Source organism: Salipiger aestuarii, from assembly GCF_003259905.1.
Lineage (GTDB): Bacteria > Pseudomonadota > Alphaproteobacteria > Rhodobacterales > Rhodobacteraceae > Salipiger > Salipiger aestuarii.
This window is the reverse complement of the sequence record NZ_QLMG01000019.1, coordinates 1-54,981: the sequence shown is the minus strand read 5'-3', so window position 1 is coordinate 54,981 and position 54,981 is coordinate 1. Positions and strand designations below refer to the sequence as shown.

Below are 54,981 nucleotides of genomic sequence, written 5' to 3'. Positions count from 1 at the left end.
CGCAAGTGTCGGTTCCAGCGCGATCCGCGCAAGGGTCAGCTGCTCGATCGCGGGGGCATGCAGTACCGGCACGATGATTCTGCGGTTGCCTTGAAAATCCAGCGCCCCGGCGGCGGTCAGGCGGCGCAGCGCCTCCCGCACCGGGGTCATGCCGACCTGCATCTGTTCGGTCAGTCCCTGGATGGTCACCGGCTGGCCCGGTTCCAGTTCGCCGAACAGGATCTTGTCTCGTAACCGGCGATACACCAGCTCATGCGCCGGAAGCCCTGTTCCCTCTGCCTGCAAATTCACCGCCTGCCTTTCTTTTGACCGCCTGCCCCAATGTGCCATCTTGCGCGACATAACGCACCGTGAAAACATCGCGCATGTTGCCTTGTGTGACAAGATTTGATCAAATCCAAAGGGCGCGGGGCATCAAGACCCCAAAGTCTGACACGGACCTCACGTCCAACGGGAGCACATCATGACCAACCCCCTTCTGAGCTTCACCGCGACCCTCGCCCTTGTCGCTGGCATGGCCCATGCGGACGAGGTCCGCGTCTACAACTGGTCCGATTACATCGACGAAGACCTGCTGACCAAATTCGAAGAGGAAACCGGGATCGACCTGATCTACGACGTGTTCGACAGCAACGAAGTGCTCGAAACCAAGATGCTCGCGGGCGGGTCCGGCTATGACGTGGTGGTGCCCACCGGCACCTTCCTGCAACGACAGATCATGGCGGGCGCGTTCCAGAAGCTAGACAAATCCAAGCTGCCCAACATCGACAACATGTGGGACGTGATTTCCGACCGGACGTCGAAATACGACCCCGGCAACGAATACGCCATCAACTACATGTGGGGCACCACCGGCCTGGGCGTGAACCTTCCCAAGGTCAAGGAGATCCTTGGCGATGACGCCCCCGTTACGTCGTGGGATCTGGTGTTCAAGCCCGAGAACATGGAAAAGCTGGCCGACTGCGGCGTGATGTTCCTGGACGCGCCGGCGGAAATGATCCCGGCCGCGCTGAATTATATCGGCGAAGACCCCGACAGCCACGATCCCGACGTGATCGCCAAGGCCGAAGCGGTCTACATGCCGATCCGTGACCACATCCAGAAATTCAACAGTTCCGAATACGTCAACGCGCTGGCCAACGGCGACATCTGCGTCGCCGTTGGCTGGTCGGGCGACGTCCTGCAAGCTCGCGACCGCGCGGCCGAGGCCGGCAATGGCGTCGAAATCGCCTATTACGCCCCCGACGAGGGCGCGCAGATGTGGTTTGATGAAATGGCGATCCCGGTCGATGCGCCCAACCCCGAAGCGGCGCACAAATTCCTGAACTTTATCATGGACCCGCAGAACATGGCGGCGGCGTCGAACTACGTCTTTTATGCCAACGGCAACCTCGCGAGCCAGAAATTCCTGGTCGAGGATGTGATCGGCGATCCGGCGATCTATCCGTCCGCCGACGCGATGGAAAACACCTACACCACCACGCCTTACGACCCCAAGGTGCAGCGGACCGTCACCCGCCTGTGGACCAGGATCAAATCCGGCACCTGAGCCGCGCCTGATCCCGGCCCGCGCCCCCACCGCGCGGGCCCCCTTGACTGACAGGAAGCACCCCGCGCATGGCCCAGACCGTTTTCGCCCCCTGGACGGATCCCGTTCAGAAGCCACTGATCGAATTTCGCAACGTATCCAAACGCTTTGGCGATTTTACCGCGATCGACAACCTGTCGTTGACGATCTACGAAAAGGAATTCTTTGCGCTGCTCGGCCCCTCGGGCTGCGGCAAGACAACGATGATGCGAATGCTCGCCGGGTTCGAGACGATCTCGGGCGGGCACATCCTGTTGGACGGACAGGAAATCAGCGCGGTGCCGCCCAACAAGCGCCCGGTGAACATGATGTTCCAAAGCTACGCGCTGTTTCCGCACCTGTCGATCTGGGACAACATCGCCTTTGGTCTGAAACGCGAAGGCCGCGACGCGGCGTTCATCGACGAACGTGTCGACGAGATGCTGCGCCTGACCCGGATGAGCCGCTTTGCAAGGCGCAAGCCGCACCAGATTTCCGGCGGCCAGCGCCAGCGCGTCGCGCTGGCCCGCAGCCTTGCCAAGGCGCCCAAGCTGCTGTTGCTGGACGAACCGCTGGGTGCGCTCGACCGCAAGCTGCGCGAGGAAACGCAGTTCGAACTGATGGACATCCAGGAAAAGACCGGCACCACCTTCGTGATCGTCACCCACGACCAGGAAGAAGCAATGACCGTCGCCTCGCGCATCGCGGTGATGGACGAAGGCCGCATCGTGCAGGTCGACACCCCGGACCAGATCTACGAGGCGCCCAATTCCGTCTATGTCGCGGATTTCATCGGCGACGTGAACCTGTTTTCCGGCACCGCCACCGCCCGCCCGGTCGACATGGCCGCCGCCCCCGAACCCACTGTCGCGCTGGATGCCGAGGCCACCGCCCCGCGCCATGACGCCGCGCTGCGCGATACGGTCGAGGCGAACACCGCGACGGCACAGCGACTGCCCGCGCCCGACCGCAAAGGCGACTGGCTGTACGACAAGCTTTTCCGCCGCTTCATGGGCAGTCGCGAAACGGCCCCCCGACGCCTTCCGCCGCCCTCGCCCGCGGAAGTCGCCGCCGCGCGGGCGCGCGAGGCCCCCGCGCGGCCCGCCGATTCTGCGCCCGCGATCAAACCCGGCGGCATCCTTGTCGACTGGGCCGACGGGCAGCCGCCGATCATCGCCGCCAATGGCGACACGGCGGTCGCGGGCGAAAAGGTGACCTTTTCGATCCGCCCTGAAAAGGTGACCATCGACGCGGAGCAACCCGACCGCCCCAATGCCTACAAGGGCAAGGTCATCGACATCGCCTATCTCGGCAACATCTCGACCTTTCATGTCGAACTGGCGAACGGCACCATGGTCAAGGCGCAAATGGTCAACGCCCGCCGCCTCGCCAATCGCCATATCACCTGGGAAGACGAGGTCTGGATCGGCTTTTCCGAAACCGCCGGCGTCGTGCTGAAGGACTGAGTCATGCGCAAGGCAGTCCTCATCGCCATCCCCTACCTCTGGCTGGTCGCCCTGTTCCTGGTGCCCTTTCTGATCGTTCTGAAGATCTCGCTTTCGGACATCGCGCTGGCGCGGCCGCCCTACATGCCACAACTGGATCTGACGCAGGGCTGGGCAGGGCTGACCGCGTTCTTCTCAGAGCTCGATCTCGACAATTTCGCCTTTCTCGCCACCGACGACCTGTATTGGAAAAGCTACCTCAGCTCGCTTCGGATCGCGGCGCTGTCGACGCTCATCACCCTCGCGGTGGGTTACCCGATTGCCTACGGCATGGCCCGCGCCGATCACGCCTGGCGCCCGACGCTGCTGATGCTGGTGATCCTGCCGTTCTGGACCAGCTTCCTGATCCGGGTCTATTCGTGGATGGGAATCCTGTCGAACGAAGGCACGCTGAACACCGTACTGCAATGGCTCGGCGTCATAAACGAACCGCTTCAGATCATGAACACCCCCACGGCGGTCTATATCGGCATCGTCTACACCTATCTGCCGTTCATGGTATTGCCGATCTATTCCGCGCTGGAAAAGCTCGATGACTCGCTGCTGGAAGCCGCCGAAGACCTTGGCTGTTCACGCTTCACCGCATTCTGGCTGGTCACCTGGCCGCTGTCGCGCAGCGGCATCGTCGCGGGCTGCTTCCTTGTCTTCATTCCGGCGCTGGGTGAATTCGTCATCCCGTCGCTGTTGGGCGGGTCCAGCACGCTGATGATCGGCAAGGTGTTGTGGGAAGAGTTCTTCAACAACCGCGACTGGCCCGTGGCCTCGGCGGTGGCGGTCATCCTGTTGCTGATCCTGATCATCCCCATCGTGCTGTTCCAGCGCAACGAACAAAAGGCACGGGAGGCCGAAGGATGAAACGATTCAGCTGGTTCAATGCGACATCGCTTAGCCTCGGATTTGCGTTTCTCTACCTGCCGATGATCCTGCTGGTTGTCTACAGTTTCAACGAAAGCCGCCTGGTGACCGTCTGGGCAGGCTTTTCGACGAAATGGTATGGCGAGCTGTTCCGCGATCAGGAATTTCTCGACGCGGCCTGGGTCACGCTCAAGGTCGGGGTGTTCTCATCCACACTGGCGACGGTGCTGGGCACGATGGCGGCCTATGTGCTGGTGCGCGCCGGACGTTTTCACGGGCGTACGCTGTTTTCCGGCATGATCTATGCCCCGCTGGTGATGCCCGAAGTCATCACCGGCCTGTCGCTGCTGCTGCTGTTCATCGGCATCGGGCTGGACCGGGGCGTGCTGACCATCGTGCTGGCGCATACCACATTCAGCATGTGCTATGTGTCGGTCGTGGTGTCGTCGCGGCTGACCAGCTTTGACCGGTCGCTTGAAGAGGCCGCGCTTGACCTGGGCTGTTCGGCATTCGCAGCGTTCCGGCTCGTGACGCTGCCGATCATCGCCCCGGCGGTGATTTCGGGCTGGCTGCTGGCCTTTACCCTGTCGCTGGACGATCTGGTGATCGCCAGCTTCACCACCGGCCCGTCGGCCACCACCCTGCCGATCAAGATCTTTTCGGCAGTGCGTCTTGGCGTCAGCCCGCAGATCAACGCTCTGTCCACCCTGCTGATCGGCATCGTGACCATCGGGGTCATTACAGCGTCGGTCCTGACCAAACGCGCCGCCGTGGCGCAGGTGCGCGACGAACAGAAAGCGGTACGGGCCGCCTGACGCCGATGAAACGCATATACGAACCCGCCGCCTACGGTCCACAAGGCGCCTGCTGGTGGTCCCAGACCGTCGCGCCGCTCGACTGGCCCGCCCTGCAAGGCGACAAGCCCACCGGGATCGCCATTATCGGCGGCGGCTTCACCGGACTGTCGGCGGCGCTGCACCTTGCGCAGGACGGCGCCGAAGTGACCCTGCTCGAAGCCGAACACCCCGGTTTCGGCGCCTCGGGGCGCAACGGCGGCTTTTGCTGTCTGGGCGGCGCCAAGGCGACAGCGCGGCAGCTGCGACATCAGGTTGGCGCCGAGGGTCTGCGCGACTGGCGTCAGACCGAGAAATCCGCAGTCGCCACAGCGGCGCGTCTGATTGCGGAACATGACATCGACGCCGACACCCATTCGGACGGCGAAACAATGATCGCCCACTCCCCCCGCGCCTTCGCCCGGCTGCGCGCCAGCGCGCCCGGGATCGAACAGGATTACGGCGTCACCCCCCGCCTGATCGAAATGGAGGATATGGCTGCCGAGGGTTTTGGCGGCCCGTTCTTCGGCGCGCTCACCACACCGATCGGCTTTGCGCTCAATCCGCGCAAATACCACGCGGGCCTTGCGCGGGCCGCCCAAAACGCCGGCGCGGCGCTGCATGGCCACAGCCCGGTCACCGCGTTGCATCGAAACGGAAAATGGCGGCTGACCACGCCGCAGGGAACGGTAACGGCGGATCGCGTCGTGCTTGCGACCAACGGCTATTCCTCCGAAGATCTGCCCGACTGGCTGCGCGCGCGGTATCTGCCGGTGCAATCCAGTGTCATCGTGACCGAACCCGTTCCCGACGACCTGCGGCAGGCGCAGGGCTGGACGTCGCACCAGATGGCCTATGACACGCGCGTCCTGCTGCATTATTTCCGGATGATGCCCGACGGACGCTTTCTGTTTGGCATGCGCGGCGGGCTGAGCGCGACACCGGTGGCCCAACGTCGGATCGCGCGCGCGATCCGCGACGATTTCGCCGAGATGTTCCCCCGCTGGCGGAATGTCGGGATCACCCATGAATGGGCCGGCCTCGTGTGCCTCATGGCGAATCTTGTCCCGTTCGTGGGCGAGGTTCCCGACCATCCCGGCCTTTTTGCCGGGCTTGGCTTTCACGGAAACGGGGTTGCGATGGGCAGCCATGCGGGGATGCTGCTTGCGGGTCTGGTCCAGGGCAAACCGGCGCAGCCTGCGATTCCCGCAGCCATGTCATTGATTCCCGGTAGATTTCTGCTTGGCCGGCACCGCCGCAAACTTCTGGTCGCGCCGTATGTTGCCGCCAGTCTGCTTGATCTGTGACATTGGCGCCGCAGTGCGGCGGAAAACGTGCTGGACAATTTGACGCAGGTCATGTTTTCTCCGCCATGCAAGCATTTCGCAAGGTCCGCCGAACGGGAGACGGGAGGAGCCCGCGCGGCCTGGGCCAAGGATGGATGACACCTGGGGAGGACGTTATCCAGTCGCGATCCGGTCGCCTCGCAGAGGAGGCGAGGCGACCGGAATTGTCATCGGAGATATCCAGCCGCGGTCGACCGGCGAAACTCGAACCCGGCGCGACCGCACGGGTTTTCGTGCGTCTGTGAATGCGCCGGAACTGTACCCTGCAAGGCGCGGGACAGTCCCTTATCGCTGATGGTTCGCGTCGCGGCGACCCTCAGGGAGGAGGGAGGGTCGCCGCTGATTTCCGGGGCTCAGGGAGGAGGAGAGAACCCCTGGAAACTGTCTGATGCCAGTTCAGCATCGTTGCGTTCATCTAGACACGGGCACGGGCCAGAGCAATGCACGGATTTGCATTGCCGCCCTGATGCCGCTGCATGTCGCCGCATAAACATGCACCAACCGCGCATAAGGCACAACTTTTTGGCGCAATATTAATTTCCGCAGACATCCGCTGCACAGGCCGCCGGGACAGGCTGCCAGTTGCTGCCGATCCGGGCCGGGCCACAGATCGGGGGAACCTTTCACACCCGCAGCCCCCACGCCATGCCGGCGTGCCGATTGGCCTCGTCTTCGCGCTTTCGGCGCTTGAACGCATGAATCGGCGTGGCGCGGTCGTCGATGGCGGTCCTGACCACCGAAGGCAAAGGCGTCATCCAGCGCGGCGGCGGCACGGAACCTGATCCGACCCCATCTCGGCGGCTTTTCCGCGTCAAAACCGGCCTTTACCGCGTTGATGGGGGCCCAAGTGGTGGCGGGCTCCGGCGATGCGGCGGCTTAGGGCGGTGTCGAGCGCGCAACAACACTCGCGGGTGGGACGTTGGCGGGCGGGTCGTTCGGCCACGGTCGAGCGGATCGAAATCGACGGTGATCGTCGCCTGTTCCGCGCGCGGCAGGCGCCGGTTCATGCCAGTGTACTGGCCGGTCTGGTGCCGCCCCAGATCAGCAGATCCGCCTCTTGCACCAGCAGACAGCGCCGCGAGCGAGGGCACGCAGACCGCCCTTCCGGAGCAGGCCTTGATGAAAAGACGGATGGTCGTAACCCTTCGCCCTGACGCCCTCTTGCCTGGCCGAGCGCCGATCCGGACGCAACTCATCCGATGATGCCAAACACGGGGGTCGACGCATCCAGCGTCTCAAGGCCCCCGGACGCCGCAGGTTGCGCCCCGGCCCGACGGTTGGGTCACTTTGCAAACATCGACCTTGCCGGTGACGCGGGCATAGCCATTGGCCGCTCAAGCCCCGTTTCAGGCCCGGTTGCGCTCGCCGCCCATCAGCATGCAGTTGTTGCGATTCTGCCGCCGCGCGATCCCGCGATGCAGCGTCCCGGTCGGATCACCGGGCTTTGGGGTCTCGGCAAGTCACCCCGGCTTCCCGAGCCGGTGTGTGATGTCGCGGGCGGGCCTGCCGCCCGCGACGCCGGGGTCAGTCGCTCCAGGAGCCGATAAGCTCTTCGTAGGACGCGGTGATCGGTTCCTCGTCCTCGTTTTCAAGCTTCGCCTTTGGGGCGCCGGGCTGGCTCAACCAGTATTCCGGGTCCCGTTCTTCGTTCAGCTTGGGACCGATATCGCCCATGATCCCGGCCCGTTCGAGCCGCGACAACACCTTTTCCTGCTCTTCACAGAGCGAATCGAGCGCCTCTTGCGGGGTCTTTCCGCCCGACAGCGCATCGCCGATGTTCTGCCACCACAACTGTGCCAGCTTGGGGTAATCGGGGATGTTGGTGCCGGTGGGCGACCATGCCAGCCGGGCGGGCGAGCGGTAGAATTCCACCAGGCCGCCCAGCTTTGGGGCGCGGTCGGTGAAATGGTCGCTGTCCACGGTGGATTTGCGGATGAAGGTCAGGCCGACGTCGGATTTCTTGACGTCGACGGTCTTGGACACCACGAATTGCGCGTAAAGCCAGGCGGCCTTGGCGCGGTCATCGGGGGTGGATTTCATCAGTGTCCAGGAGCCGGCATCCTGATAGCCGACCTTCATGCCGTCTTCCCAGTAAACGCCGTGCGGCGACGGTGCCATTTTCCACTTGGGCGTTCCGTCATCGTTCATCACCGCGATGCCCGGCTCGACCATGTTGGCGGTAAAGGCGGTGTACCAGAACATCTGCTGGGCCACGTTGCCTTGCGCCGGAAGCGGGCCGGATTCCGAAAACGTCATGCTGGCGGCTGCGGGGGGCGAGTATTTTTCAAGCCATTCCTTGGACTTGGTGATCGCATAGACCGCTGCGGGCGCGTTGGTCGCGCCGCCCCGTGCCACGCAGGACCCGACAGGCTGCGACTGTTCGTTCACCCGGATGCCCCATTCGTCGACCGGCAGGCCGTTGGGTTCGCCCTTGTCGCCCATGCCCGCCATGGACATCCACGCATCGGTGTAGCGCCAGCCGAGCGACGGGTCTTTCTTGCCGTAATCCATGCTGCCGTAGACGTCGCCGTTCACGTCAAGGTGCGACAGATCGCGGCCAGTGAAAAATTCGGCGATGTCCTCATAGGCGGCCCAGTTCACCGGGATGCCAAGATCGTAGCCAAAGGCGGCCTTGAAGTCCTCCATGTTCTTGGCGTCGGTGAACCAGTCGTGACGATACCAGTAAAGGTTGGCGAATTGCTGATCGGGCAGCTGGTAGAGTTCGCCATCGGGGCCGGTGGTAAAGCCGGTGCCGATGAAATCGTCGAGATCCAGCATCGGGTTGGTGACATCCGCGCCGGTGTTGGCCATCCAGTCGGTCAGGCTGCGCGCCTGCTGATAGCGCCAGTGGGTGCCGATCAGATCGCTGTCGTTGATATAGGCATCATAGATGTTTTCGCCCGACTGCATCTGCGTTTGCAGCCGCTCGACCACGTCGCCTTCGCCGATCAGGTCATGGGTCAGGTTGATGCCGGTGATGTCCGAAAACGCTTTGGCCAGCACCTTGGATTCGTATTCATGCGTCGCGATCGCTTCCGACACGACCTTGATGTCCATGCCCGCAAAGGGCGCGGCGGCGTCGATGAACCACTGCATTTCCTCTTCCTGTTCGGCGCGGCTTAGCGTCGTCACGTCGCCGATTTCGGCGTCGAGAAAGCTTTGGGCTTCCTCCATCCCGGCAAAGGCAGGCAGGCCGAGGCCCAGCGCCAGTGCGGTCGATGTCATCAGAAGTCTTGTCATTCGTTCCTCCCTTGGTTTTCAGACGAGCGGTCCGGTCCCGGCCCCGGGCTCCTCCTGCCGGGGATGGGGTGGTTTTCGGCGGGTCGCGCGGTGCGGGGTCAGACCCAGCGGAACACGCACACCCCGTAGATCGCGCAGACGGCCATCGCCCAGGGCTGTGGCCCCAGCTCCAGCCCGAGCCACGCGAGATTGATGAAGGCCGATCCCAGCAGCGTGATGAACAGGCGATCGCCGCGCGTCGTTTCGATTCCCAGAATGCCGATGCGGGGCACCTCGGGGAAACGGATCGCCAGAATGGTGAACAGCGCCAGGATCGCCGCGATGATCCAGAAGAACAGCGCGACCGGAAAGCTCCATGCCATCCAGCCGTTGCTGACCATCTGTTTGGTCCACAGGATGTCGTCGCCGTCGCGGGGCACCGCCAGCACCAGCAGCGCCAGCGCGACAGCAAGCACGGCGGCGGTTCCAAGATAGACAGCGCCCCAGCGTGCATTGGATGCGTCGGTCATCACACCCTCCCCAGGGCAAAGCCCTTGGCGATGTAGTTGCGGACGAACCAGATCACGAGCGCGCCGGGGATGATGGTTAGCACCCCCGCCGCCGCCAGCGTGCCGTAATCCAGGCCGGTGGCGGATGACGTGCGGGTCATCGCGACCCCGATGGTTTTCACGTTGACCGAGGTCAGCGTGCGCGACAGCAGCAGGTCGACCCAGCTGAACATGAAACAAAAGAACGCGGCGACGCCGATTCCACTGGAAATCAGCGGCATGAAGATGCGGGTGAAGAACCGTCCCCAGCTATAGCCGTCGATGAACGCGGTCTCGTCGATTTCGCGCGGTACGCCCCGCATGAAGCCTTCCAGGATCCAGACCGCCAGCGGCACGTTGAACAGGCAATGCGCCAAGGCCACGGCGATGTGGGTGTCGAACAACCCGATCGAGCTGTAAAGCTGAAAGAACGGCAGCGCAAAGACGGCCGGCGGCGCCATGCGGTTGGTCAGCAGCCAGAAGAACAGGTGCTTGTCGCCGGTAAAGCTGTAGCGCGAAAACGCATAGGCCGCAGGCAGCGCCACCGTGACGCTGATCGCTGTGTTCAGCACCACATACGTCAGCGAATGGACATAACCCATGTACCAGGTCGGGTCGTTGAAGATGTTGGCGTAATTGGCCAGCGTCGGGTTTTGTGGCCACAGCGTCATGGCGCCCAGGATTTCCGGGTTCGGCTTGAAGCTCATGTTCATCAGCCAGTAGATCGGCACCAGCAGGAACAGCAGGTAGAGAATCATGCCGCCGCGGGCCACTGCGGAGCGGGCGCCGTTCCCGTTCGCGGTCTTGCGCCGGGCCCGCGTGCGGGGGGCGGTTGTGTCGCTTAGGGCGCTCATTTCGGCATGTCCTCGCGGTCAAGGTTGACCATCACGGTGTAAAACGCCCAGCTGACCAGCAGGATCACGAGGAAGTACATGATCGAAAACGCCGCGGCGGGGCCAAGGTCGAACTGCCCCAGCGCCATTTTCACCAGATCGATGGACAGGAAGGTGGTGGTCGATCCCGGTCCGCCCCCGGTGACGACAAACGGCTCGGTATAGATCATGAAACTGTCCATGAACCGCAACAGGATGGCGATCAGCAGCACGCCTTTCAGCTTGGGCAATTCGATAAACCGGAACACCGCCCAGCGGCTGGCCTGGTCGATGCGCCCGGCCTGATAATAGGCCTGCGGGATGGATTGCAGCCCGGCATAGGACAGCAGAACGATCAGCGACGTCCAGTGCCAGACATCCATCACCACAACGGTCACCCAGGCTGCGGCGGCGTTCTGGCCAAGGTTGAAATCAATGCCCATCTGGCCCAGCGTGTACCCTAGAAGGCCGATGTCGATGCGCGCGAACACCTGCCAGATGGTGCCCACCACGTTCCACGGGATCAGCAGCGGCAGCGCCACCAGCACAAGGCACAGCGACGCCCAGACCCCCCTTTTCGGCATGCACATGGCGACGGCGATGCCCAGCGGCACCTCGATCGCCAGGATCACCGCGGAAAAGATCAACTGGCGCTTCAGCGCGCCCCACATGCGTTCGGAATGCAGCATGTCATCGAACCATTCGATGCCGACCCAGAAGAACACGTTGCTGCCGAAGGTGTCGTTGAACGCATAGTTCACCACGGTCATCAGCGGCAGCACCGCCGAAAACGCCACCAGCACGAACACCGGCAGCACCATGAACCAGGCGCGGTTGTCGTGTGTCTTGTCCATCAGACAGCCCTTTCCCGCGGCGCGATGCGCCAGTCGTCGACGTAAACGCCCACCTGTTCGGGCACGAAACTGACGCGGGCATCCATCGCCGGCACCGGCAGACCTTCGGGCAGAACCGCGTTAACGGGCGTGCCGTTGTAATCGGACCGCACGATGCGATGGCGCCCTACGTCTTCGACGCGGCGGACCCGCACGGGCAGACCCGCGCCGCTGTCGTCGAATTGTACGAATTCGGGGCGAATGCCGAACTGAACGCGCCCCTTTGGTGCGCCGTAATCGGCGCGCAGCGCCACGCTGTGCCCGCCCAGATCGGCCACCGTCCCCCGCACGGTCGCGTCCAGCAGGTTCATCCCCGGAGAACCGATGAAATAGCCGACAAAGGTGTGCCTGGGCGCCTGAAACAGCTCTTCTGGCGTGCCAAGCTGCACCACCTGCCCGTCGTGCATCACAACCACCTTGTCGGCAAATGTCAGCGCCTCGGTCTGGTCATGGGTGACGTAGATCATCGTGTGCCCGAAATCGCGGTGCAGGGTTTTCAGCTGCGTGCGCAATTCCCATTTCATATGGGGGTCGATCACCGTCAGCGGCTCGTCGAACAGGATCGCGTTCACGTCCTCGCGCACCATGCCGCGCCCAAGGCTGATCTTTTGCTTTTGATCCGCCGTCAGGCCGCGCGCCTTGCGGGGCAGCACGTCCTCCATCCCGATCATCCGCGCGATCTCGGCGACGCGCCGCCTGATATAGGCGGGCTCCATGCCGCGATTGCGCAGCGGAAAGGCCAGGTTCTGGCGCACGGTCATCGTGTCGTAAACCACCGGAAACTGGAACACCTGCGCGATGTTGCGATCCGTGGTGGGGGCCCCGGTCACGTCCTGCCCGTTGAACAGCACCCGCCCGTGGCTGGGCACCAGCAGCCCCGACACGATGTTGAGCAGCGTGGACTTGCCGCAGCCCGACGCGCCCAGCAAGGCGTAGGCGCCGCCGTCGTCCCAGGTCATGTCGATGGATTTCAGCGCGTAGTCGTCTTCGGATTGCGGGTCCGGATGGTAGCTGTGCGCAAGGTTTTCCAGCGTGATACGCGCCATGTCATGCCGCCCTTGCGTATGAGGCGGGCACCGCCAGCGCGCCTTTTTGGTCGAACAGGTAAACATGCGCCGGGTCCAGCCACAGCCCGACCTGTTGTCCGGCATGCAGATGGTGCACCCCGTGGACCAGCGCGACCCAGGGGTCATCGCCATGGTCGAGATGCAAAAAGGTTTCCGATCCGGTGATTTCGGACACGCCTATCATGCAGTGAAATTGTATCGCATCGCCGGAATGGGCGTTCAGGCGCAGGTGATTGGGCCGGAAGCCGGCGCTGTAATCGCCGTCGGGAACGCTGGCAAAGGCGCCTTCGGCGGGCGCCTGAACGCCGGTGCCAAAGATCAGCCGATGGCCTTGCTTGCGGCAGGGCGTGAAATTCATCGGCGGGTCGCTGTAAACCCGCGCGGTCGTCGCGTCGGCAGGGCGGTGATAGACCTGCGCCGCCGGGCCGAACTGGGTGATGCGCCCTTCCCAAAGTGTCGCGGTATTGCCGCCAAGCAACAATGCTTCTTCGGGCTCGGTGGTGGCGTAGACAAAGATCGCGCCGCTGTCCTGAAAGATACGCGGAATCTCGGCGCGCAGCTCTTCGCGCAGCTTGTAGTCAAGGTTGGCCAGAGGTTCGTCCAGCAGCACCAGCCCCGCGCCTTTCACCAGCGCCCGCGCCAGCGCGCAGCGTTGCTGCTGCCCGCCGGACAGCTCCAGCGGTTTCTTGTCCAGCTGAGACGTCAGCCGCAGCATGTCCGCGGTGTCGCGCACCGCCCGGTCGATCTCGGACTCCGGGCGTTTCATCAGACGCAACGGCGAGGCGATGTTGTCATAGACCGTCATTGCCGGGTAGTTGATGAACTGCTGATAGACCATCGCGACCTTGCGGTCCTGCACCCGCGCGCCGGTCACGTCCTTGCCGCCAAAGAACACCCGCCCCGTGCTGGGCCGGTCAAGCCCCGCCATCAGCCGCATCAGCGTGGTCTTGCCCGACAGCGTCGGCCCCAGCAACACGTTCATCGTGCCCTGTTCCAACGTCAGATCAAGGGGGTGAATATGCGTGCGCCCGCGCACCGTCTTGGACACGTTTCGAAACTCAAGCATGGATCACCTCGGGCGCGCTGGCCTTTGCCGTGCCGGGCGGCACGGCGGCAGCGCCCAGCGCCGTGGCATCGCGGGTTGTGGTCTCGCGCGGGTATTGCGCCGGGTGCACGGCGCCCAAATCCGGGGCCGGCCTGAACCGGCGCGACACGCCGCGCCGGCAGGGAAATCGCGGCACCGGCACGGTGTCGCGCCTGCGGGCATCGACGTGCAGCTGTGTCGGGATACCGAAGGCGGAGGCGCATTTATCGACGGCGCCGCGCACCACGGGGGCGCCCGCCAGCAGGCCGGCCTGCTGTGCGGCTTGCACGCTGATGCCGCCGACGATGTCATCGGACGATCCGATTTCGGGCAGCTTGGCGATCCAGTCCTGCGTCCCCGGCAGACGCAGCACGTCATGCGACCTGCGCGCACAGGCCGTTTCCTGCCCGCCGCCAACGAACAGGGCAACCTTCGCCATCGCGCCCCCGGCGTCCATGCCGATCACGTCAGAGCCCATGAATCTCCTCCCTCAGTGGCCTCTCGACATGGGTTCGAGTCGCCAACCTGTCATTACGAGTGAGCGTCACAGACGCCAAACTTTCTGTCAAGAATTTTGCGGCGCCGCTTCTGCACCCGCAAAAGCAAGGAATTGCTTGCGCTATTTACGCGAAAACTCTGTGGTTACGCGTCAGACCGGCCTCGCCGGCAAACAGGTCCCACCGAACAAGAAAGATCTTGTAATTACAAGTATGCTCGTTAATCCTGCCGATCGACCGCCCGAAACGGCCCTTTGGGAGGAAGGCGAAATGCGCACACAGGACATCCTCGTGACCCGGCTTGCCGGCGCAGCGTTACCCGACATCGCCACCGTTGAAGACGGCAGCGCCGGGGTCGGGATGGGCAAGGCGCAGCACGGGCTGCACTGTGTCGGCACGCCCGTTGTGCGCGACCCGCCGGGCCTGACCGCAAAGCCGGGCGGGCGGATGCCGGATCTCGAAACCCGCCATCATCGCGCCTGTCTCGCGCCGCCGCTGGATGACCGGCGCGTCCCGGCGGGCACCACGGATATTCGCGCCGCCGATCCGTCGGACGGCGACGACACCGATTCCGAAAACGGACGTATCTGTAAAACCGGACACGAAGACGTTGTGCTGCGGCGCCCGCTCATGGGCTTGGAGGGTCAGAGCACCGAGGCCCGTCCTGGCCAGATCGCGACCGTGGTCACCAAAACCCCTGGCCGGGGTGGGCCGCCGCGCGCCGCCGCGCCCAAGGGCGGCGCAAACGTCCGGTCCCGGCGCAACCATACGGCGGCGCGCGGAACGGCGGGACAGGGAGACGGGAAACGCGATGGGCGATGACAAGCCGGAGCCGGGCAAGGCAGCCGCCCCCGCCGTCGAACTGGGGCCGACCGACCGCGCCGCGTCGATGCCGCTGTGGTCCCAGGTCAAACGGGCGCTCACCGCGCAGATCCTTGACCGGGAACTGGCGCCCGACACAAGGCTGCCGTCCGAGGCCGACCTGTGCCGCAGCTTCGCCGTGTCGCGCACCGTCGTACGCGAGGCGCTGTCGCAGATGGTCAGCGAAGGGCTGATCTATCGGTTGCAGGGCAAGGGCGCCTTTGTGCGCGGCCGGCGCGGGCAGCAGGATTTCGTTTCGACCTCGGTGGGCTTCAGCGGAGAGCTGGCGGACAAGCATCAGGTCGTCACCCGGCGCGTCCTGCGTCAGCAACTGTGCCCCGCGGCGGCGCGCGCCCGGCGCTACCTTTTGATCGAAGACGACGAGCCGGTGGTGGCCATCGACCGGGTACTGTCGGTCGATGGGGTGGCGCGCGCCATCGTGCGCTGGGCCATGCTGGCGCGGCTGGTGCCGGGGCTGGAGGGCGTGCCGCTTGAAAACCGCTCGCTTTACGACACGATTTCGCGCCAGTACGGCCAGCGCCCCACCAGCGCCGAACGCTGGATCGCAGCCATTTCGCTACCCGAAGACGACGCCGCCCTGCTGGGGGTCGCGCCGGGAACGGCGGCGTTGCAGGTGGAAAGCGTCGCCTCGGACCCCAGTGAAACGCCGATAGAATATTACACCGCGCTGTACCTGACCGATATGGCACGGCTGCATGTCAGCGTCCGGTCATTTTCGCCCCGCTGACCTTGCTACAGCAGCAATCCGGGGTCGGCGCCCAGATCGAGCCCCGGAAACACGTCGCGCTCCAGCGTAGCGACGTCCAGCCCGAACAGCCCGCGCATCAGCCACGCCGCATGGGCGCGCAAATCGCGGGTCGGCATCAGGTCGCGGCGATCATACAACGACGCCTCGTCCAGCCCCGGCCAGTCGGTCACCACCCTGCCCCCGTGCAGCGCGCCGCCGGCAAGCAGCATGGCACCGCCGGTGCCGTGATCGGTGCCCCCGGTGCCGTTGATCCGCACGGTGCGACCGAATTCGGTCATCGCCACCACCGCCGTGCGGCCCCAGACGTCGGCGCCCAGCCCGTCCTTCAGCGCCACGATCGCATCCGACAGCCGCCCCAAGGCCCGTGACAGCGGCTTGTCCTGCGCCGCGTGCGTGTCCCAGCCATTGATCGAAAACGCCGCGATCCGCGCGGGGCCTTGCAGTTGCTGCGCCACGAAGGCGGCAAGCCGGGTCTCGCCCGGGCCGCGCGCGGCGGCCATGTCTTCGGCCATCATCCGGCCCATGTCCTCGGGGCTGAGAGCGGCGGCAAGCGCGTCACCATCGCCATCCGCGATGCGAAAGGCCCTGGCCATGGCGGCGGCAAAGGCGGGATCGTCCTGCATCACCATCTCGGCCAGCCTGATCGCCTGCGGACTTAGCGCCAGATCCGCTTCGGGCGCCCAGCGCGTCACCGGCGCCGCGCCGCCCAGCACGGCAAGCGGGTCGGCGCCGATGGCCCAGGCGGTGTGCGTTCCGCTGCCGGGATAATGCTGCAACAGCCGGTTGAGCCAGCCGTCGCGACGCGCCCCGCTGGCCAGATCCGCCACCCCGGCTTCCAGCAGGTCCTGCCCGTCGAAATGGCTGCGCTTGTCGCGATAGGGGGTCGATACCGCATGGACCACCGACATCTCGCGCGCCCGCCACAACGGCATCAACCCCGCCATGGCCGGGTGCAGCGCGAACCGCCCGTCCAGATCGACAGGCCCGCCCGCTTCGCCGGGCACCGGCCCGGGGCGCACCGCCCGCCAATCCGCATCACCCACCGGCTGCGCCATCGCCAGCCCGTCCATCGCACCGCGCAGGATGATGACCACCAGCCGGTTGTCGCCAGGCGCTGCGGCAAAGGTCACCGGGGTCACCACCGGGCTGGCCGCAAGCGAACAGCCGATCAGGGCAGAGCGGGTCAGAAAGGCGCGTCGTGACAGGGTCATGGCCTCAGGTCCTCTGGAAAGCGGGCGAGGCCAGAATCAGGCCCACCCCGTCGGCCCGGCTTTCCGCCGCCCGCGCCGCGAACTGCACCGCTGGTGTCGCGCGCGCGCCCAGCGCGGTATCGACGAAATCGCGCGGATCCGGCAGCGCCCCGGCCAGAATCTGCGGCACCGACACAGACCATTGCAACCGCGCCGCCAACCCTTGCGGCGAGATCCATGCCGAATCCGCTTCGGGCAGGCCATCGGGGCCAACGGGCTTTTCCCAGATGTGGCCCATCAGGCGCAGCGGGTACTGGATGTGCTGGCGAAACGCCTTTTCCTTCAGCGCGACATAAGCTTCCGGCGACATCGCCAGCGCGCGCAGCGCCGAGGCGATGAAATCGAAGGGCGGTTTCACATTCCCCGGCACCGGGGACCACGCGGCGGGATGACCCAGCATGGCCGCATATCCGGCGCGCAGGTCGGTCCCGCTGTCCAGAAAGGCGGCTTCGATGGCGCCCACCAGACCGGGGTCGGGCGTGTCGGATACGAAATGCACCGCCAGCTTGCGCGCCAGATGCCGCGCCGTCGCCGGGTGGCGGGCAAGGTCGCGCAAGACCGCCTGTATATCGTCAAGCCCCGGCGCCCTGCCGCCGTAGCTGCGGCCCAGCACCGTCTCGCGGCCCGGCTCGGCCATATCCTTGCGAAAAAGACGCCCGACCGTGGGCCGAAAGGTCAGCCCGGTCAGCAGTTCGGCCAGTTCTCGCACATCGGTCTGCGTGTAGGGGCCGCCGACTCCCAGCGTGTGCAGTTCCATGATTTCGCGCGCGAGGTTTTCGTTCAGCCCACCCTTGCCCTTTTTGCCGCGCGGCGAATGCGGCCCCGCCGAGCCGCGCTGGTCAAGATAGATCACCATCACCGGATGCGTCACCGCCGCGATCAGCAGATCCTCGAATCGCCCGGACAGATGCGGACGGATCGCTTCTTCGACATAAGGAGACACGGCGCGGCGCATCAGCGCGGCCTTGCCCGAAGTGGTGAAATGGTCAGCCCAGAACCCGGCAAGCCGTTCGCGCAGCGGCGCCGCCGTCATCCCCCGCCGCGCCAGCGTCTGGCCCAGCCAGGTCATCTGTGCGCGGCGCGCCTGCCGGTTCATCACCTGCATCGCCTTTTTCGCCGCCATTTCGCGGTCGGTTCCACGGTTGGCGCGGCGGATGCGCCCCTGTTCGTTAAAAAGGACAATGCGCTGGCGGAACGTGTCGAACGGCTCGATCGCAAAGCGCTGCGCGGCCAGATCGGGGCCGTTCAGCGTGGCAAGCAACGCTTCGGCGTCCGCCGGGGGAGGGATGAGCGGCGACAATCCGCAGCCAAAACGGATGTCGGCAAGGAGGGGGTCGAACGGGGGCATCGCAACCTCATTGTCGCTGCGTTGCAATCTACGCCGGATTGCGCCCGCGCGCACCCCGCCCCGCGCGGATGTGATGTCAGATCAGCGCAAGACCGCCCAGCAGCAGGGCACATAGCAGCACCGTGCGCCGATACAGCGCCAGCCCGCGCCCCATCGCCGCCGCGTCCGGGTCGGGCGCCCCGTCGTTGACCCAGGGTTCATCGGCGATGGTGCCGCCGTAAACCCGCGGTCCCGACAGCCGCACACGCAGGGCCGCAGCCAGCGCCGCCTCGGGCCAGCCGGCATTGGGCGAGCGGTGCCTGGCCGCGTCACGCCGCATGCCCGCGATGGCCGTTGCCGGGCGCCCCGAGGCCAGCGCCAGCAACCCCGCGGTCAGACGCGCGGGGATCAGGTTCGCCAGATCGTCAAGCCGGGCCGCCGCCTTGCCGAAATCCTCATAACGGTCGTTGCGGTGGCCAATCATCGAATCCATCGTGTTAATGGCCTTGTAGGCGGCGATGCCCGGAAGCCCCGCGACAGCCCCCCAGACCAGCGGGGCCACCACCCCGTCGGATGCGTTTTCGGCCAGGCTTTCCAATGCCGCGCGTCCCACGCCCGCGGTGTCCAGCGTCGTCGGGTCGCGCCCCACGATACGCGCGACGGCGCCGCGCGCCCCGGCAAGATCGCCGGCCGCAAGCGGGCGCGCGACGGCGGCGACGTGATCGTTCAGCGATCGCGCCGCGATCAGCGGCCAGGAAAGCACCCCGGTCAGAACCACGCCAAGGGCGCCATCCGGCAGCGCCCATTGCACCAGCGCGGCGGGCAGGACGGTCGCGATCAGCACTGCGGCGACCGTCAATGCCCCGGCGCGGCGGCGGCGCATCGGGGGGCCGTCGTTCCAGTGCCGGTCCAGCGCGGACACCAACGCGCCGATCCAGACCACCGGATGGGACAGGCTGCGAAACAGCCGGTCCGGCCAGCCGACCAGCGTGTCCACCATCAACCCCAGCGCCATGGCTGCGCAATACATCATGCCACTCCTGCATTTGTCGAAATTATCGCGAAACCGTCCGGCACCCGGCGCAGGCGCGTCACCGACAGCGGCGCGATGTCGAACGCAAGGCCCTGCGACGCGTCTTCCAGCGCCAACCCCAGCGCGGCACGGATCGTGCCGGCATGGGCGACGATCGCCACCGGCCCCGGCCTGCGCGCGGCGCGCGTCAGCGCCGGGGCCACCCGGTTACAGAGATCGCGGAAGCTCTCGCCGTCGGGGCTGGCAAGCCGGGCCAGCGCGGCACGCGTCATCGGGCCCAGATCGGGCAGATCGCTGAACGCGACCCCTTCAAGCGCGCCGAAATCCTGTTCCCACAACGCCGCGTCGCATTCGCGCACACGCCCGGGAAACAGCGCCGCGGCGGTCTGACGACAGCGCAGCGCGGGGCTGGTGATGACAGTGCACGGGGCCAGCCAGCGCCGCAACGGCGCCAGAACCGCGCCGGGGGGCAGGATCGCAGGCACATCGGTGCGCCCGCACAAGCGCCCGCCATGGTCCGCAGGGGCGTGCCGGATCAGGATCAGATCGGTCGGGTCGGGAGGTGTCATCCAGGCTTTCCAAATCGCGCGGAACCTGATTTGTCACGGCGCCATGGGAAAGTCGATCCTGATCACCGGGGGCGTGCGCTCTGGCAAGAGCCGCCTCGCCGAAGATATGACGCTGGGCCTTGGGCGCCGCGCCATCTACATCGCCACGGCGCAGGCGCATGACGCCGAAATGGCCGACCGCATCGCGCGTCACCAGGCGCGGCGCGGGCCGGAATGGCGCACCGTGGCCGAACCGTTGCAGCTTGCCCGGACGCTGCGCGACACCGATGGCGACGCCCCGCGCCTTGTCGATTGCCTGACCCTGTGGCTGAGTAATCTCATGCTGTCGGGCGCCGACTGGGACGGCGCCTGCGCCGAGCTGTGTGCGCTGATTCCCCGGCAAAGCGCGCCGGTGGTGTTCGTGACCAACGAGGTCGGCGCCGGGATTGTACCCGAAAACGCCCTTGCCCGCGCCTTTCGCGACGCGGCGGGGCTTGTGAACCAGTCCATCTCCCGCAGCTGCGACGAGCTTTGGCTTTGCGTCGCGGGCCATCCGATCAAGGTGAAATGACCATGCTGCCGATCACGCATATCGACGAAATTGCGACACTCGCCCTGCCCGCGCAGGACGCGGGCGCCGCCCAAATGGCGCGCGCGCGGCAGGGCACCCTGACCAAGCCGCCCGGCTCGTTGGGGCGGCTTGAAGACCTGGCCGAATTTCTTGCGGGGTGGCAGGGGCACGCCATGCCGGCGCTGGACAAGGTTCAGGCGCTTGTGTTCGCAGGCAATCACGGCGTGTGTGCGCAAGGCATAAACCCGTTTCCGCAAGAGGTCACCGCCCAGATGGTCGCCAATTTCGAAACAGGCGGCGCCGCGATCAACCAGTTGTGCCGGCTGAACGGCGCGGACCTGACCGTGGTTGCGCTGGACCTGGACCGCCCGACAGCGGATTTCACCAGCCGCGCGGCGATGGACGATGCCGAAACGCTGGAGGCGTTGCAACGCGGTGCGACCGCCGTTCAGCAGGCCGACGCGTTGATCCTGGGCGAGATGGGCATCGGCAATTCCACCGTCGCGGCGGCGCTCGCACATGCCATCCTTGGCGGGGACGCACAGCTGTGGGTCGGGCGCGGCACCGGATCGGACGCCACGGCGCGCGCCCACAAGGCCGAGGTCGTCGCGCGGGGTGTGGCGCTGCACGCGGCGCGCACCCCGATGGGAAAGCTGGCAGCCCTTGGCGGGCGTGAACAGGCCGCGATCTGCGGCGCCGTCATCGCCGCCCGCCTGGCGCGCATCCCGGTGCTACTGGACGGGTTCATCTGCACCGCCTCGGTCGCGCCGCTCTGGGCGGCGAACCCGGCGCTGCTGGATCATTGCCTGATCGGCCATGCCAGCGCCGAACCGGGCCACAACGGCCTGTGCGCGGCGATGGGCAAGCGCCCGCTGCTGGATCTTGGCATGGCGCTTGGCGAAGGAACGGGGGCCGCGCTGGCGCTGGGCGTGCTGCGCGGCGCGCTGGCCTGCCACCGCGGCATGGCCACCTTTGCCGAGGCTGGAGTGTCTGACGCATGACCGTGCCTGCGCGCATTCGCGAGGCGCGCGTCGCCCTGATGCTGCTGACCCGCCTGCCCGCCGGGCGGTTCGATGGCGATGTGCCGGGGCTGGATGCCGCCCGCTGGGCCTTTGCCCTTGCGGGGGTTCCCGTCGCGGTGATCGGCTGGGCCGTGCTGGCCGGGGCGCAGGCGCTGGGGCTGGCCCCACACGTTGCGGGGGTCGCCGCGGTGGCGATGATGGCGCTGACGACGGGCGGATTGCATCACGACGGATTCGCCGACATGGCCGACGCCGCCGGAGGCCGCGACCGCGCCCACCGGCTGGACATCATGCGCGACAGCCGGGTCGGCAGCTTTGGCGTGCTCGCACTGGTGCTGGCCTGCGGGCTTGGCGCGGCCGCGCTGGCGGCCCTGCCGGCGGATGGGTACGGATTGGCGGCGATGGCGCTGGCGGCAATGGCCAGCCGCCTGGCGATGGTGCTGGTGCTGGCGCTGGTGCCCCCGGCGCGCAGCGACGGGCTGGGCCAGGCGGCCCGCGGCAACACCACCGCATGGGTGCCGGGCGCGATTCCATGTGCGGGGCTGGCGCTGGTGCTGGGGCCGCCGGGCTGGGTCGCGCTGGTCGTCATGGCCGCAACGGCCACGCTGCTGGCCCGCCGGGCCAGAACCACGCTTGGCGGCCAGACCGGCGACGTGCTGGGCGCGGTGCAGCTGTGCGCGGAAACCGCCGGCTGGGTGGCGCTTTCCGCGACGATGTAACGGCATTCGTCTTTGCTCGCTGGCGTGACGCACGCGATGCGTTTACCAATGTCAGGGACAGCACGAAGGACGCCTCTCGCATGAACGACGAACGCCACTCGATTTTCCGCGACGCCGGTCGCGACCGCAAGACCGCCGAACAGATCCCCGACACGCCGCAAACCCGCGCGCCGTCCTACCGGCTGGCCTTTGCCGACGAATCGTTTCTGTGCCGGGATGAACTGCGCCCCGTGCGTCTTCAGCTTGAACTGCTGAAACCGCAGATGGTGCTGGACGAACATCAGGTGGAATCGACCATCGTGCTGTTCGGCGGCGCGCGCATCCCCTCGCCCGCCGAAAAGGATTCGGCCCGCACCCGAACACTGGGCGACCTGTCGCATTTCTACGAAGAGGCACGGCTTTTCGCCCAGAAGATGACCGCGAAATCCATCGCGACGGGCAACCGCGAATACATTGTCGCGACGGGCGGCGGGCCGGGCGTGATGGAGGCGGGCAACCTTGGCGCGATGCAGGCCGGCGGCGTGTCCATCGGCCTGAACATCGTGCTGCCGCACGAACAGGCCCCGAACGAATATGTGACGCCGGACCTATGTTTCAACTTCCACTATTTCGCGATCCGCAAGATGCATTTCCTGATGCGCGCCCGCGCGATCTGTGTCTTTCCGGGCGGGTTCGGCACGCTTGACGAGATGTTCGAGGCCCTGACCCTGATCCAGACCGGTCGCATGAACCGCGTGCCGTTCCTGTTGTTCGGGCGTGCCTTCTGGGAAAAGATCATCAACTGGGGGGCGCTTGAGGAGGCGGGCACCATCAGCCCCGAGGACCTAGACCTGTTCCGCTTCGTCGAAACCGCCGACGAGGCGACCGCGGTCATCGAAGAATGGGGCCCCGCGCCCGCCCGCAGCGACATTCCCGGCCGGTAAACCCGACGCTTAGTCTGCGGGCCGCCGGGCAGCAATCGCGGCGACCGTGCCGAATGACGACAGAAGATCGCCCGCGCCAAACGGGCGACGGCGTCAGCCGCGCTGGACCTCGCCGGTAGCGGATGCGTCTTCGCCATGTTCGACCCAGCGCGCGATGACGTCGCGGGCCTGCGTTTCGTCCAGCCCGGCGATGGCGGTGCGCAGATCCTTGAGAGCGGTCGCGATTTCGAATTCGGACAGAAAGCCTTCTTGCGCGCGCAGGATCTTGTGGTGCGGCGTGGTCAGCATATCCTGCGAGATCAGCAGCTCCTCGTGCAGCTTTTCGCCCTTACGCAGGCCGGTGACCTCGATTTCGATGTCGCCATCGGGGGTCTTGTCGTCGCGCACGGTGTAGCCCGCGCCTTCGATCATCTGGCGGGCCAGCTTCTTGATCGGCACCGGCTCGCCCATGTCGAGCACGAAGACATCGCCGCCGCGTGCGAACGACCCCGCCAGCAGTACCAGCCGCGCCGCTTCGGAGATGGTCATGAAATAGCGCGTAACCTTGGGATCGGTCAGCGTGACCGGGCCTCCACGGGCGATCTGTTCCTCGAACAGCGGGATGACGGATCCCGACGAGCCAAGCACGTTGCCAAAGCGCACCATGGAAAACCGCGTGCCGGTGCTGCGCGTGGCAAGATCCTGCACCACCAGTTCGGCCAGGCGTTTCGACGCGCCCATGACATTGGTCGGGCGCACCGCCTTGTCCGACGACACCAGGATAAAGCGTTCGACGCCGGCCTCACGCGCGACATCCGCCAGCACCTTGGTGCCGATGACGTTGTTGTTCATCCCCGACAGCACATTGCATTCGACCAGCGGAAGGTGCTTGTAGGCGGCGGCGTGCAGCACGGCCTCGATCCGGTGATCGCGCATGATGCGCGCCATCAGCGTGGCGTCCAGCACCGACCCGAGGATCGGCACGATGGACATGCCCGCCTCAAGTTCCCGAAGTTCCTTTTCGATGCTGTACAGCCCAAGTTCGGAATGATCGACCAGCACCACGCATTCCGGCTTGCAGGCGATCAGCTGGCGGCACAGTTCGGACCCGATGGACCCACCCGCGCCGGTCACCATGATGCGCCGCCCCGAATAGGCATGGCTGACGCCCGGCAGTTCGGATTCAAGCCGGTTGCGGCCAAGCAGATCGTTCAGCGACACCGGCGTGACGCTTTTACGCAGCTCGCGCTCGCCGACCAGCTCGGCGAACGACGGCAGCGCGTGCACCTCGCAGCCGATGGTGCGCAGCTTGTGGGCGATGCGCGCGATCTGAGGCTGGCTGATCGACGGCATGGCCAGCACGACGCGGTCGATGGACCGGCGCTGGATGATCTCGGGGATGGCCGAGGGCGCATGCACCCGAAGCCCCGCCACGACCTGGCTTTGCAGCGTCGGATTGTCATCGACAAAACAGATCGGGTCGATCTTGTTGTCATGACTCAGCGCCACGGCAAGTTGCTGGCCGGTTTGCCCCGCGCCATAGATCAGCACCCGCATGCGGTTCAGGCCGCGACGGTAGATCTCCAGCGTGAGGTAGCGCGCAATAAGACGCCAGCTTGTGCCCAGAACCACCAGGATCAGCGCGAAATTGAAGAACAGCGGCAGCGCAAGCGCGGGCGACAGGACCCTGTTCAGCGCCACCGCCGCGATGGCGCAGACGGCGGCAAAGCCCGCGGTGCGGGTGATGCCGCGCGTGTCATAGGCGTTCAGGGTGAATTTCGGCAGCCCGAAGTACCAGCTTGCCGCGGCACCGACCAGCGTGGTGGCGGCGATCAGCGGAACAAGCTGCCAAAGGCCAGGCAGGTCCGGATTGACGGCGGCGTTCAACGCGAGGGCGGAGACAAGCGCGACCCCCACCATCGCCATGTCAGTCAGCAGAAAGAGGACCTGTTTCTGCGCTCGTGTCAGAGATGTAACGAGCCAATAGAGCATTCCGGCCTTCCTTCCACTTGCGTGGTTTAGTCAAAAGCATGGTCGAATATGGCGTGCGCCCGGTCGTCCAGCGTTCTGCGACGGGCGATGCCTAACCAGTAATCAAAACTAACATTCCTGTACGCGATTGCCCATTACATGGACAAGTAAGGAATTGCTGCACTTGCACAGATGGGCGGAATTTCACCGAAACACGCGACGTTGGCCCGAAACCCCTCCTTTTCGCGGCACTCTGCTGCCGGTTTGCGCGATTATTGGGCGAATGCCGGATCGCGAGGCGCCAGCCATGCGCCCGACAGATTCGCGGCGCCGGGCTGCGTCCACAGACCCCTTTCACCGCCCCATGGCATGAGGTATGACCCGCGCCAAGCCGCCTTGGCGCCATGGGGCACCGGGGTGTGACGTGTGAAGGAGACCCCGATGGGCTATAAGGTCGTCGTCGTGGGCGCCACGGGCAACGTGGGCCGCGAAATGCTGAACATCCTTGCCGAGCGCGAGTTCCCGGTGGACGAACTGGCCGCGCTTGCCTCGCGCCGTTCGCTGGGCACCGAGGTCAGCTTCGGAGACAAGACGCTCAAGACCAAGGATCTTGCCGCGTTCGATTTCACCGGCTGGGACATCGCCCTGTTCGCCGTCGGGTCCGAAGCCACGAAGGAATACGCCCCCAAGGCCGCCAGGACGGGCTGCGTGGTGATCGACAATTCGTCTCTCTATCGCTACGATCCGGACGTGCCGCTGGTGGTGCCCGAAGTCAACGCCGACGCCGTGATGGGCTATACGAAAAAGAACATCATCGCGAATCCCAACTGTTCGACCGCCCAGATGGTTGTCGCGCTCAAGCCGCTGCACGACCGCGCGACGATCAAGCGTGTCGTGGTGTCGACCTACCAGTCGGTGTCCGGCTCGGGCAAGGAAGGCATGGACGAGCTCTGGGACCAGACCAAGTCGATCTACAACCCGGTGACCGAGGTTCCGCCCAAGAAATATCCCAAGCAGATCGCCTTCAACGTGATTCCCCACATCGACGTCTTCCTCGACGACGGCTCGACCAAGGAAGAATGGAAGATGGTGGCCGAAACCAAAAAGATCGTCGACCCCAAGATCAAGGTCACCGCGACCTGTGTGCGCGTTCCGGTCTTTGTCGGCCACGCGGAATCGATCAACATCGAGTTCGAGGAATTTCTTGACGAAGACGAAGCCCGCGACATCCTGCGCGAGGCTCCCGGCATCATGGTCGTCGACAAGCGCGAGGACGGTGGCTACATCACCCCCGTCGAATGCGTCGGCGATTTCGCCACCTTCATCAGTCGCATCCGTCAGGATTCGACCATCGACAACGGTCTGAACCTGTGGTGCGTGTCGGACAACCTGCGCAAGGGAGCGGCGCTGAACGCGGTGCAGATCGCCGAGGTTCTGGGCCAGAAGGCGCTGAAAAAGGGCTGATCCGCTCTGGCCTTGAAAGTTCGACGCAATTTCGCGGCGGCGCCCCCTCGGGGCACCGCCGTTTTTCATTCAAATGTGCCCTGTTCCGAAGGACAGGAATGTGCGCCCTCTGCGATGCCACCTGTTCCCGGGCGCCGTGGCGCGACGATGCATACCGGCGTACACAGGGGGCGCCGGCAAAGCAGAAAGGCACCGTGTCCCAATCAGAAGACGCCTTCCATATATCTTGTCGGAGTATGCAAACATGGGAACCGATTTCTTTCGCTCGCCCGTGGCCGCTGCCTCTTGGCTCTGACGACCCGCAGCCTGCTGCTGTGCGACCGGCACCAACGCCCCGGCCCCTGCCGACCCACATGCTGCGCCGCCTCGGGCTTTGAGATCCGCGGCCTGCCCGGGCCGCGCGGGCGTGGCGTGGCCCCAGCGCCGGCCGGTCGGCTGAAGACGCTCCGCCTCTCTCTTGTCCCTTTCTGCGGGCCGTTGCCATCGACCGCCACCCCAGCCCGGTCCCCGCGCGCGCAGGCTCAGTCCGCGCGGCGTTAGACCGGAATTTTACGCAACGCCCGCTGCGTCAGGACGCAGGTAACCCGCCCGCCTCAGGCTGACCCACACAAGCGCTGCCGTCTTGCGCCCACTGGCCGAACAATAGGGAACCGACCATGACCCCCCATCTTCATCGTCCGCTCGACAGCGAAACCGCCACCATGCTGCGCATCGTGCTGCGCCCGATCATCGACGGCGCGACCCACTGGTCCGGCCTGACAGGGGACCTGGACCGCAAGGGTTATCGTCTTGGGTTTCGCGACGGGCGGATGCTGATCGTCGACGACTATTCGGGCGAAGCCATCAGCACCGGCTCCGCCATCGGCGCGCCGCTGAGCGCGCTGTCGCAACGGATCGGACGCCCACCGCTACGGATGTCCGGCGACGGGCGCTCAGCGGTTCTGCGCTGCCAGGCCTAGACCTGGACGAACCCGTCCACTGCGGGGTCGAACACTTCCAGCTTGCCGGTGCCGATTTCATGCCAGACGCCGTGCAAGGTCATGTCCTCGGAGTCGACCGCCTCACGGACAAAGGGAAAGCTCAGCAGATTGCCGATCGACGTCATCACCGCCTCTTGCTCCAGCGCCTTGGAAATGCGCTCGGGGGGCAGATCCTTCACCTTTTCATATCCGGGACGCAGAATATCCATCCAGCGGCCCACAAAGCTGGTCTTTTCCTCAAGCTGAGGCGCGCGGCCTTCGCACATGTCCAGACAGCCCTGAACGCCGCCACAGCTGGAATGCCCCATCACGATCACATGCGCGACCTTGAGCGCCGTCACCGCGTATTCTACCGCCGCCGACGTGCCGTGATGATCGCCATCCGGCTCGTAGGGCGGTACGAGGTTGGCGATATTGCGGTGAATAAAGAACTCGCCAGTGTCCGCCCCGAAGAGCGATGTCACATGCACGCGGCTGTCGCAGCATGAGATAATCATCGCCCGCGGATGCTGGCCTTCGGACGCAAGGCGTCGAAACCAGGCGTGGTTCTCCGCATAACTCGTCGCTTTCCAGCCGTTGTACCGCTGGACGAGATACTGCGGAAGAGGTCGCGCTCTGTGCATCAAATCCTCCTGATCGCACCATGATACCCCTGCCATTACGCGCAATTCACATGGAATTCGAGACAAGAAATGGATCGGGTCTAACCTTTTGGGAACTAAGGAGGCGTATCTCCCTGACCGGTGGGGGCACGATGAAGGAATGGACGCGGTGGTGGAACAGGTTGCAGTGCTTTCGCCGAACGAGAAGGCCGGGCTGGATCCCGAAAGGCTGGAAGGCCTGTATGAACGGCTTGGCGCGCAAGAGGGCGAAGATGTCCTTTGCCGCGCCATGGAAGAGCTGGCCTATCGCCTCGGTCAGGCAGACCGCCTTTACGAAAAGGCGGATTTTGCCGGAATGCGTCAATGCACGCGGGCTTTGGGGGCAATCGCCGAACAGATCGGGATGAGCGCGCTCGCCCGCATTTCCGGCGATGTGGTGCAATGCATCGACGACAGCGATCCGGTCGGGCTGGCCGCGACGCTGGCGCGGATGGCGAGGGTGGGCGAACGCTCGCTTTATGCGGTATGGGATCTGCAGGACCTCACGGTCTAGCGCAGGCCCCTTGCGGGCGCCGTGCGGGGCGCTAGGCTGGCGCGGATATTATCCCTGCCAAGGACCCTTGCCATGCCCTTTCGTTTCGCCGCCCCGTCGGACGATGCCCTGCCGCTTCATGTCATCGAACAGGATGCGCTGTCGGGCTGGCTGACCACGCAGGACGACCCGACCCGCGCCTGGATCGGTGCCAGCGGGTTTTCCGGTGCCCTTGGCGAAACGCTGTTGCTGCCCGGCAGGGACGGGCGTCCGGTTGGCGCGCTGGCGGGCTACGGCAGCGCCAAGACCCGTCAGCGGCTGCGCTTTGCCCTTGCAACAGCGGCGGCCGCGTTGCCTGCCGCGATCTATCGCGTCGCGTCCGGCCTGCCCCCGGAAAAGGCCGCAGAGGAATCGCTGGGCTGGCTGCTGTCGTCCTATACGTTCACGCGCTACGCCGGGGCGGCGCGCGATTCCGCCCGGCTGGTCGCCCCCGGCGCCGTCGATGCCCCCCGGATCGAGACGCTGGCCGAGGCCGAGGCCCTGACCCGCGATCTCGTGAACACGCCCGCCTCTGACATGGGGCCGGCAGAGCTTGAATCCGCCGCGCGCGCGCTGGCCGACCGTTTCGGCGCCGTCACCGAAGTCACGGGCGGCGACACCCTGCGCGACGGCTTTCCGATGATCCATGCGGTGGGGCGCGCCAGCCCCCGCGCACCCCGGTTGATCGACCTGCGCTGGGGCACGGCGGGCCCGCGGCTGACGCTGGTCGGAAAGGGGGTGTGTTTCGACACCGGCGGGCTGAACCTCAAGCCTGGAAGCTCGATGGGGCTGATGAAAAAGGACATGGGCGGCGCGGCAAACGTTCTGGGCCTTGCGCAGGCGATCATGGCGCTGGATTTGCCGCTGCAGCTGCGGGTGCTGATCCCCGCGGTGGAAAATTCCGTCGCGGGCGATGCGTTCCGCCCGCAGGACATCCTGACCTCGCGCAAGGGCCTGACGGTCGAGATCAACAACACCGACGCCGAAGGCCGGCTGGTCCTGGCCGACGCGCTGGCGCTGGCGGACGAGGAACAGCCCGACCTGATCGTCTCTATGGCAACGCTGACCGGCGCCGCGCGGGTTGCGGTCGGCCCGGATCTTGCGCCGTTCTACTGCGACGACGACCGCATCGCATCGGCGCTTATAGCCGCGGGGAGCGACGCAGCGGACCCGCTGTGGCGCATGCCGTTCTGGGACCCCTACGAGGCAAGGCTCGAACCGGGCATCGCCGACCTTGACAACGCGCCGTCCGGCGGCATGGCCGGGTCGATCACCGCCGCGCTGTTCCTGCGGCGCTTCGTCACCGCAACGCCCCGCTATGTGCATTTCGACATCTACGGTTGGAACCCGACGCCGGCGCCCGCGCGGCCCAAGGGCGGCGCCGGGCAAGGGCCGCGCGCGATCCTTGCGGCGCTGCCCGCATTGCTGGACCTGTGACCGTGCCCGCGGCAGACCCTCGCCAGCAGCCCGCCAACGACCGGGTGGTCGCGCGCGCGCAGGCGCAGGCGTTCCCCGACCTGCGGCCGGTTGATCCGCAGCCATCCTATGTCGCGACCCCGGTGGTCGATCTGCTGGCCACCGCTGGCGGCAGGCGCGAACGGCAACTGCGCTACGGCGATGCTTTCGACCTGCTCGAAGTCCGCGACGGCGCGCTGTTCGGCTACGCGCCCCAGATGGGATACGCTGGGTGGCTCCCCGCCGGATCGCTCGCCCGCGCAACGCAACGCGGCACGCCGTCCCATCGTGTCGGTGTGCGACAGACCCATGCCTATACTGTCCCCGATATGAAAACCCCCGAACGGTGCGCGCTGTCACACCTGTCTCGCGTTGTCGCGACCGGGCATATCCAGGGGCGGTTCTGCGAAACCGAAATTGGCTGGGTTCCGACCGTCCATCTGACGACGGAGCTTCGTGCGGACCCGGTCGCGGTGGCGGCGATGTACCTTGGTACGCCCTATCTTTGGGGCGGAAACAGCGGATTCGGCATCGACTGTTCCGGGTTGGTGCAGGCCGCGCTGGCGGCTTGCGGCATTCCCTGCCCTGGTGACAGCGACCTGCAAGAGGCGGCGCTCGGCGCGACCCTGCCTGCCCACAGCGCCCCTGAACGTGGCGACCTGCTGTTCTGGAAGGGCCATGTCGCGCTGGTCAGCGGGCCGGATGAAATCCTGCACGCCAACGCCTTTCACATGGCCGTCGCTGTCGAGGGCCTGGCCGAAGCGGTTGCCCGCATCGACGCTCAAGGCGACGGGCCGGTGACGCGCCACGCCCGGATTCGCCGGCCCTGATTGTCCTGCCTGCGCTATCGCCGTCCCTCGCGCAGCCAGGCCCCGATGATGAAGGCCGACGCCAGCAACAGCGTCAGCCACGCCGGAAGCAGCGGGATCTGGCGCACGTCCATCGTCTGGTATGCCTCGCGCGGGGTGATCCCGATCCAGCCGCGTCCGGCGGCCGGACGGCCCGCTGCCACCGCACGAATGCTGGGCACGCCCTCCTGAAGCCGCAGAACCCCGCCGCGCATGGCAGCAATGGCCGGTTTCAGCGCCGTACCGCTCGCGATGGTCTGCTCGAATTCCTTCGGCGCCGCCGGACCAAGACCGATCACCGCGTCCTGCGCGCCCTCGCTGAGGCGATAAAGACCGATCTCGGGGCCCTCGTAAATCGCCTCGAACCGCCCCGGAGAGATTTCCGTCAGTGTGACATCCTCGGTTTCGCCATCCGGGCGCGTGATCGTGACGGCCCCCACCCGTTCGTCCAGCGTCCGTCGGATGATGCGCATGGACTGGCCGGTTGCCTCGGCCCAAAGCGCCTCTTCTTCCAGCTCGGGTTCCTTCATCATCCAGTGCGCCAGACGGCGCAGCAGTTCGAGCTGCGGGCCACCGCCTTCGAAACCGCGCGACCAGAGCCACGCCTGGTCCGACGCAAGCAGCGCCACGCGCCCCTCGCCCACCCGGTCGAGAATCAGCAGTGGCCTGTCCTCTGCACCCGACATCACCACCTCGCCCTCCAGCGGATCGACTTCGATCTGGCGCAGCCAGCGACCCCAGCTGTCGGCCCCGTCAAGTCCGGCCGTCACCGGGTGGCGTTCGCCCAGTTCGGTCACGGCGGGGCGATAGCCTTCGTCGATCACCCGCGCGGTCGGTTCGGCGGGCATGATGTCCGCCAGCGGCGAGCGATAGATCGAATCGGCGCTGGCGAAATCCGGCCCGGCAGCGACCAGCACCGCGCCGCCGTTTTCGACGTAGTTGCGCACGTTATCCAGATAGATCGACGGCAGGATGCCGCGCCGCTTGTAGCGATCGAAAATGATCAGGTCGAAATCGTCGATCTTTTCCAGAAACAGCTCGCGCGTGGGAAAGGCGATCAGCGACAGTTCCGTCACCGGCACCCCGTCCTGTTTTTCGGGCGGGCGCAGAATGGTGAAATGCACAAGATCGACCGAACTGTCCGATTTCAGCAGGTTGCGCCAGGTGCGCCCGCCCGCGTGCGGCTCGCCCGAGACAAGCAGCACGCGCAGGCGGTCGCGCACGCCGTTGATCTGAACAAGCGCCGCGTTGTTGCGGTCGGTCAGCTCGCCGTCCGCAGGGGGGGTCGAGAACCGGATCACGTTCAGCCCGCCGTGGGGCAGCTCGATCGGCAGCTCGACATCCTCGCCCACCGGCACGGTAAAGCCCTGCGGCTCCCCGCCACCGACTTCGATGTTCAGCGGCACCTGGGTCGCGCCCGGCGCGGCGCCGTCGTCTTCGATGCGCAGGCTCAGCGTGACCGGTTCGCCCAGGATGGCAAAGGCGGGGGCGTTGCGCACCACAAGCCGCCGGTCCCAATCGTCTTCGTGTCCGGTCAGCAGCAGTTGCATCGGCGCGGGCAGCGTCGGCGCCCGTTCCAGATCGTGCAGACGGCCATCGGACAGCAGGAACACCCCGGCGATGCGCCCGCGCGGCTCTTCGGCCAGGGCCGAGGACAGCGCGGTCATCAGCTGAGTGCCGGAATCGCCGCTGCCGTCGCCGACCTCGATCCGACGAACCTCGGTGCCGGGGCGCGCCTCCAGCCGGGCTTGCAGCGTTTCCGCGGCGTCTTCGGTCACCGATAGGCGGTCGGCGAGTCGTTGCGAGGCGCTTTGATCGACCACCATCAGCACGATGTCCGAAAGGGGCGCGCGATCTTCTTCCTGAAACGACGGCTGCGCCAGCGCGGCCACCAGAACGAACGCGGCGAAAAAGCGCAGCGGCCAGCCGCGCAAGCCCCGCCAGAGCGCAAGCGCCACGCCCAGCGCGGCCAGCAGCCCCAGCGCAGCGATCGCGGGCCAGGGCAGAAGCGGGTCGAAAACGAGTTGTCCGGTCATTGGCCAAGCCTGTCCAGAAGTGCTGGTACATGAACCTGGTCCGACTTGTAGTTGCCGGTCAGGACATACATCACAAGATTTACCCCAAAGCGATACGCGATCTCGCGCTGCCTTTCGCCGGCAAAGCCCGAGCCCATGCGCACCAGCGGTGTGCCGCGCGCGCCGGTGGCCCAGGCGGCGGCCCAGTCATTACCGCCGATCACCACGGGGGTCACGTTGTCATTGAGGTTGCGAAACGGCATGCCCTCGATCATCTCGGCATCGGGCGCGGCGGCCTCGACCCAGACGTCGCGGCCGGCGTAACGTCCGGGAAAATCCTGAAGCAGGTAAAAGGTCCGGGTCAGCACATGGTCCTGCGGAATCGGTTCCAGCGGAGGGATATCGAGCGGCGCCGCCAGCGCCTGCAGCTTGCGCCCTTCGGGGCTGGCGGCGCCAAAGCTTGCGACATCCGCATCGCGGGTGTCGAACAGGATCATCCCGCCAGAGCGCAGGTAGTCGTTCAGCTTGGCGTAGGCCGCGGCCGAAGGAGCGGGCTGCGTCGCCGTCACCGGCCAGTAGATCAACGGAAAGAACGCCAGCTCATCGGTTTCCAGATCCACGCCCATCGGGTCTGCGGGTTCAACCGAGGTGCGGAAGAACAGCACGTCCGACAGCCCGCGCAGGCCCGCCAACGCCATGTCGTCGATCTGCGCGTCGCCGGTGATGACATGGGCCAGCGTCACCTCGGATGCGGCCAGAATCGCGGCATCGTCGGTAAGGCCGGGTTCCTGCGCCCGCGCCTGCGGGACGGCGAGCAACAGCGCGATCCCGACGACAGCCGCGCGGGCGGCACGCGCGCCGGTCAGCCGCCCCGACAGCGCCAGCGAAGCGATCACATCGGCCATCAGCAACAGCACCGCCAGCCCGAGGACCCACCCGGCAAGCGGGGTTTCCTGGGGGCGCGACAGCCCTTCGACAGCGATCCGGTCGGGCCATGCAGCGGGGTCGAACGCCATGTCGGGGCCGGCCACGTTGCGCGCAAGGCTGCGGTCTTCGCCCTGATAAAGGCCGGGGCGAAGGTCGGGCCCGAGCGAATCGCCCATCACTGCCTCGCCCGCGACACCGGGCAGGATGCCCGCGTCGGCGACCCGACCGAAGGCATCAAGCACGCGGATTGGCTGCCAGATCGTGCCCGCCAGATCCTCTGGCGTCGGGGCGGCGGGCATGGAGGACACCGCGAGTCGTTCCAGCATCGACACGAACAATCCCGACAGCGGCAGCGACGACCATTCCGCATTCGCCGTCACATGGAACAGGACCACCTGCCCCTGCCCGACCCGCTTGCGCGTGACCAGCGGCGTCCCGTCGGTCAACTGGGCAATCGACCGGGTGGCAAGCGTGGGGTCCGGCTGCGCCATCACCTGACTGCTGACGGTGACGTCCGGGGGGATGTCGAGCCCGGCAAAGGGACTGTCTTCGGGGAAGGGCGCCAGCGATTTGGGTTCTCCCCAGCTCATCGCGCCGCCGACGCTCCGGCCCCCGACGCGCAGGCGGACGGGCATAAGCGGGTCTTCTTCCGAGCGGCTGACATCGCTGGCCGCAAGGCGCGGCCCGGCAAAGCGCAGCAGTGTGCCGCCCTGTTCGACCCAGTCGAGCACGCCCTGCGCCTCGCCCGGAGCAAGGGTTGCGACGTCGGCAAGCACGATGACGTCGGGATTGGCCGGCAGCACCTCTTGGAGCGATCCGTCCAGCAGATCGGCGGACGGCTCCAGCGCCTTGTGAAGAAAGTGCAGCGGAGCGAGCAGTTCCAGCCCTTCGCGGTTTTCGTTGCCGGCCATCAGCGCGACCTCGCGGCGGCGCAGGCTATCATCGGGCAGCGCCACGGCCCCGGCACTGCGGGCGCCTTCGATTTCGAACCGGGTGATGCGGGCGCGCAGTTCGGCGGGAAGCGCCAGCGCCAGTTCGGTTTCGCTCGCTCCCTGTTCGAATAGCGCCGGGGCGCGCACCAGCACCGCCGGGTTTCCGGCAGGATCAAGGCCATGCGCTGCGACCGACAGCTCCGCCTCGGGGCCCGGACGCAGGCGCCGCAGAGTCAGCAAGACGTTGCCATCCGCGTAAGTCGCGGGCAGCAGGGCGTAATGCGCGCGCGGGCTTTCGAAAACCGTGACCTCTCCGCGCGCCTCAAGCGCCGCAAGCAGCGGCGCGCGGCTGGCGCGCGCCAGCCCGTCGGACATCCAGTAGCTGTCGAAATCGCCATCAGGCAGCACCGCGATGGCACGCACGACGGCGGCATCGTCGGGCTGCCATGGCTCGGGCAGTATCCCCTGAAGGCGGCTGCGCAACACGCCCGCCGCCTGGAATTCCGCCCGTTCGGGCGCGGTCAGGCGCATCAACGCCACCGGGCGCGACTGGCGTTCGGCGCGGGTCAGCAAGGTGTCAAGCGCCTGCCGCCGCTGCGTCCAGTCCGAGGCCGAGGACCAGCTGGCATCCATCACCACCAGTAGCGGCCCGCTTCCCGTCTGTTCAGCGCCGCCACCGCGCGGATTGAGCACCGGACCGGCCAGGCCAAGGATCACCGCGGCCATCGCCAGCATCCGCATCAGCAGCAGCCACCACGGCGTGCGGTCCGTGACCTGATCGTCGTCGGTCAGCCCCAGCAGCAATGCCACACCGGGAAATCGGCGGCGGATCGGCGCGGGCGGCACCGCGCGCAGGATCAGCCACAGGATCGGCAGCGCCAGAAAACCCAGCAACAGCCATGGCGCGGTAAATCCAAGCGGGCCAAGCATGGTCATCCGTGGCCTCCGTCCATCGCGCGCCAGACCCACAAAAGCGCGCTCTGGGCGCTGTCGCCGGTATGATGGCACAGATATTGCCACCCGGTCAGCCGCGACAGATCGGCCAGGCGGGCCTTTCGTTCAGCGAGCCGGTCAAGGTAGCGCGCGCGCAGATCCCCTGCCTTGAGCGTCTCATGCACAAGGGCGCCGCCGATGCTTTCGAAAATCGTGCGCCCCTTGAAAGGAAAACTCTCCTCGCTGGGGTCCAGCACTTGCAGCAGGGCGCCGCGCACCCCCCGGTCGGCCGCCTTGGTCAGCGCCAGTTCGACGGTACCTATGTCTCCCAGGAAATCGGACACGAACAGCGCCCGCGAATGCGGAATGATGCCGCGATGTTCGGGGGCGGAATAATCCTCGGGAGCATCCTGAGACAGCGCTTCGGCCAGCCGCAGGACCTGAATATCGCTGTTGCGCGGCGGCAGGGACCAGCCGGTGAAACCCACGCGCTCGCCACCGCGAATCAGCAGGATAGACACGGCGAGCGCGATCAAACGCGCGCGGTCGCCCTTGTACGGCAGATCCTTGGATGAGGAAAACCGCATCGACGCTCCGCTATCCACCCACATCTGCACCGATTGCGCGATCTGCCATTCGCGTTCGCGCACGAATTGCTCGTCACCCCGCGCCGAGCGGCGCCAGTCGATGCTGCGCAGCGTGTCGCCGGACCGCAGCGGGCGATACTGCCAGAAATCATCGCCCATGCCCGCGCGGCGACGCCCGTGTTCACCCAGAAGCACGGTGCCCGCCAGCTGTTCGGCCCGCGCCAGAAGCGCGGGAAAACGCGCGGCTTCGATCTGCGCGTCGCGGCGCAGCGAGGTGACGGTGTCGTTCAAGCCGCGGCCTCGGTGCGGAGGATGCCGCCCGCGACCTCGTCGATGAGCGCGCCAAGGTCTTCGCCCCGCGCGCGTGCCGAAAACGTCAGCGCCATCCGGTGCACCAGCACCGGGCGCGCCATGTTGATGACATCCGCCGGAGACGGCGCCAGACGCCCTTCGAGCAGGGCGCGCGCCCGCACGGTCAGCATCAGCGCCTGCGCGGCGCGCGGCCCCGGCCCCCATGCCACGGTATCCCTGACCCGCTGCGAGGCGGCGGGTTCGCCGGGCCGGAAGGCGCGCACCAGATCAAGGATCATCTCGACCACCGCATCCCCGACCGGCATCCGGCGCAGCAACGTCTGCGCCGCCATCAGCGAGTCCGCATCGAACACCTGATGGGCCTGCGCGTCTTCGGTGCCGGTGGTCGCCAGCAGAATGTCCTTTTCGGTCTTGCGATCCGGATACTGGACGTCGATCTGCACCAGAAAGCGGTCAAGCTGCGCCTCGGGCAGCGGATAGGTGCCTTCCTGTTCGATCGGGTTCTGGGTGGCCAGAACGTGGAACGGCGCGGCAAGCGGCCTGGTTTCGCCCGCGACGGTCACCACCTTTTCCTGCATCGCCTGAAGCAGCGCCGATTGCGTGCGTGGCGAGGCCCGGTTGATTTCATCCGCCATCAGAAGCTGGCAGAAGATCGGGCCCTGGATGAACTTGAAGGCCCGGCCACCGTCGTTGCCGGTTTCCAGCACCTCGGATCCCAGAATATCTGCGGGCATCAGATCGGGGGTGAACTGGATGCGGTTGCCGTGCAGGCCCATGACAGTCGACAGCGTGTCCACCAGCCGGGTCTTGCCCAGGCCCGGCAGGCCGATCAGCAGCCCGTGGCCGCCGCACAGCAGCGCCGCAAGCGTCAGTTCGACCACGCGTTCCTGCCCGATGAAGCGGGCGTTGATCGCACGCTTGGCTTCGGCCAGCTTGTTTTCCAGTGCCTCGATCCCGGCGACCAGATCCTCGGCCATGATGCGACTCCTTGCTTTTCCTGCCCGTTGAGACAGACTCTATTACGCGGTTGAGAAAGTACCAAAGAAATGAAGACACAAAATTCCGTTACAGCCGGGCTGGCCCATGTGGTTGCCTCTGCAAACGCCACCAAGGGGCGCGGTTTGCCCCCCGTCGATCAATGGACCCCCGCCCTGAGCGGTGAGATGGACATGGTCATCCGGCGCGACGGCAGCTGGTGGCACGAAGGCGCCCCGATCCGGCGCGAAAGGCTTGTGCGGCTGTTTTCGACGATCCTGAGAAAAGATGGTAAAGATTTCGTGCTCGTCACCCCGGTCGAAAAATGGATCATCACAGTCGAGGACGCCCCGTTTATCGCGGTCGATCTGGATGTCACCGGCGCCGGACGGGACCAGAGCCTGCGGTTCACCACCAATCTGGGCGACACCTGCACCGCCGGCCGCGATTGCCCGATCCGGGTGACCGAGGATGCGCAGACCGGCGAACCCTCGCCCTATGTCATGGTGCGTGGCGGGCTTGAGGCGCTGATCGACCGCAAGACATTTTACCGGCTCGCGGATCTGGGCGTGCAACACGATGGCCGCTTCGGGGTCTGGTCGCAAGGCGAGTTCTTCGCGCTGTCCGGCACCCTGCCGGGCTAGACGCCGGGTCACGGCCACGCCGTTCGGGATCAATCGCCCAGCTTGGCATGAACCTCGTCAAGGTCGATGTCGCCGATGGGCATCTTGTTGGCCGGGTTCGCGAAATCATAGCGGAACAGGTCAAAGTCGCGCTTGTAGATCTCGTAGACCAGATGCATCGACAGGTCGTCGAAGTAATCCTCGACCGGATGCAGACGCTTTGGCCCGTGGCCTTCGGATTCGTTGAACCGGGGGATCTGCGCCAGATCGACCGGGTGCGGCATCTGGATGTTGTCCAGCACGCCCTGCATGCCGTCTTCGAACCTTTCGGTCCAGACGATCCGATCGTACCGGCCACCGTTGACGATGAAAGTCGACACATGTCCCGACACCGACGACCAGTGAATATCGGGGTCCATCGGGCGACGCCAGCGGACGGTATCGCGCACGAACAGCAGAAACCGGCGGAAACTGCGGATCTGGTCGAAATCGCCCTGCCCGTCGTCGCCGCCGACCTCGATGCCGTATTTCTGGATCAGCAACGGCACAAGGTTGCCGCGATAACGATTACCGTTGCGCTGAATGCCGCAGATCTTGTCGAAGAACGACGACAGCACCCGTGTATAAGGGTTGCGCACGCAGGTGAACGCATAGGCCCCGCGGGTCTCGGCGTTGGCCCGGATCGCGGCCCGGCTGTCTTCGCGCGCCCATTTGTGCAGGCCGGTCGTCGCGTCGTGGATGTCGCCGTCGTAAAATGTGCCATGGTCCGAGTAATACATGATCTGCCCGATGGTCGAGCAGGCACATTTGGGCACCACGCGGTACACCATGCTTTCGCTTTCGGTCATCCAGGTTCCCGGAAAACCCATACGCTCGTTCCTCTTCGTAAGGCCGCCGTCTTGCCTGTTGCCCCGTGCGATGAAAGAAAGCAGAACAATACCGTTTCTTCAACGCCCGTTCAGCCTTATCATGGAAACACTTGCCCGGAACGGAACAGACCCCGAGGCACATGGCCAAGATCGCCTTCATCCTGCTGTGTCACAAAGACCCAGACGCAGTCATCAACCAGGCGCAGAGCCTGACGGCCGTGGGCGACTGCATGTCGATCCATTTCGATGCGCGCGCGCCGCGGGCACAGTTCGACACGATCCGCGACGCCCTGAAAACCAATCCCAACGTCACCTTCGCCACCCGGCGGGTCAAATGCGGCTGGGGGGAATGGTCGCTGGTGCAGGCCACGCTGCACGCCCTGCACGCGGCGGTCGCGCAATTCCCCGACGCCACCCATTTCTACATGCTTTCGGGCGATTGCATGGCGATCAAACCGGCGCAATACGTCCATGATTTCCTGGACCGGCGCGATGTCGACCACATCGAAAGCTTCGACTATCTCACATCGGACTGGATCAAGACCGGCTGGCGCGAGGAACGGCTGGTCTATCGCCACTGGTTCAATGAACGCACCCAGAAGAAACGCTTCTACGCCATGTTCGAACTGCAAAAGCGGCTCGGCCTGACGCGCGCGATCCCCGGCGACATCACGGTGATGATCGGGTCGCAATGGTGGTGCCTGCGGCGGCAGACGGTCGAATCCATCCTAGAATTCCGCAAGCAGCGCCCGGATGTGATGCGGTTTTTCCGCACCACCTGGATTCCGGACGAGACGTTCTTTCAGACGCTCGTGCGCCATCTTGTGCCCGAACGGGACATCGACAGCCGCACGCTGACGTTTCTGATGTTCACCGACTACGGCATGCCCGTGACGTTTCACAACGACCATTACGACCTCCTGCTGTCGCAGGATTTCCTGTTCGCCCGCAAGATCTCGGCTGAAGCGCACGATCTGCGCCGCCGACTTGGCGTGCTCTATGCCTGCGAAGGGGCGCGGTTCCGGATCTCGAACGAGGGGCGGTCGCTGTTCACCTTTCTGACCGGCAAGGGCCGCACCGGCCATCGGTTTGCGCCGCGTTTCTGGGAAACCGAAAGCACGCTGGGGCGCGAACGCGACCTTCTGATCGTGCTGTGCCGGAAATGGCATGTGGCCAGACGGCTGGTCGATTGCATCCGCACGTCGACCGGCCTGCCCTGCATCGGCTACCTGTTCAACGACGAAAGCTGCGCGTTGCCCGACCTGGGCGGCATCCAGGACAGCATGGACAAACGCCACCGCCACCGGCGCGCCCTGCTGCGCATGCTGTACGAGCATTACGACAGCGATCGCTTGCTGATCTGTCTCGACCCGTCCAACCTGGACCTGATCGAGGATTTCTGCCGCGACAGGTCCGTCACCCGCCTGCTTGAGATCGACTGCGATTTCTCGGATCGCGACCTGATCGAGCACGCCATGCGCGTCGGACTTGCCGGCGACGGCACCCCGCCTGAAACCCTGGCGCGTCTGCTGCCGACGATCCGCAACGACATGGCGCTGGAAACCGATACCCTTCGCGACAGAAACTTCGCACATCACAGCCGCTTGCGCGAAGCCGACCCGCCAGCCAGAAACGCCCGCGCCATCGCTGCCTTTCTCGATTGTTCCGAACCCATCGCCGGCGCGCTTGCCACCACCGATCAACTCTTTGCCGAATGAGGACAAAAATGGCCTACACCTATGACGACCAGAACATCTTTGCGAAAATCCTGCGCGGAGAGATTCCCAACGACACCGTGCTGGAAACCGACCACAGCCTTGCGTTCAACGACATCCGCCCGCAGGCGCCGATCCATGTGCTGGTGATCCCCAAGGGCAAATACGTCAGCTACGACGATTTCGCCCGCAACGCTCCGGATGCCGAAATCCTCGATTTCACCCGTACGGTGGGCAAGGTCTGCGAGATGAAAGGCGTCGAGGCCGACGGCTTTCGCGCCATCATGAACGCGGGCGCGCACGGCGTGCAGGAAGTGCCGCACCTGCACATCCATATCCTGGGCGGCCGCCCGCTGGGCCGCATGCTCGACTAGACCGGGCTCGACCAGGCCGGGCCGGGGGGCAACCTGCCCCCCTGTTGCGATTCGGGCGTGCGGCATAGACAGCCGCTGGTCAGGCAACGCTGCGCGTGCGCGTCAGCTCCAGAAACACATCCTCAAGATCCGCCTGCTCGGTGCGCACATCGCGGATGACGATGCCTGCGTGATGCACCAGCGCCAGCACGTCGCCCGCCGAAATCTGCGACGAGCGGTAGCTGAGCGCGATCAACCCGCCGCCGCGCCGCTCGGCGCTGATCCCCGGCGCCGAGGGCAGGGTGCCGGGCATGGTTTCGGGCTCGATCACCAACGTCTTGGCATCCAGCTGGCCCAACAGGTTGCGGGTGCTGTCGCGCGCCACCACCGCGCCCTGGTTGATGATGGCGATCTCGTCGCACATCTCTTCGGCCTCTTCCAGGTAGTGGGTGGTCAGGATGATGGTCATCCCGCGTTCGCGGTTCAACCGGCGCACGTTGCGCCACAGCATCTGGCGCAGCTCGATGTCCACGCCGGCGGTGGGTTCGTCCAGCACCAGCACCCGCGGGTGATGCACCAGCGCCTTGCCCAACAACAGGCGGCGGCGCATGCCCCCCGACAACGTCCGGGCATAGGCATCGGCCTTGTCTTCCAGCCCGATCATTTCAAGAATCTCGTCGCTGCGCCTGTCGCGTTTGGGCACGCCGTACAGCCCCGCCTGCACCTCAAGCGCGTCGCGCGGCGAAAAGAAAGGGTCCAGGTTCAGTTCCTGCGGCATCACGCCGATGGCGGCGCGCGACTGGCGCGGATTGCGATCCTGGTCCCAACCCCAGATGTCGACCTTGCCCGATGTCTTGTTCACCAGCCCCGCAAGGATGTTGATGAGGGTCGACTTTCCCGCCCCGTTCGGCCCCAGCAGGCCAAAGATCGACCCCGTGGGGATGGTCAGGTCGATGCCTTTCAGGGCCTCTTTTCCGCCCGCATACGTCTTGCGCAGCGCCTCGATCCGGATCGCGTCTCCAGTCATCCGAGCCTTGCTCCTACAGGTTTTTCCGCTCATAACGCAGGTAGTGCAGCTGTGACGAAAAGGAAACCTCGGCCATGACGACCCAAGCCCCCGAAACCAAGGTTGTCGACAGCTGGCGCGTTGCCTGCGATGGCGGCGAAGGCGCGCTGGGGCACCCCCGGGTCTGGTTGCTGATCCCGCAAACGGACGGCTACGTCGAATGCCCCTATTGCGATGCGAAATATGTGCACCGCGAGTTCGAGGGCAAGGTCTAGGCCGGTGATCCCGGCCGCGCGGCCCCCGAACGACCGCCCGGCACGGCCCATGGCCTGACATGCTGGCGATCTTTGTCAAGACTGTCCCGTTTTTTGCGCTGATCGGGCTAGGGTACGGTGCCGGGCGGCGCGGCTTTTTCCCCGAGGCCGCCACCGCCGCGCTGACCAAATTCGTGTTTTACTTTGCGCTGTCCGCGATGCTGTTCCGGTTTTCCGCATCGCTGTCGATTGGCCAGATCTTTGACGCGCGCCTTGCTGCCGCTTACCTGTGGGGCACCATGGCGGTCTATGGCATCGCCACCGCCGTGGCCTTTGCCCGCCGTCAGGATCTGCAAACCGCCGCGATCGAAGCGCAGACCGCCAGCATCGGCAACACCGGATTCCTTGGCCTGCCCATGCTGTCGCTGCTGCTGGGCGAGGCCGCCGTGGCACCGATCATCCTGATGCTGACCATCGACCTTGTGGTGTTCGCCACGCTGCTGGTGGTGCTTGTCGCGGGTGCGCGCGAAGGCAAGATCACCGCCTCGATCTTTCGCTCCGTCGGGCTGGGCCTGCTGACGAACCCGATGATCGTGTCGATCTGCGCGGGGCTGGCGGTGTCGGCGTCGGGGCTGGCGCTGCCCGGCGTCGTGCTGGACTTCGTCACCATGCTGGGCAACGCCGCCACCCCCTGCGCGCTGTTCGCCATCGGTGCGTCGCTGGCCAGCAAATCCGCCGAACGGCTGGCGGTGTCGGGCTGGCTGAGCTTTGCCAAGCTGGTGCTGCACCCGCTGTTCGTGGCGGCCGGCGTGTACCTGTTCTTTCCCGTCACGCCGTTTCAGGCTGCCGTCGCCGTCAGCACCGCCGCGATGCCGGTGGCGGGCACCGTGTTCATGCTGGCGCAGCACTACGGCATCGCGCCGCAGCGGGTGTCGGCGGCAATCCTTATTTCCACCGCGTTCAGCATCGTGACGCTCAGCACCGTGATCGGACTGGTGACCCCATGAAGCTGTACATCGACGCCGACGCCTGCCCCGTCAAGGATGAGGCCGAGCGTGTCGCCACCCGCCACAAATGCCCCATGTTCGTCGTGTCCAACGGCGGACTGCGTCCGTCGCGCAACCCGCTGGTGGAAACGGTGATCGTGCCCGACGGCCCTGATGTGGCCGATATGTGGATCGCGGATCGCTGCGGGCCGGGCGACGTGGTGGTGACCGGCGACATCCCCCTGGCGGCGAAATGTATCGAGGCTGGCGCCCAGGTGCTGCGCCACAACGGCGAGCGGTTCACCCCCGCCAACATCGGCCAGCAGCTTGCCATGCGCGACCTGATGGCCGACCTGCGCGCCGCCAACCCGCTGGGCGCGGGCGGCAGCGGCAAGGGGTTCACCAAGGCAGACCGCTCGCGTTTTCTCAATGCGCTGGAACAGGCGCTGCGGCTGGCAAAAGGATAAGGCATGACCATCGACGCTGTAATTTTCGACATCGGCAATGTGCTGATCCGCTGGCAGCCCGAGCTGTATTTCGACGCGCTCATCGGCCCCGATCGTCGCCGCGAGATGTTCGCCAGCGTAGATCTGCACGCCATGAACGAAGGCATCGACGCAGGCGAACCGTTTCGCAAACAGGTTTATGATTGCGCCGACGCCAACCCCGCCTATGCAGAGCACATACGCCACTGGCACGACAACTGGGTCAAGCTGGCGTCGCCCGCCATCGACGGGTCGGTGACGATCCTGCGCGCGCTGCGCGCCCAGGGCACTCCGGTGTTTTTCCTGAGCAACATCGGCCTGGGCCCGTTCGAACAGGGGCAAGAGGTCTATCCGTTCCTGCGCGAGTACGACCGCGCCTACATCTCGGGCGAGATGCGGGCGACCAAACCCCACGCGCCGATCTACGAAATGGTTGAATCCGACTGCGGGCTGGCCCCCGAAACGCTGCTGTTCGCCGATGACCGGACCGACAATATCGCCACCGCGGCGGCGCGCGGTTGGCAGACGCATCTGTTCACCGACCCCGAGGGCTGGCAGGACTGCCTGATCTCGCGCAAGGTCCTGCCCGGCCCGGTCTTGTAACGCTCAGGCGGGGGCCAGTTTCGGCCCCCGCGCTTCCTTGACGGGCAGGTGAACCACCGCGCTCAGCGCTCCGACACCGACACCGATCCACCACACCAGCGTGTAATCGCCGTGGAGGTCGTACATCCGCCCCCCCAGCCAGACGCCCAGAAACCCGCCCAGCTGGTGGGACAGGAACACGATGCCGTACAGCGTGCCCATGTAGCGCAGCCCGTACATATGCGCGATCAGCCCAGAGGTCAGCGGCACTGTCGCCAGCCAGAGCGACCCCATCGCCGCAGAAAACAGCAACACCGTGGTCGGCGTGATCGGCAGAAGAATGAACGCCGCCGCCACGATCGTGCGCGCCACATAAATCCCGGCCAGCAGGTATTTCTTGGTGAACCGCTTGCCCGCCCAGCCCGCCGTCAGCGTTCCTACGATGTTGCACAACCCGATCACGCCGATGCTGACGGCCCCCAGAGCCGAGGTCGTGGTGATCCCCAGGCCGTGCAGAATGCCCCCCGGCGTGATCGGTCCGCACATCTCGGTCACGAAAGCCGGGAAATGCGCGGTGATAAACGCAAGCTGGTAGCCGCAGCTGAAAAACCCGATGAAGATCAGCGAAAAGCTGGGGTCCTTGGCGGCGCGCAGCAGGATCGCGCCCAGCGACTCCTCCAGTTCGGCGCGGCTGGCGGGGCGGGTGGGCGCGCGCATGAAGGGCAGCAACATCAGCATGGCGATGATGACAACGGCAAACAGCATGAACACCACCTGCCAGGAATACGCCCCGAGCAACGCCTCGGCGACGGGTGCGCCGATCACCTGCCCCGCCGATCCGGCAGCGGTGGTGATGGCCAGCGACATCGACCGGTTGTCATCCGACGACGCCCGCCCGACCACGGCCAGAATCACGCCAAAGCCCGTGCCCGCGATACCGAAACCCACCAGCACTTCGGACATCTGCATCCCCCCCGGTGTCACCGATTGCGACGACAGCAACAGCCCGGCCGCATAGGCGATGGCCCCAAGGATGATTGCCTTTCGGTCGCCGACCTTTTCCGCCATGGCACCGAAGAGCGGCTGACCGATGCCCCAGAACAGGTTCTGCAACGCGATGGCCATGGAAAATTCGGTGCGCGCCCAACCGAATTCCTCGGCAATCGGAATCTGGAACACGCCGAAACTGGCCCGGATCGCGAACGACACCAGAATAATTGAGCATCCCGTGATCAGCACGGGGGTAAAAAGACGGGTCTGGTTGTCCATGACGAGGCTCCTTTGGACGGCAGGCTTAGCCGGGTGTGTCGCCGCGTCAACGAAAGAAATGTTACCGATACAATCGCGATTTCCGCAATGCGGCGCGCTGGCTCTACACAAACGAGGCTGGGCGCGCTAATTCCACGTCATGAACACGCTTGCCTCGCTTTACGATGCCCGCGTCGCCGAAGGGCGACTGATCCGTGACGACGCCCAGGAGGCGACGCTGTCTGCGCTGGAACGCATCCGGGCCGAACTGGCCGCCGCGCCCGAGCTGCCGAAAAAGCGCGGTCTGTTCCGCCGCGCGCCCGAGGTGCCCAAGGTGCGCGGCCTGTATCTTTGGGGGGGCGTGGGGCGCGGCAAGTCCATGCTGATGGATCTGTTCGTCGACAGCCTGAACGTGCCGGTACGCCGGGTGCATTTCCACGCCTTCATGCAGGAAATGCAGGCCGATCTGCACCGCCTGCGCGGTGAAGGTGTCGAAGACCCGGTGAACCCCATGGCCAAGGCTGTCAGCGACTCTGTACGCGTGCTGGCCTTTGACGAGATGCAGATCACCGATATTGCCGATGCGATGCTGGTGGGGCGGCTGTTCGAACAGCTGTTCGAGGCGGGAACGGTCGTGGTCACCACATCGAACCGCAAGCCGGACGATCTGTACAAGGACGGGCTGAACCGGCAATTGTTCCTGCCCTTCATCGCGCTGATAAAGGACCGGCTCGAAGTGCGCGAACTGGCGTCGGAACGCGACCACCGGCAGAACCGGCTGCGCGGGGCGCGCAGCTATTTCACCCCCGTCGACGCCGCCGCCCGCGCCGAGATCGACGCGCTCTGGGCCGACCTGACCCATGGCGAAGAAGAACAGCTGGTGCTGACCGTCAAGGGCCGCAAGATCGCGCTGCCCCGCTATCGCAACGGCATGGCGCGGGTCAGTTTCTACGACATGTGCGGGCAGATGCTGGGGCCGGGCGACTATCTTGCCATCGCCGATGCGCTGCGGCTTCTGGTGCTGGAAAACGTCCCCCGGCTTGGGCGCAGCAATTTCAACGAGGCCAAGCGGTTCGCCACCCTGATCGACACGCTTTACGAAGCCAGGGTCAAACTGATCGTCAGCGCGCGGGACACCCCCGAAAGCCTGTACATCGAAGGCCCCGGCGCGTTCGAATTCGAACGCACGGCGTCGCGACTGAACGAAATGCAGGCCGAAGACTGGGCTGAAGACTGGACCGACGACGGGGGCAGCGACGACGGGGGCGAAACATCGTGATCCGAAAACCGAAGCCCCAACGAAAAATGGGGCTGGTCGTTGCCAGCCCCAGTTGCTCGATCTTCAGCCTGTATTATTTGGTCAGAGCACCGGAATTTTCAGCGTCTGACCGACCTTGATGTCGTCGCGCGTGGCCAGCCTGTCGCGGTTGGCCTCGTAGATGGCGAGATACAGATAGGTGTGTCCGTCGTCGCGACAGGCGATGGTGGCCAGGCTGTCGCCGCGCTGCACGCGGCGGGCCTGTGCGTCGTTGGGCTTGCTCGGTTCGGGCGGCGCGGCGACCGCCTTTTGCACGTTCTTGAATTGCGCGGGCACACCGCAGCTGGCAATCGTACGCTTGCCCACAGAGGCCATCCGCGTCGAAGTCTCGCCCCGTTTTCCGAGGTCACAGGCTCTTGGGGAATGACCAGATCGCCGTCCCGATGGGCGATAGCGCCGGTGGCGCACAGACAAAGCCCCGGCCCTGTCCCAAGCGTCAGCGCGCGGTACATCTTGCGCGGCATGGCTGTCGGTCCCCCAGATACGGCGGGAACGACATGGCAGCGTGTCCCACAATCAGATTTGACACCAAATATAGTCAGCTCTGGGCGAATCAGTCAAGGTAAAGTGATTCGTCATGCGCGATTCGTGTAGAACGGGAAAACGCGAGTCAGATCAGGCGGATCATGGCCTGCGGCGGGTCATCCGCCTTGCTGCCGCAGCACCTCGCCCGCCAGATACAGCGAGCCGCAGATCAGAATACGCGCGTCGGGCACATCCGAGCCAATGCGCCTCAACGCGTCTTCGACGCTGTCGGCGGTGTCGGATCGCAGCCCCACCGTCGCGGCGACGCGCGCGGTTTCGGTTGCGGGAAGCGTGTTTGCCTCGCCGGGGATAGACAGGGCGATCAGCCGGTCCGCCTGGCCCGCCAGCGGACGCAGGTATCCCGCGATGTCCTTGGTGTTCAGCATGCCGCAGATCAGGTGCAGCGGACGGTGGGACAAGCCGGACAGATGCCGGGCAAGCGCCGCGCCCGCTGCCGGGTTGTGGCCCCCGTCAAGCCACAGCTCGGCCCGGGGCACCAAGGCGGGCAGCGGCCCGGTTTTCAGGCGCTGCATGCGGGCGGGCCAGTCGGCGCCGGTGACGGCGGCTTCGCAGGCGTCCGCACTCAACCCGAGATGACGCAGCGCCGCCAGCGCGGCGCCCGCGTTTTCGATCTGATGCGCCCCCGGCAGATTCGGCAAGGCCAGATCAAGCAACCCGGTTTCATCCTGAAACACCAGCCGCCCGCGTTCCTGCCACACCTGCCAGTGCTGCCCATGCGCCAGCAGCGGCGCGCCAAGACGCGCGGCGCGGGCTTCGATCACGGCCATCACCTCATCCGGTTGCGGGCCGACAACGCAGGGCACGCCGCGCTTTAGAATGCCCGCCTTTTCCCCGGCGATCTCGGCCAGCGTGTCGCCAAGATATTGCTGGTGGTCCAGCGAAATGGGCGTGATGACGGTCAGCGCGGGGGCATCGAACACATTGGTCGCGTCCAGCCGTCCGCCCAGCCCCGTCTCGATCAACGCCACGTCCGCGCGCGCCCGGGCAAAGGCCAGGTAGGCGGCGCAGGTGGTGATTTCGAAATAAGTGATGGCATCGCCGCCGTTGCGATCCCAGCATTCGTCCAGAACGGCGGACAGCGCGTCTTCGGAAATCAGATGGCCCGCGACCCGGATGCGTTCGTGAAACCGCGCCAGATGCGGCGAGGTATAGGCATGGACCGTTTTCCCCGCCCCCTCGTACCCGGCGCGGATCATGGCAAGGGTCGACCCCTTGCCATTGGTGCCGGCGGCGTGAACGACCGGAGGCATCCGCCGTTCGGGGTGATCCAGCGCGGCCAACAACCGCCACACCCGGTCCAGCGTCAGGTCGATGACCTTGGGGTGCAGCGACATCATCCGCTGCAGGATGGCATCGGACCCGCGAGTCATTTTTCGGCGGGATCGGGGGCGTCTTCGGGATCGGGTGCCGACAGATCGCCCGGCGGCGGCAGTTCGCCATGCACGGCGGGCGGCATCTGCATCAGCATCCGCAGGATGGTCATCAGCTCGGTCCGCATCCCGCGGCGGTCGATGACGCGATCCAGCATGCCGTGTTCCAGCAGATATTCGGCGCGCTGAAACCCTTCGGGCAGCTTTTCACGGATGGTTTGTTCGATGACGCGCGGTCCGGCGAAACAGATCAGCGCGTTGGGCTCGGCGATCTGCACGTCGCCCAGCATGGCGTAGGATGCGGTGACCCCGCCCGTGGTGGGGTGGGTCAGCACGACGATATAGGGCAACCCCGCCTCGCGCAGCATCTGGATGGCGACCGTGGTGCGTGGCATCTGCATCAGCGACAGGATGCCTTCTTGCATCCGCGCACCCCCGGCGGCCGAGAACAGCACCAGCGGGCGTTTCAGCCGCCTGGCTTCCTGCGCGGCCTTGATGATGGCGTTGCCGACATACATCCCCATGGACCCGCCCATAAAGCTGAAATCCTGCGCGGCGCAGACCACGGGCGTGCGCCCGATCTCGCCGGCGGCGACCAGCATCGCCTCCTTTTCGCCGGTGGCGCGCTGGGCCGCCTTCATCCGGTCAGGGTATTTCTTCTGATCGCGAAAGTGCAGCGGATCGCTGATCGGCTCGGGCACCGCGATGTCGTTGAATACGCCCCCGTCGAACAGCGCCTGAAAGCGCGCACGCGGCGTGATGTGCATGTGATGGCCGCAGGTGGTGCAGACGCCAAGGTTGTCCGTCACCTCGCGGTGGAACAGCATCGTGCCGCAGCCGTCGCATTTCATCCACAGATGTTCGGGCATCTCGCGGCGCGAGAAGATCGAGTTGATGCGGGGACGGACGTAGTTGGTGATCCAGTTCATCTCTGGGTCCTTCGCGGCTTGCTGTCGCGGGTGATCTATGCGGCCCGGACGCGGAATGCAATCCGGGCGTCAGACCCGAAGCGCCAGCCGCGCGGCAAGCCACGACAGCCCCAGCACCCCAAGGTCCACCGGAAGCGCCGCCCGCACCGCCCCGGCATCCGCCACGTCCAGCGGCAGCACATACAGGGCAAGACCCGTCATCGGGCCCTGCGGTGCGGCAATGGCAACGGCGCTCAGGTTGTTGAGCAGGTGCAGCGCCAGCGCCGGGCCAAGCGTGCCGCTGCGCGCCGTCAGATCCGCCGCCGCGAGGCCGAAGAGAAACGCCCAGAACACGACGAACACCGCATTTTCCCCGTAGATTCCCGGCGCCCAGTGGCCCAGCGCGAACAACCCCGAGGGCACCACCAGCCAGACGGCGGGCGCGGCGATCCGCGCGCCCAGCTGCGATTGCAGGTAGCCGCGAAACAGCAGCTCTTCGCTGCCCGTCTGGACCCCAAGCGCCAGCAGCGTCAGAGGCAGCAGCGCCACCCAGCGCCCCGGAGCCATGGCCGGCAGCATGTCCATCGCCATCGACCAGGGCGGCGCCAGAAAAATGACCGCCTGCAGCGCCGCAAGCGCCACGACGACACGGGCAAACTGGCGCAACGCCAGCGGCAGCGGGCCCAGCAGGCTGCGCGCCGCGCGGCCATGCACCAACCGGGCGGCAAGCAGCACCGCAAGCCCCATGGCACCCGCCCCCAGCAGCAGCGCGTAAACCCCGATCGCGGTATCCCCGCGCTGCATCGCGCCCAGCAACGCGTCGAACCGGTCGGGACCAAGCAGCAGCCGCGCCACCGCCATGATCGCCTGCCCCAGCCCGAACGTCAGCGCCACCACGACGCCCAGCCCCAACGCAAGGCGCGACAGTTCGGGGCGGACGGCAGCGTCGGTCAACTGCTTGAAGGGGGCATAGGACATGGTCGCGATCCCTGCACGGCCCGTGCGCCTTGGCAAGGGCTGACACGCTTGTCCCCCGCCCCTTGCTTGGCTATTCCCCTCGGGAACAACAAGTTGCGAGGGCACAAGACCATGACACGACTGCGCAAAGCCGTGCTTTGCAGCGCCGCCGTCGTGGTGGCGGGCGCGCTTGCGGGATGCCTGTCCGCGCCGCCGGACGGGGCGCCGGACACCGCGCGGCTGGCGGGCGGGGACGTGGTGATCGGCGGCCCTCGGGGGTATTGCGTCGATCCAGGCACCTTTGCGCGCGGACCCGCCCGGACCTTTGCGGTGATCGCGTCATGCCGCAAGATCGCCGGGGGCAATGACGGCCCCGTCGTCGCGCCGATGCTCGTCACCGTCACCGTCGGGGCGCCCGATACCGGCGCGGCCCTGCCCGAAGCCCCGGCGCTGGCGGCGGAAATGGGGCAGCGGATGATCGGCGGCCTGCACCGGAACGGGCTGACGCTGACGCATCTGGCGGGCGGCGGCACCGACGTGCTGGATGACGGCGACCCGAGGTACTGGCGAGGCACCTTCGTGCAGGGGGGCCGGATGGTGGGGCTGGCGCTGTACGCGCCGCGTGACAGCCCGCTTGCCGGCAGCGACGGGGCCGCCATGCTGCACGCCATCCGCGACCGGATTGCCACGCTCAGCCCGCAGGGAGGATAGATCGTTTATTCCATTCAGGGATTTTGCGATAAGACCCGAACAGCCCGGCACCGCAAGGAGCGTTCATGGCACGGATCGGCAAAGGATGGATGGGCCGCGCGCTTGCGGCGGCCTCGCTCAGGCGGTGGACCGCCGCCGCGCGTGACGCGGGCAGCACCGACCTGCGCGTGCTGCGCCGCCAGCGTGCCGCTGCCCGCAAGCTGAAGGCACGGCTCGACACGCTGTTGTTCATCGCCGACAGTCGGCTGTCGCTGCCGCTGCCCGGCACTCAGGCCTTTCCCCGCCCGCAGGATGCCGACTGGGCCTGGCGCCCCGAGCTTTGGCGCGGCCCCCTGCCGGAACGCGGCCTGTCTTCGGTGCCCGACAAGGCGACGCTGGGCACCGACGCGACGCTGTTTCACGATTGCACCCGGTCGGAAATCACCCTGCGTCAGACACGCAACCTGCGCGCGGCGGATCTGGCCGCCTATGGGCTGCGGCTGGATGTGTTCAGCTTTGACGGCTCGTACCTGTCGCTGGTCATCGACCTGCCCCCCGAGGCCGCACAAGGTCTGAAACGCACGCATCTGATCCGCATCGACACCGTCGTCGAGATGGAACAGCCGCTGGAAATCCTTGCCCGCCTCAACATCCGCCATGGCCCCAACACCGAACAGATCGTGCGGGAACTGCCCCTGCACGATCAGGAAATCCGCGTCGAATTCGACCTAGCCTATACGCGGCTGAACGAAAAACGCGCCGACCGGATGTGGCTGGACCTGATCTTTGAACGGCCGCAGATGAACAAGGTGACCCTGCGCGACCTGACCTTTGCCCGCCGTCCGCGCGCCGACCTGTAGCCGACCCTCAAGAGGATGCCGCCATGCCTGCCTATTCGCTGACCAAAACCCGCTTTGTCGAAGGTCTCTGGCAAGGGCTTCTGGTTGCCGAAAGCGCCGGTGCGTCCCCCCCCCACATCACGGTGACGGTGCAGGACGCACCGGTGCGCGGCGTCACGGTGACCGCCACCCCCGACCCCGGTCGCTGGGCGGTCGACGTGCCGGTGCCGGTTCAGGCCGTGGGCGACGGGGTGCACACCTTTCTGATCCTCGACGGGGCCAGCGGGGAAAAGCTGGACAGCTTCACGCTGATCGCGGGCGAGGCTGCGGGCGAGGACATGCGCACCGAAATGGCGCTTCTGCGGGCCGAGCTCGACATGCTCAAGCGCGCCTTCCGGCGTCATTGCAAGGAAACCGGCTGACCCGGCGCGCCGGATCGGCACGGATGTTTGCAGACGAGCGATTGCACCTTGCGCCGCGCGCCGCCATGCTGTCGCCGTTGGTATACCAGATCCCGAGGCCCCCATGACCCCGCTCGGCGGCATCGCGCTGAAACTCGCCTCCGTGGTGCTGTTCGTCATCATGTCGGCCCTTATCAAGGCCGCGCCGGTGCCGACCGGCGAGGCGGTGTTCTTTCGGTCGTTTTTTGCTCTGCCGGTCATCATCGCCTGGCTGATCTGGCGCGGAGACCTTGCGACCGGATTGCGCGCCAACCGGCTGTCGCTGCACGTCCTGAGGGGAATTGTGGGCGTGTCGGCGATGGGGTTCAACTTTGCGGCGCTGGGAATGCTCCCCCTGCCCGAGGTGACGGCGCTGGGATACGCGGCGCCGCTGATGACGGTGGTCTTTGCCGCGCTGCTGCTCGGTGAAAAGGTGCGGCTGTTCCGGCTTTCGGCGGTGGTGACGGGGTTGATCGGGGTGGGCATCGTGATGTGGCCATTGCTGACCGTCTCGGACCCCACACCCACGGTGCTGTGGGGCGTGGCATTCGTCATGGCGTCGGCGGTGCTGAGATCACTGGTGCAGATCCACATCCGGCGGATGGTGGCGACCGAGCAGACCTCGGCCATCGTTTTCTATTTCACCATGACCTCGACCGTGCTGTCCCTTGTCACCCTGCCCTTCGGCTGGGTCCTGCCGCCGTGGGAACACACCGCGATGCTGATCGCCGCGGGCATGCTGGGGGGAATTGCGCAAATTTGCCTGACCTCGGCCTATCGCGGTGCCGAAGCGGCGCTGCTGGCACCCTTCGATTATGCCTCGATCCTGTTTGCCATCGTCATCGGCTATGCGGTCTTTGCCGAAGTGCCGACGCCGTTGATGCTGCTGGGGTCGGCGGTGGTGGTCGCCTCCGGCGTGTCGATCATCTTGCGCGAGCGGTATCTTGGGCTGCGCCGGAACCGGGCAAGGCCCGGCATGACACCGCAAGGCTGACGTCGTTCCCGCCCTGCCGGCGGTTGACGGACCATGATCGCGACCCGCCGCGCCTGGGTAAGCGTCGCGACAACACGGAGACGGAACCGCGCATGCGCCACCGGCTATTTTCCACTCGCCTAACTGCTGCGGCTTTGTTAGGACAACGGCCAGACTGGCGGGTGTGGCGGAATTGGTAGACGCACCAGATTTAGGTTCTGGCGCCTTTGGCGTGGGGGTTCGAGTCCCTTCACCCGCACCATTCTGATTTTGAACAAGAAAATGCTGAACTGGAAACACTGCGCCTCGATCGAGCGATCGAGTTTGGCACTTTGTTAGCACTTTCCTGTTTCGTTTCTGCTCTGTTCCCGTGCCGTCTGCGCCCTTCTGGGAGCTGCTTTCTGGTTCGCCTGAGCGGTATATTTCTGAACCATTGAGAGCGTCTTGTGGCCGGTCACGGCCTGGATGTCGCGCATATCGACGCCCGCGTCGGCCAGCTGTGTTGCGGCGGTGTACCGCCAACCGTGCGGAACGAGACGGTTTGTCCCAGACAGGACTCCTATGGCTTCCCGGATGGCCTCAACCTTCTTCTGCACCTGACGTTTGCCCATATGCTGTGTGCGGTTCAGGGCGGCGATCCAGGCCAGCGATGAACCAGCCTGGGTTCTCGCGGAACGCCACGGGACGACGTGACCTGCCCCCTGCCGGTCCCTCATTCATGACGAGAGTCTGCAGGTTAGATCTGGGTATTCGGCTTCCCCGTCTGGCGCACGCGCGCCGGGCGCGGAGCCCTCAGATTGCTCAAGCACTCGGCGCGCTTGCAGCGGTGTCTGGTTCTCCAGCGAGGAATGCGGCCTGACCGTGTTGTCGTCGTAGCGCCAGAGGGCCAGCTTACGCCGCGCGTCATCCAGGCTGTCGAAGATCTCCTCGTTCAGAAGTTCGTCCCTGAGGCTGCCGTT

Annotated in this window: 56 protein-coding genes and 1 tRNA gene (1 of these 57 only partly in view); 29 read left to right on the top strand and 28 right to left on the bottom strand. The window is 65.8% G+C overall.

The genetic code is table 11. The features are described 5' to 3' along the window. Positions 1-330 carry the beginning of a GntR family transcriptional regulator gene (locus ATI53_RS11620; RefSeq protein WP_111550465.1) on the bottom strand. It extends 363 nt beyond the left edge of the window, so only the first 330 of its 693 coding nucleotides appear in the window; the start codon lies at positions 328-330; the stop codon falls past the left edge of the window. A 133-nt stretch (positions 331-463) separates the two neighbouring features. Between ATI53_RS11620 and ATI53_RS11615 the strand changes: the two genes are divergently transcribed. From ATI53_RS11615 to ATI53_RS11595, 5 genes are all read left to right on the top strand, one after another. Next, positions 464-1,549, top strand: coding sequence for a polyamine ABC transporter substrate-binding protein (locus ATI53_RS11615; protein ID WP_111550457.1), 1,086 nt, complete (start codon positions 464-466; stop codon positions 1,547-1,549). A gap of 68 nt (positions 1,550-1,617) precedes the next feature. Next, on the top strand, positions 1,618-3,033 hold the full coding sequence (locus tag ATI53_RS24375) for an ABC transporter ATP-binding protein (RefSeq protein WP_009504850.1): 1,416 nt from the start codon (positions 1,618-1,620) through the stop codon (positions 3,031-3,033). Positions 3,034-3,036: 3 nt separating this feature from the next. Continuing rightward, a complete protein-coding gene (locus ATI53_RS11605; protein WP_009504849.1) occupies positions 3,037-3,927 on the top strand; it encodes an ABC transporter permease subunit in 891 nt (296 codons plus the stop codon). Beyond that, on the top strand, positions 3,924-4,742 hold the full coding sequence (locus ATI53_RS11600) for an ABC transporter permease subunit (protein WP_009504848.1): 819 nt from the start codon (positions 3,924-3,926) through the stop codon (positions 4,740-4,742). The genes ATI53_RS11605 and ATI53_RS11600 overlap by 4 nt, the downstream gene beginning before the upstream one ends. A 5-nt stretch (positions 4,743-4,747) precedes the next feature. Then, entirely contained in the window at positions 4,748-6,067 is a 1,320-nt protein-coding gene (locus ATI53_RS11595; RefSeq protein ID WP_009504846.1) for an NAD(P)/FAD-dependent oxidoreductase, read from the top strand. Positions 6,068-6,729: 662 nt separating this feature from the next. On the opposite strand, the gene ATI53_RS23265 is transcribed toward ATI53_RS11595, so the two are convergent. The 8 genes from ATI53_RS23265 to ATI53_RS11560 form a co-directional block, all read right to left on the bottom strand. After that, a complete protein-coding gene (locus ATI53_RS23265; RefSeq protein ID WP_170134561.1) occupies positions 6,730-6,879 on the bottom strand; it encodes a hypothetical protein in 150 nt (49 codons plus the stop codon). Positions 6,880-7,630: 751 nt separating this feature from the next. Continuing rightward, the gene (locus ATI53_RS11590) at positions 7,631-9,346 is read right to left on the bottom strand and encodes an ABC transporter substrate-binding protein (protein ID WP_111550456.1); all 1,716 of its coding nucleotides are present in this window, start codon (positions 9,344-9,346) and stop codon (positions 7,631-7,633) included. Positions 9,347-9,444: 98 nt separating this feature from the next. Continuing rightward, the gene (locus tag ATI53_RS11585; protein WP_009504843.1) at positions 9,445-9,855 is read right to left on the bottom strand and encodes a DUF2160 domain-containing protein; all 411 of its coding nucleotides are present in this window, start codon (positions 9,853-9,855) and stop codon (positions 9,445-9,447) included. Further along, entirely contained in the window at positions 9,855-10,631 is a 777-nt protein-coding gene (locus tag ATI53_RS11580) for a carbohydrate ABC transporter permease (protein WP_034452622.1), read from the bottom strand. Before ATI53_RS11580 ends, ATI53_RS11585 begins: the two co-directional genes overlap by 1 nt. A gap of 92 nt (positions 10,632-10,723) precedes the next feature. After that, positions 10,724-11,599, bottom strand: a complete 876-nt coding sequence (locus ATI53_RS11575; RefSeq protein WP_009504839.1) for a carbohydrate ABC transporter permease — start codon at positions 11,597-11,599, stop codon at positions 10,724-10,726. Further along, complete coding sequence (locus ATI53_RS11570; protein ID WP_111550455.1) at positions 11,599-12,684, bottom strand: ABC transporter ATP-binding protein; 1,086 nt, start codon at positions 12,682-12,684, stop codon at positions 11,599-11,601. Before ATI53_RS11570 ends, ATI53_RS11575 begins: the two co-directional genes overlap by 1 nt. A gap of 1 nt (position 12,685) precedes the next feature. Then, positions 12,686-13,771 carry an ABC transporter ATP-binding protein gene (locus tag ATI53_RS11565; protein ID WP_111550454.1) on the bottom strand — a complete coding sequence of 362 codons (1,086 nt, stop codon included), beginning with the start codon at positions 13,769-13,771 and terminating at the stop codon, positions 12,686-12,688. Beyond that, positions 13,764-14,267, bottom strand: a complete 504-nt coding sequence (locus tag ATI53_RS11560; protein ID WP_009504835.1) for a hypothetical protein — start codon at positions 14,265-14,267, stop codon at positions 13,764-13,766. The genes ATI53_RS11565 and ATI53_RS11560 overlap by 8 nt, the downstream gene beginning before the upstream one ends. Before the next feature lie 289 nt (positions 14,268-14,556). On the opposite strand from ATI53_RS11560, the gene ATI53_RS11555 reads away from it, so the two are divergent. Beyond that, entirely contained in the window at positions 14,557-15,108 is a 552-nt protein-coding gene (locus ATI53_RS11555; protein ID WP_009504834.1) for a hypothetical protein, read from the top strand. Further along, positions 15,098-15,895, top strand: coding sequence for a GntR family transcriptional regulator (locus ATI53_RS11550; RefSeq protein WP_009504833.1), 798 nt, complete (start codon positions 15,098-15,100; stop codon positions 15,893-15,895). The genes ATI53_RS11555 and ATI53_RS11550 overlap by 11 nt, the downstream gene beginning before the upstream one ends. A gap of 5 nt (positions 15,896-15,900) precedes the next feature. Here the strand turns inward: ATI53_RS11550 and ATI53_RS11545 are convergent, their stop codons facing one another. The 4 genes from ATI53_RS11545 to ATI53_RS11530 all read right to left on the bottom strand — a co-directional run bounded on the left by ATI53_RS11545 (position 15,901) and on the right by ATI53_RS11530 (position 20,095). Continuing rightward, on the bottom strand, positions 15,901-17,127 hold the full coding sequence (locus ATI53_RS11545) for a DUF1501 domain-containing protein (RefSeq protein ID WP_009504832.1): 1,227 nt from the start codon (positions 17,125-17,127) through the stop codon (positions 15,901-15,903). Positions 17,128-17,131: 4 nt separating this feature from the next. Next, entirely contained in the window at positions 17,132-18,514 is a 1,383-nt protein-coding gene (locus ATI53_RS11540) for a DUF1800 domain-containing protein (RefSeq protein ID WP_111550453.1), read from the bottom strand. Positions 18,515-18,590: 76 nt separating this feature from the next. Next, on the bottom strand, positions 18,591-19,526 hold the full coding sequence (gene cbiB, locus ATI53_RS11535; protein ID WP_170134563.1) for an adenosylcobinamide-phosphate synthase CbiB: 936 nt from the start codon (positions 19,524-19,526) through the stop codon (positions 18,591-18,593). Then, positions 19,523-20,095, bottom strand: a complete 573-nt coding sequence (locus ATI53_RS11530; RefSeq protein WP_111550451.1) for a histidine phosphatase family protein — start codon at positions 20,093-20,095, stop codon at positions 19,523-19,525. The genes cbiB and ATI53_RS11530 overlap by 4 nt, the downstream gene beginning before the upstream one ends. 43 nt (positions 20,096-20,138) lie before the next feature. Between ATI53_RS11530 and cobU the strand changes: the two genes are divergently transcribed. From cobU to ATI53_RS11510, 4 genes are all read left to right on the top strand, one after another. Continuing rightward, positions 20,139-20,645 (top strand): bifunctional adenosylcobinamide kinase/adenosylcobinamide-phosphate guanylyltransferase, encoded by a 507-nt coding sequence (gene cobU, locus ATI53_RS11525; RefSeq protein WP_111550450.1) that lies wholly within the window; start codon positions 20,139-20,141, stop codon positions 20,643-20,645. 2 nt (positions 20,646-20,647) lie between these two features. Then, a complete protein-coding gene (gene cobT, locus ATI53_RS11520; protein ID WP_009504827.1) occupies positions 20,648-21,646 on the top strand; it encodes a nicotinate-nucleotide--dimethylbenzimidazole phosphoribosyltransferase in 999 nt (332 codons plus the stop codon). Further along, entirely contained in the window at positions 21,643-22,386 is a 744-nt protein-coding gene (locus ATI53_RS11515; RefSeq protein ID WP_111550449.1) for an adenosylcobinamide-GDP ribazoletransferase, read from the top strand. Before cobT ends, ATI53_RS11515 begins: the two co-directional genes overlap by 4 nt. An 80-nt stretch (positions 22,387-22,466) precedes the next feature. After that, a complete protein-coding gene (locus tag ATI53_RS11510; protein WP_009503699.1) occupies positions 22,467-23,309 on the top strand; it encodes an LOG family protein in 843 nt (280 codons plus the stop codon). Positions 23,310-23,402: 93 nt separating this feature from the next. Here ATI53_RS11510 and ATI53_RS11505 read toward each other — a convergent pair whose 3' ends face one another. Continuing rightward, positions 23,403-25,280, bottom strand: coding sequence for a polysaccharide biosynthesis protein (locus ATI53_RS11505; RefSeq protein WP_009503700.1), 1,878 nt, complete (start codon positions 25,278-25,280; stop codon positions 23,403-23,405). A gap of 420 nt (positions 25,281-25,700) precedes the next feature. On the opposite strand from ATI53_RS11505, the gene ATI53_RS11500 reads away from it, so the two are divergent. Continuing rightward, positions 25,701-26,723: an aspartate-semialdehyde dehydrogenase gene (locus tag ATI53_RS11500; protein ID WP_111550448.1), complete on the top strand. Its 1,023-nt coding sequence runs from the start codon at positions 25,701-25,703 to the stop codon at positions 26,721-26,723. 656 nt (positions 26,724-27,379) lie between these two features. Further along, the gene (locus ATI53_RS11495; RefSeq protein ID WP_111550447.1) at positions 27,380-27,682 is read left to right on the top strand and encodes a hypothetical protein; all 303 of its coding nucleotides are present in this window, start codon (positions 27,380-27,382) and stop codon (positions 27,680-27,682) included. On the opposite strand, the gene ATI53_RS11490 is transcribed toward ATI53_RS11495, so the two are convergent. Continuing rightward, positions 27,679-28,326 carry a carbonic anhydrase gene (locus ATI53_RS11490; protein WP_009503703.1) on the bottom strand — a complete coding sequence of 216 codons (648 nt, stop codon included), beginning with the start codon at positions 28,324-28,326 and terminating at the stop codon, positions 27,679-27,681. The genes ATI53_RS11495 and ATI53_RS11490 overlap by 4 nt on opposite strands. Positions 28,327-28,465: 139 nt before the next feature. On the opposite strand from ATI53_RS11490, the gene ATI53_RS11485 reads away from it, so the two are divergent. The 3 genes from ATI53_RS11485 to ATI53_RS11475 all read left to right on the top strand — a co-directional run bounded on the left by ATI53_RS11485 (position 28,466) and on the right by ATI53_RS11475 (position 31,161). Further along, the gene (locus ATI53_RS11485; RefSeq protein WP_009503704.1) at positions 28,466-28,858 is read left to right on the top strand and encodes a hypothetical protein; all 393 of its coding nucleotides are present in this window, start codon (positions 28,466-28,468) and stop codon (positions 28,856-28,858) included. A 72-nt stretch (positions 28,859-28,930) separates the two neighbouring features. Further along, on the top strand, positions 28,931-30,313 hold the full coding sequence (locus ATI53_RS11480; protein ID WP_111550446.1) for a leucyl aminopeptidase family protein: 1,383 nt from the start codon (positions 28,931-28,933) through the stop codon (positions 30,311-30,313). Continuing rightward, on the top strand, positions 30,310-31,161 hold the full coding sequence (locus ATI53_RS11475) for a C40 family peptidase (protein ID WP_111550445.1): 852 nt from the start codon (positions 30,310-30,312) through the stop codon (positions 31,159-31,161). Before ATI53_RS11480 ends, ATI53_RS11475 begins: the two co-directional genes overlap by 4 nt. 14 nt (positions 31,162-31,175) lie before the next feature. Here the strand turns inward: ATI53_RS11475 and ATI53_RS11470 are convergent, their stop codons facing one another. Genes ATI53_RS11470 through ATI53_RS11455 form a run of 4 tightly spaced genes read right to left on the bottom strand, consistent with a single transcriptional unit; the run spans position 31,176 to position 37,862 of the window. Beyond that, a complete protein-coding gene (locus ATI53_RS11470) occupies positions 31,176-33,215 on the bottom strand; it encodes a glutamine amidotransferase (RefSeq protein ID WP_009503707.1) in 2,040 nt (679 codons plus the stop codon). After that, on the bottom strand, positions 33,212-35,989 hold the full coding sequence (locus ATI53_RS11465) for a DUF4159 domain-containing protein (RefSeq protein WP_111550444.1): 2,778 nt from the start codon (positions 35,987-35,989) through the stop codon (positions 33,212-33,214). Before ATI53_RS11465 ends, ATI53_RS11470 begins: the two co-directional genes overlap by 4 nt. Continuing rightward, positions 35,986-36,864 carry a DUF58 domain-containing protein gene (locus ATI53_RS11460; RefSeq protein WP_111550443.1) on the bottom strand — a complete coding sequence of 293 codons (879 nt, stop codon included), beginning with the start codon at positions 36,862-36,864 and terminating at the stop codon, positions 35,986-35,988. Before ATI53_RS11460 ends, ATI53_RS11465 begins: the two co-directional genes overlap by 4 nt. Then, on the bottom strand, positions 36,861-37,862 hold the full coding sequence (locus ATI53_RS11455) for an AAA family ATPase (RefSeq protein ID WP_009503710.1): 1,002 nt from the start codon (positions 37,860-37,862) through the stop codon (positions 36,861-36,863). Before ATI53_RS11455 ends, ATI53_RS11460 begins: the two co-directional genes overlap by 4 nt. Before the next feature lie 69 nt (positions 37,863-37,931). On the opposite strand from ATI53_RS11455, the gene ATI53_RS11450 reads away from it, so the two are divergent. After that, positions 37,932-38,504 carry a DUF1285 domain-containing protein gene (locus tag ATI53_RS11450; RefSeq protein ID WP_009503711.1) on the top strand — a complete coding sequence of 191 codons (573 nt, stop codon included), beginning with the start codon at positions 37,932-37,934 and terminating at the stop codon, positions 38,502-38,504. Positions 38,505-38,533: 29 nt separating this feature from the next. Here ATI53_RS11450 and ATI53_RS11445 read toward each other — a convergent pair whose 3' ends face one another. Then, positions 38,534-39,352 carry a sulfotransferase family protein gene (locus ATI53_RS11445; RefSeq protein ID WP_009503712.1) on the bottom strand — a complete coding sequence of 273 codons (819 nt, stop codon included), beginning with the start codon at positions 39,350-39,352 and terminating at the stop codon, positions 38,534-38,536. A 140-nt stretch (positions 39,353-39,492) separates the two neighbouring features. Between ATI53_RS11445 and ATI53_RS11440 the strand changes: the two genes are divergently transcribed. Further along, positions 39,493-41,070 (top strand): DUF5928 domain-containing protein, encoded by a 1,578-nt coding sequence (locus ATI53_RS11440; RefSeq protein ID WP_009503713.1) that lies wholly within the window; start codon positions 39,493-39,495, stop codon positions 41,068-41,070. An 8-nt stretch (positions 41,071-41,078) separates the two neighbouring features. Beyond that, positions 41,079-41,441: a histidine triad nucleotide-binding protein gene (locus tag ATI53_RS11435; RefSeq protein WP_009503714.1), complete on the top strand. Its 363-nt coding sequence runs from the start codon at positions 41,079-41,081 to the stop codon at positions 41,439-41,441. 79 nt (positions 41,442-41,520) lie between these two features. Here the strand turns inward: ATI53_RS11435 and ATI53_RS11430 are convergent, their stop codons facing one another. Beyond that, positions 41,521-42,447, bottom strand: a complete 927-nt coding sequence (locus tag ATI53_RS11430) for an ABC transporter ATP-binding protein (RefSeq protein ID WP_009503715.1) — start codon at positions 42,445-42,447, stop codon at positions 41,521-41,523. A 74-nt stretch (positions 42,448-42,521) separates the two neighbouring features. Here ATI53_RS11430 and ATI53_RS11425 point away from each other — a divergent pair, with 74 nt between their 5' ends. The 4 genes from ATI53_RS11425 to ATI53_RS11410 are packed head-to-tail and all read left to right on the top strand — an operon-like array spanning position 42,522 to position 44,754. Then, positions 42,522-42,701, top strand: a complete 180-nt coding sequence (locus ATI53_RS11425; RefSeq protein ID WP_009503716.1) for a zinc-finger domain-containing protein — start codon at positions 42,522-42,524, stop codon at positions 42,699-42,701. 59 nt (positions 42,702-42,760) lie between these two features. After that, positions 42,761-43,687, top strand: coding sequence for an AEC family transporter (locus ATI53_RS11420; RefSeq protein WP_009503717.1), 927 nt, complete (start codon positions 42,761-42,763; stop codon positions 43,685-43,687). Next, complete coding sequence (locus ATI53_RS11415; protein WP_009503718.1) at positions 43,684-44,133, top strand: YaiI/YqxD family protein; 450 nt, start codon at positions 43,684-43,686, stop codon at positions 44,131-44,133. Before ATI53_RS11420 ends, ATI53_RS11415 begins: the two co-directional genes overlap by 4 nt. A 3-nt stretch (positions 44,134-44,136) precedes the next feature. Further along, positions 44,137-44,754, top strand: a complete 618-nt coding sequence (locus ATI53_RS11410) for an HAD family hydrolase (protein WP_009503719.1) — start codon at positions 44,137-44,139, stop codon at positions 44,752-44,754. A gap of 3 nt (positions 44,755-44,757) precedes the next feature. Here the strand turns inward: ATI53_RS11410 and ATI53_RS11405 are convergent, their stop codons facing one another. Beyond that, entirely contained in the window at positions 44,758-46,002 is a 1,245-nt protein-coding gene (locus ATI53_RS11405) for an MFS transporter (RefSeq protein ID WP_111550442.1), read from the bottom strand. Positions 46,003-46,141: 139 nt separating this feature from the next. On the opposite strand from ATI53_RS11405, the gene zapE reads away from it, so the two are divergent. Beyond that, positions 46,142-47,260, top strand: a complete 1,119-nt coding sequence (zapE, locus tag ATI53_RS11400) for a cell division protein ZapE (RefSeq protein WP_111550441.1) — start codon at positions 46,142-46,144, stop codon at positions 47,258-47,260. Between the two features lie 81 nt (positions 47,261-47,341). On the opposite strand, the gene ATI53_RS11395 is transcribed toward zapE, so the two are convergent. The 4 genes from ATI53_RS11395 to ATI53_RS11380 all read right to left on the bottom strand — a co-directional run bounded on the left by ATI53_RS11395 (position 47,342) and on the right by ATI53_RS11380 (position 51,101). Further along, positions 47,342-47,605 (bottom strand): LysM peptidoglycan-binding domain-containing protein, encoded by a 264-nt coding sequence (locus tag ATI53_RS11395; RefSeq protein WP_170134562.1) that lies wholly within the window; start codon positions 47,603-47,605, stop codon positions 47,342-47,344. A gap of 335 nt (positions 47,606-47,940) precedes the next feature. Beyond that, positions 47,941-49,215 carry a bifunctional folylpolyglutamate synthase/dihydrofolate synthase gene (locus ATI53_RS11390; protein WP_111550440.1) on the bottom strand — a complete coding sequence of 425 codons (1,275 nt, stop codon included), beginning with the start codon at positions 49,213-49,215 and terminating at the stop codon, positions 47,941-47,943. After that, complete coding sequence (gene accD, locus ATI53_RS11385) at positions 49,212-50,144, bottom strand: acetyl-CoA carboxylase, carboxyltransferase subunit beta (protein ID WP_009503724.1); 933 nt, start codon at positions 50,142-50,144, stop codon at positions 49,212-49,214. Before accD ends, ATI53_RS11390 begins: the two co-directional genes overlap by 4 nt. A gap of 69 nt (positions 50,145-50,213) precedes the next feature. Then, positions 50,214-51,101 (bottom strand): CPBP family glutamic-type intramembrane protease, encoded by an 888-nt coding sequence (locus tag ATI53_RS11380; protein WP_111550439.1) that lies wholly within the window; start codon positions 51,099-51,101, stop codon positions 50,214-50,216. Positions 51,102-51,212: 111 nt separating this feature from the next. On the opposite strand from ATI53_RS11380, the gene ATI53_RS11375 reads away from it, so the two are divergent. From ATI53_RS11375 to ATI53_RS11355, 5 genes are all read left to right on the top strand, one after another. Next, complete coding sequence (locus ATI53_RS11375; RefSeq protein ID WP_009503726.1) at positions 51,213-51,791, top strand: hypothetical protein; 579 nt, start codon at positions 51,213-51,215, stop codon at positions 51,789-51,791. Positions 51,792-51,856: 65 nt separating this feature from the next. After that, on the top strand, positions 51,857-52,630 hold the full coding sequence (locus tag ATI53_RS11370; RefSeq protein ID WP_009503727.1) for a DUF6478 family protein: 774 nt from the start codon (positions 51,857-51,859) through the stop codon (positions 52,628-52,630). 23 nt (positions 52,631-52,653) lie between these two features. Continuing rightward, positions 52,654-53,031: a hypothetical protein gene (locus tag ATI53_RS11365; protein WP_111550438.1), complete on the top strand. Its 378-nt coding sequence runs from the start codon at positions 52,654-52,656 to the stop codon at positions 53,029-53,031. Positions 53,032-53,134: 103 nt separating this feature from the next. Further along, positions 53,135-54,043 carry a DMT family transporter gene (locus ATI53_RS11360; protein ID WP_111550437.1) on the top strand — a complete coding sequence of 303 codons (909 nt, stop codon included), beginning with the start codon at positions 53,135-53,137 and terminating at the stop codon, positions 54,041-54,043. 157 nt (positions 54,044-54,200) lie between these two features. Then, positions 54,201-54,284, top strand: a tRNA-Leu gene (locus tag ATI53_RS11355). A 73-nt stretch (positions 54,285-54,357) separates the two neighbouring features. Here the strand turns inward: ATI53_RS11355 and ATI53_RS11350 are convergent. Next, entirely contained in the window at positions 54,358-54,738 is a 381-nt protein-coding gene (locus ATI53_RS11350; protein ID WP_009503730.1) for a tyrosine-type recombinase/integrase, read from the bottom strand. Then, positions 54,739-54,981, bottom strand: a 243-nt coding sequence (locus ATI53_RS11345; RefSeq protein WP_146609914.1) for an integrase core domain-containing protein, incomplete at its 5' end; no start/stop codon positions are given.

What these genes read in the sequence shown, in the direction of transcription:
- cobU (WP_111550450.1), top strand. Translation starts at nt 20,139, where the DNA reads ATGGGAAAGTCGATCCTGATCACCGGGGGCGTGCGCTCTGGCAAGAGC.
- ATI53_RS24375 (WP_009504850.1), top strand. Translation starts at nt 1,618, where the DNA reads ATGGCCCAGACCGTTTTCGCCCCCTGGACGGATCCCGTTCAGAAGCCA.
- ATI53_RS11495 (WP_111550447.1), top strand. Translation starts at nt 27,380, where the DNA reads ATGACCCCCCATCTTCATCGTCCGCTCGACAGCGAAACCGCCACCATG.
- ATI53_RS11590 (WP_111550456.1), bottom strand. Translation starts at nt 9,346, where the DNA reads ATGACAAGACTTCTGATGACATCGACCGCACTGGCGCTGGGCCTCGGC.
- ATI53_RS11615 (WP_111550457.1), top strand. Translation starts at nt 464, where the DNA reads ATGACCAACCCCCTTCTGAGCTTCACCGCGACCCTCGCCCTTGTCGCT.
- ATI53_RS11550 (WP_009504833.1), top strand. Translation starts at nt 15,098, where the DNA reads ATGGGCGATGACAAGCCGGAGCCGGGCAAGGCAGCCGCCCCCGCCGTC.
- ATI53_RS11530 (WP_111550451.1), bottom strand. Translation starts at nt 20,095, where the DNA reads ATGACACCTCCCGACCCGACCGATCTGATCCTGATCCGGCACGCCCCT.
- ATI53_RS11350 (WP_009503730.1), bottom strand. Translation starts at nt 54,738, where the DNA reads ATGAGGGACCGGCAGGGGGCAGGTCACGTCGTCCCGTGGCGTTCCGCG.
- ATI53_RS11580 (WP_034452622.1), bottom strand. Translation starts at nt 10,631, where the DNA reads ATGATTCTCTACCTGCTGTTCCTGCTGGTGCCGATCTACTGGCTGATG.
- ATI53_RS11410 (WP_009503719.1), top strand. Translation starts at nt 44,137, where the DNA reads ATGACCATCGACGCTGTAATTTTCGACATCGGCAATGTGCTGATCCGC.
- ATI53_RS11370 (WP_009503727.1), top strand. Translation starts at nt 51,857, where the DNA reads ATGGCACGGATCGGCAAAGGATGGATGGGCCGCGCGCTTGCGGCGGCC.
- ATI53_RS11445 (WP_009503712.1), bottom strand. Translation starts at nt 39,352, where the DNA reads ATGGGTTTTCCGGGAACCTGGATGACCGAAAGCGAAAGCATGGTGTAC.
- ATI53_RS11540 (WP_111550453.1), bottom strand. Translation starts at nt 18,514, where the DNA reads ATGCCCCCGTTCGACCCCCTCCTTGCCGACATCCGTTTTGGCTGCGGA.
- ATI53_RS11435 (WP_009503714.1), top strand. Translation starts at nt 41,079, where the DNA reads ATGGCCTACACCTATGACGACCAGAACATCTTTGCGAAAATCCTGCGC.
- ATI53_RS11375 (WP_009503726.1), top strand. Translation starts at nt 51,213, where the DNA reads ATGACACGACTGCGCAAAGCCGTGCTTTGCAGCGCCGCCGTCGTGGTG.
- ATI53_RS11470 (WP_009503707.1), bottom strand. Translation starts at nt 33,215, where the DNA reads ATGACCGGACAACTCGTTTTCGACCCGCTTCTGCCCTGGCCCGCGATC.
- ATI53_RS11455 (WP_009503710.1), bottom strand. Translation starts at nt 37,862, where the DNA reads ATGGCCGAGGATCTGGTCGCCGGGATCGAGGCACTGGAAAACAAGCTG.
- ATI53_RS11555 (WP_009504834.1), top strand. Translation starts at nt 14,557, where the DNA reads ATGCGCACACAGGACATCCTCGTGACCCGGCTTGCCGGCGCAGCGTTA.
- ATI53_RS11380 (WP_111550439.1), bottom strand. Translation starts at nt 51,101, where the DNA reads ATGTCCTATGCCCCCTTCAAGCAGTTGACCGACGCTGCCGTCCGCCCC.
- ATI53_RS11565 (WP_111550454.1), bottom strand. Translation starts at nt 13,771, where the DNA reads ATGCTTGAGTTTCGAAACGTGTCCAAGACGGTGCGCGGGCGCACGCAT.
- zapE (WP_111550441.1), top strand. Translation starts at nt 46,142, where the DNA reads ATGAACACGCTTGCCTCGCTTTACGATGCCCGCGTCGCCGAAGGGCGA.
- ATI53_RS11485 (WP_009503704.1), top strand. Translation starts at nt 28,466, where the DNA reads ATGGACGCGGTGGTGGAACAGGTTGCAGTGCTTTCGCCGAACGAGAAG.
- ATI53_RS11505 (WP_009503700.1), bottom strand. Translation starts at nt 25,280, where the DNA reads ATGCTCTATTGGCTCGTTACATCTCTGACACGAGCGCAGAAACAGGTC.
- ATI53_RS11390 (WP_111550440.1), bottom strand. Translation starts at nt 49,215, where the DNA reads ATGACTCGCGGGTCCGATGCCATCCTGCAGCGGATGATGTCGCTGCAC.
- ATI53_RS11595 (WP_009504846.1), top strand. Translation starts at nt 4,748, where the DNA reads ATGAAACGCATATACGAACCCGCCGCCTACGGTCCACAAGGCGCCTGC.
- ATI53_RS11425 (WP_009503716.1), top strand. Translation starts at nt 42,522, where the DNA reads ATGACGACCCAAGCCCCCGAAACCAAGGTTGTCGACAGCTGGCGCGTT.
- ATI53_RS11585 (WP_009504843.1), bottom strand. Translation starts at nt 9,855, where the DNA reads ATGACCGACGCATCCAATGCACGCTGGGGCGCTGTCTATCTTGGAACC.
- ATI53_RS11430 (WP_009503715.1), bottom strand. Translation starts at nt 42,447, where the DNA reads ATGACTGGAGACGCGATCCGGATCGAGGCGCTGCGCAAGACGTATGCG.
- ATI53_RS11405 (WP_111550442.1), bottom strand. Translation starts at nt 46,002, where the DNA reads ATGGACAACCAGACCCGTCTTTTTACCCCCGTGCTGATCACGGGATGC.
- ATI53_RS11500 (WP_111550448.1), top strand. Translation starts at nt 25,701, where the DNA reads ATGGGCTATAAGGTCGTCGTCGTGGGCGCCACGGGCAACGTGGGCCGC.
- ATI53_RS11605 (WP_009504849.1), top strand. Translation starts at nt 3,037, where the DNA reads ATGCGCAAGGCAGTCCTCATCGCCATCCCCTACCTCTGGCTGGTCGCC.
- ATI53_RS11510 (WP_009503699.1), top strand. Translation starts at nt 22,467, where the DNA reads ATGAACGACGAACGCCACTCGATTTTCCGCGACGCCGGTCGCGACCGC.
- ATI53_RS11450 (WP_009503711.1), top strand. Translation starts at nt 37,932, where the DNA reads ATGAAGACACAAAATTCCGTTACAGCCGGGCTGGCCCATGTGGTTGCC.
- ATI53_RS11545 (WP_009504832.1), bottom strand. Translation starts at nt 17,127, where the DNA reads ATGACCCTGTCACGACGCGCCTTTCTGACCCGCTCTGCCCTGATCGGC.
- cbiB (WP_170134563.1), bottom strand. Translation starts at nt 19,526, where the DNA reads ATGATGTATTGCGCAGCCATGGCGCTGGGGTTGATGGTGGACACGCTG.
- ATI53_RS11575 (WP_009504839.1), bottom strand. Translation starts at nt 11,599, where the DNA reads ATGGACAAGACACACGACAACCGCGCCTGGTTCATGGTGCTGCCGGTG.
- ATI53_RS11360 (WP_111550437.1), top strand. Translation starts at nt 53,135, where the DNA reads ATGACCCCGCTCGGCGGCATCGCGCTGAAACTCGCCTCCGTGGTGCTG.
- ATI53_RS11440 (WP_009503713.1), top strand. Translation starts at nt 39,493, where the DNA reads ATGGCCAAGATCGCCTTCATCCTGCTGTGTCACAAAGACCCAGACGCA.
- ATI53_RS11490 (WP_009503703.1), bottom strand. Translation starts at nt 28,326, where the DNA reads ATGCACAGAGCGCGACCTCTTCCGCAGTATCTCGTCCAGCGGTACAAC.
- ATI53_RS11480 (WP_111550446.1), top strand. Translation starts at nt 28,931, where the DNA reads ATGCCCTTTCGTTTCGCCGCCCCGTCGGACGATGCCCTGCCGCTTCAT.
- cobT (WP_009504827.1), top strand. Translation starts at nt 20,648, where the DNA reads ATGCTGCCGATCACGCATATCGACGAAATTGCGACACTCGCCCTGCCC.
- ATI53_RS11420 (WP_009503717.1), top strand. Translation starts at nt 42,761, where the DNA reads ATGCTGGCGATCTTTGTCAAGACTGTCCCGTTTTTTGCGCTGATCGGG.
- ATI53_RS11465 (WP_111550444.1), bottom strand. Translation starts at nt 35,989, where the DNA reads ATGACCATGCTTGGCCCGCTTGGATTTACCGCGCCATGGCTGTTGCTG.
- ATI53_RS11560 (WP_009504835.1), bottom strand. Translation starts at nt 14,267, where the DNA reads ATGGGCTCTGACGTGATCGGCATGGACGCCGGGGGCGCGATGGCGAAG.
- ATI53_RS11365 (WP_111550438.1), top strand. Translation starts at nt 52,654, where the DNA reads ATGCCTGCCTATTCGCTGACCAAAACCCGCTTTGTCGAAGGTCTCTGG.
- ATI53_RS11515 (WP_111550449.1), top strand. Translation starts at nt 21,643, where the DNA reads ATGACCGTGCCTGCGCGCATTCGCGAGGCGCGCGTCGCCCTGATGCTG.
- ATI53_RS11570 (WP_111550455.1), bottom strand. Translation starts at nt 12,684, where the DNA reads ATGGCGCGTATCACGCTGGAAAACCTTGCGCACAGCTACCATCCGGAC.
- ATI53_RS11600 (WP_009504848.1), top strand. Translation starts at nt 3,924, where the DNA reads ATGAAACGATTCAGCTGGTTCAATGCGACATCGCTTAGCCTCGGATTT.
- ATI53_RS11415 (WP_009503718.1), top strand. Translation starts at nt 43,684, where the DNA reads ATGAAGCTGTACATCGACGCCGACGCCTGCCCCGTCAAGGATGAGGCC.
- accD (WP_009503724.1), bottom strand. Translation starts at nt 50,144, where the DNA reads ATGAACTGGATCACCAACTACGTCCGTCCCCGCATCAACTCGATCTTC.